We start from the raw sequence: 47,099 nt of genomic DNA, 5'->3' as shown, positions 1-47,099 counted from the left end.
GCCATCCGAGCGATATTCCCGGCCCCGCCGCCTGAACAGGCCGGGCGCCGAACGCTCCCCCTTGCCCGGAGACCTCCGATGACCACGACGCTGAAGGTCGCAACCGTCCAGTTCGAGCCGACCATGTTCGAGAAGGAGCGCAACCTTGCCCGCCTCGAAGCGCTGGTCATCGAGGCCGCGCAGGACGGCGCGAAACTGATCGTCACCCCGGAAATGGGCACGACAGGCTATTGCTGGTTCGACCGCGCCGAGGTGGCCCCCTTCGTCGAGCCGATCCCCGGTCCGACCACGGAGCGCTTCGCGGCGCTTGCCCGCGAGCAGGGCTGTCACATCGTCATCGGCATGCCGGAGGTCGATCCGGAAACGAACCTCTATTACAATTCCGCCGTGCTCATCGGCCCGGAGGGCGTGGTCGGCACCCACCGCAAGACCCACCCCTACATCGCCGAGCCGAAATGGTCCGCCCCGGGCGACCGCGGCCATGCCGTGTTCGACACGCCGGTGGGCCGCATCGCCCTGCTGGTGTGCATGGACATCCATTTCGTCGAGACCGCGCGCCTCGTCGGCCTCGCGGGGGCGGACATCATCTGCCACATCTCCAACTGGCTGGCCGAGCGCACCCCGGCGCCCTACTGGATCACCCGCGCGGTGGAGAATAGCTGCTACCTCATCGAATCCAACCGCTGGGGGCTGGAGCGCACCGTGCAGTTCTCCGGCGGCAGCTGCGTCATCGGCCCGGATGGGGCCATCGAGGCGGTGATCGACACCGGCGACGGCATCGCCTGCGTCGAGATCGACCTGGAGCGCGCCCGCGCCCGCCGCATGCTCGGCGAACCCGTGTTCGAGCAGCGCCGGCCCGAGCTCTACATGGAGCTGCCGACCACCACCTTCGCCTGGAACCCGCTGGACTTCTTCACCCTGTACGGCCACCGCCCGCTCCCCAAGGGAAGGCGCTCGCAGGTCGCGGTGGCGCAGTTCGCCCCCACCGGCGACATCGATGCCAATCTCGACCGCATCGAGGCGTTGGCGAAGGCCGCGCGCGCGGACGGGGCGGAACTCGTCGTCTTCCCCGAGCGCGCCGTCACCGGGCTCGACGCGCCGGCCGCCGTGCCGCTCGACGGCGAGGCGGTGGCCCGGCTCGTCGCCATCGCCACACGCCACGGCCTGCACCTCGCCGCCGGCCTCGCCGAGGAGGACGGCGGCACGCTCTACAACACCGCCGTTCTTGTGGGGCCGCAGGGCGTCGTCGGGCGCTACCGCAAGACCCATCTCGACGCCTCGGACCACAACTGGGCGAGCCCGGGCAACGAGTGGGGCGTGTTCGACACCAAATTCGGCCGCATCGGCCTGCTCATCGGCCATGACGCGGCCTTCCCGGAGGCCGGGCGGGTGCTGGCGCTGCGCGGCTGCGACCTCGTGCTGTGCCCGGCGGCGCTGCGCGGCGCGCTCACCTCGGCCCATGCCGGCACCGCCATCGCCCAGAACTACCCCATCCCAACAGGCGCCGACCCGCATCACTGGCATCTGATGCGGGCGCGCGCCGGCGAGAACAATGTCCACCTCGCCTTCGCCAATGTGCTGGACGAAGCCTCCGGCTATCGCGGCAAGAGCGGCGTGTTCGGGCCCGATACGTTCGAGTTTCCCCGCCGCGAGGCCATCATCGGTGCCGGCGAGGGCGTCGTCACGGCGGAGATCGACACCACCAATCTCGACACGCCCTACCCCACCAATGTGGTGCGGCGGAAGGATCTGGTGACGATGCGGCTGCCCCATCACTATGTGCCGCTGATCCGCTGACCGCGCCGGCCCCATCCACAAGCCACGCCGCGCGGATCGTGCGGCGTGGCCTTCGCCCGCGTGAGTGAATATGGTCTCGCCTTCCCCTCAAGCGATTCCGTGTTCCGCATGACCGATAAAAGCACCCTCGCCGCCGCCATCGCCCGCCAGATCGCGCAGACGATCGCGCAGGAGATCGGCGCGCGCCCGCAGCAGGCCGAGGCCGCCATCGCCCTGCTCGACGAGGGCGCGACCGTCCCCTTCATCGCCCGCTACCGCAAGGAAGCGACCGGCGGGCTGGACGACACGCAGCTGCGCCTGCTCGGCGAGCGGCTGATCTATCTGCGCGAGCTGGAATCGCGGCGCGCGGCCATTCTCGACTCGATCCGCCAGCAGGAAAAGCTGACCCCGGAGCTGGAAGCCTCGCTCGGTGCCGCCGTCACCAAGGCGGAGCTGGAAGACATCTACCTCCCCTTCAAGCCCAAGCGCCGCAACCGGGCGGAGATCGCCCGCGAGCGCGGCCTCGGCCCGCTCGCCGATTCCATCCTGGCCGACCGAGCCGCGGTGCCGGCCGAGCTGGCAGCCGCCTACATCACCGAGGAGGTGGCGGATGTGAAAGCGGCGCTGGAAGGCGCGCGCGACATTCTCGCCGAGCAGTTCGCGCAGAATGCCGAGTTGCTGGGCCGGCTGCGCGGCCATCTCCGGCAGAACGCCCAGCTGCGCTCGCGCGCGGTCGAGGGCAAGCAGGAGGCCGGCGCCAAGTTCTCCGACTATTTCGACCATGTGGAGCGCTGGGCCACCGTGCCGAGCCACCGCGCGCTCGCCATGCTGCGCGGGCGCAACGAGGATGTGCTGGCGCTGGAGATCGAGGTCGACGCCGACGATCCCCGCCCGCTCAAGCCGGTGGTGCGGATGATCAACGAGGCCTACGCCATCGGCGACAGGCTGCCCGGCGATGCGTGGCTGATGGAGGTCGCCGGCTGGACCTGGCGGGTCAAGCTGTCGCTGCACCTCTCGCTCGACCTGATGACCGAATTGCGGATGCGCGCGGAGAAGGAGGCGATCGACGTCTTCGCGCGTAATCTCAAGGATCTGCTGCTCGCCGCCCCGGCCGGCTCGCGCACCACGATGGGGCTCGATCCCGGCATCCGCACCGGCGTCAAGGTCGCGGTGGTGGACGGCACCGGCAAGGTGCTGGCGACCTCGACCGTCTACCCGTTCCAGCCGAAGAACGATGTGCGCGGCACGCAGGGCGAACTGGCCCGCCTCATCCGCCAACACGGTGTCGACCTCATCGCCATCGGCAACGGCACCGGCAGCCGCGAGACCGAGAAACTGGTGGCCGAGATGCTGGCCGCCCTGCCGGCCTCAGACGCAGGCACGAAGCCGCTCAAGGTGGTGGTGTCGGAAGCCGGCGCCTCGGTCTATTCCGCCTCGGAACTGGCGGCGGCGGAATTCCCCGGCCTCGACGTGTCGCTGCGCGGCGCGGTCTCCATCGCCCGCCGGCTGCAGGACCCGCTGGCCGAACTCGTCAAGATCGACCCGAAGTCGATCGGCGTCGGCCAGTACCAGCACGATGTCGACCAGTATCATCTCGCCCGCGCGCTCGACGCGGTGGTGGAGGACGCGGTGAACGCGGTCGGCGTCGATCTCAACACCGCCTCCGCCTCGCTGCTGGCGCGCGTGTCCGGGCTCGGCGCGTCGCTGGCCGAGGCCGTCGTCGCCCATCGCGACGCCAACGGCCCGTTCGCCAGCCGCAGGCAGCTCAAGGACGTGCCGCGCCTCGGGCCGCGCACCTTCGAGCAATGCGCGGGATTTTTGCGCATCCGCGACGGTGCCGAGCCGCTCGATGCTTCCGCCGTGCACCCGGAAGCCTATGGCGTGGCGCGCAGGATCGTCGCCGCCTGCGGGCGCGACCTGCGCACGCTGATGGGCGACAGCGCCGCGCTGTCCGGGGTGAACCCGGCCGCCTTCGTCGACGAGCGCTTCGGCCTGCCCACCGTGCGCGACATCATCGCCGAGCTCGACAAGCCCGGCCGCGACCCGCGCCCCGCCTTCAAGACCGCGACCTTCGCCGACGGCATCGACGACATGAAGGACCTCAAGCCCGGCATGGAGCTGGAAGGCACGGTGACCAATGTCGCCGCCTTCGGCGCTTTTGTGGATATCGGCGTGCATCAGGACGGGCTGGTGCATGTCTCCCAGCTCGCCGACCGCTTCGTCAAGGACGCCCATGAGGTGGTGAAGGTCGGCGACGTGGTGAAAGTGCGGGTGCTGGAGGTCGACCTCAAGCGCAAGCGCATCGCGCTCTCCATGCGCCGCGATGCCGGCGCCGGCACGGCAAGGCCGCAGGGGCAGCGCGACGCGCCGCAGGGCCCGCGCGGGCCCGCCCCCCGCCCGCCGGCCCGCGAGCCGCAAAAGGCGCCGCAGGGCGCGCTCGGCGCGGCGCTGATGGACGCACTCAAGCGACGGTAGGGCGATTTCGAGGGCAGCGGCCACCGGCGGGGCGCCGGCGGGCCGGCTGGCAGGCACGCCGCTTTCGCGTTAAGCCAGTGCGAAGACACCGCGCCTTCCCTTGCGCGATCCCGGAACCGCGTTCGCATGACCGCGCGCTATGAGCTGCACTCCAGCCCCCCGCCTGCCGTCCTGCTGACGGCGGTGGCGCAGCATATGGGGCTGATGGCGGTCACGCTGGTGTTTCCCCTGCTCGTCGCCCGGGCCGCCGGCGCCGGTCCCGACACGCAGGCGCACTACCTCCAATTGTCGATGCTCGCCATGGGCGCGGCGACGCTGCTCCAGGGCTGGGGCCGGCGCGTCTTCCGCCTGCCGCAGATCGGCAGCGGCTTCCTGCTGCCGGCGGTGTTCACCGCCGCCTATCTGCCCGCCGCGCTCGCCGTCGCGCGCCAGGGCGGGCTGGAGGCCGTCGCCGGCCTCACCATCGCCGCCGGGCTGACCGAGATCGTGCTCAGCCGGTTCATCGGCCGGCTGCGGCCCTATCTGCCGGTCGAGATCGTCGGGCTGAGCGTGCTGATGATCGGCATCATCCTCGGCATCGTCGCGCTGAAGCTGATCGTCGGCCATGACATGGAACTGCCGCTGGAGCCCTCCGAGACCGGCCCCGCGCTCGCCGCGCTCGCGGTCATGATCGCCCTCGCCGTCTGGGGCGGCACGCGCCTGCGCACCGTGGCGGTGCTGCTGGGGCTGGCGACCGGCATCGCCCTGCACATGGCGTATCAGCCCGCCGCCATCGGCATCAGCCTCGACCCCGCCGCCTTCATCCCGCGACCGATCGCCTGGCCGCTGGTCACGCCGAGCTTCGAGCTGGCGCTGCTGCCCGGCTTTCTGGTCGGGGCGCTGGCCTGCACGCTGCGTGCCTTCGGCGACATGGTCGCCAGCCAGAAGATCAACGATCCCGTCTGGAAGCGGCCCGACTATGCCAATATCGAGGCCGGTGTGCTCGCCGACGGGCTCGGCACGCTGGCGGCGGGGCTGATCGGCACGATGGGGCTCAACACCTATTCGGCGAGCGTCGGCCTCTCGCTGGCGACCGAGGTGCTGGCGCGCCGGGTCGCCCTCGGCGTCGGCCTCGGCTGGATCGCGCTCGCCTTCCTGCCGCAGGCGGCGGGCCTCCTGCTGCAGGTGCCGCAGGGTGTGCTGGGCGCCGCGCTGCTGTTCGCCGCGACCTTCGTGGTGATGTCCGGCATCGCCATTCTCGGCCAGCGCCTGCTCGATGCCCGGCGCACGCTGGCGATCGGCCTCGCCTTCTTCCTCGGCCTGTCCTTCGACGAGATGCCCGGCTTCTATGCCCATCACCTGCCGCCGGCGCTGCAGCCGCTCATCACCTCGTCGCTGGTCCTTGCCCTGCTGACGGCGCTGGCGCTGAACGCGCTGTTCCGCCTCGGCGCGCGGACGTCGCACCGGCTGGCCTGGCAGCCCGCGACCGGCGCCGCGCCGTTGCGGCGGTTCCTGAGCGAGGTCGGCGCGCGCGAGGGCGCGCGTGCGGAATCCGTGCTGCGGCTGTCGCAGATCGCCGAGGAATTCGCCGAGGCGGCGGCGAACCTCTCCCCTGCCGACCCGGTCGCGGTCGCCGCCCGGTTCGACGAATACGCGCTGGAACTGGCCTTCACCTGGAACGGCCGCCCGCTGAAGCCCGGCCCGGCGCCGACCCTCGACAGCGCCGCCGACGAGGACGCGATCATGAACGGCGTGGTGCTGTCGCTGATGACCCGTCTCGCCGACCGGCTGACGACACGCCAGCTTGCGGACGGGCGGCAGGAGCTGACCTGCCGCGTCGACCAATAGGCCTCAGGCGCCGATCAGCACGATCCAGCCGGCCGCCATTGCCATGCAGGCGAGCGTGACCGGGACGCCGGCACGGGCGAACTCGCCGAACGAGATCCGCACCCCGCAGGCCGCCGCCTGTTCCACCACGATGATGCCGGCGAGGCTGCCGAACACGATCAGATTGCTGGAGAAGCCGGTGCCCAGCGCCAGCGCGGCGCCGAGCGCCTCGGCATCGCCGCCGGGGGTGAGGAACGGGATGAGCAGCATCACCGCGGGGTTGTTGCCGACGATGTTGCTCAGCGTGCCGCCGACCAGATAGAGCGCCAGCGGGTCGTCGAGATTGAGCCCCATGGCGCGCAGCCCGTTCAGCAGGTCCTGCGGCAGGCCGGTGGCCGCCAGCGCCGCATTGACCACGAACAGGCCCATGATGAGCAGCAGGAGATCGCCGTCGATATGGGCGAGCAGGTCGCGCGAGGCGATCTGCCGGTTGATCAGCAGCACGCCGGCGGCGCCGAGCGCGATCAGTTCGCGCGGCCAGTCGCTGAGGATGAAGGCCAGCACCACGATGAGCGTCACCAGGCCAGCCTTCGCCGTCTCCACCCGGTCGAGCCGTGCCGGCCCGGGGGGCGGCACCGACATCGGCGCCGACATCGGCACTTGGCCCGGCGCGCGGGCGCTGTCCGGCAGCGTCCAGCGGCCGCGATAGATCAGCGCGACGATGGCCCACACCAGCGGCAGCGAGGCCAGCGCCGGCAGGCCGGCAATGGCGAGGAACCCGTTGAAGGACAGGCCGAGCTGCTGGGCCGCGATCATGTTCTGCGGACTGCCGATCAGCGTGCCGGCCGAGCCGGCATTGGCGGCGAAGCAGAACGCCAGCAGGAACGGCACCGGGTTGAGCCCGCGCGCCAGGGTGAGCGAGACCAGCAGCGGCGTCATCGCCACCACCACCACGTCGTTGGTGAGGAGAGCCGAGAGCCCGCCGCCGACGCCGACGAGGACGGCCAGCAGCACCGGGGCGCTCACCGGCAGCAGCGCCACGCGCTGGGCGGTCCAGTCATAGAAGCCCGAGACGACGAACGCCGCCGACACCACCATCAGCCCGAACAGCATGCCGACGCTGGCATAGTCGATCGAGTCCCAGGCGGCCTTGGAACTGATGCTGCCCGCCACCATCATCGCCAGCGCGCCGACGACGGCCGCGCCGGTGCGGTCCACCTTGAACCCCGGCAGCTTGCCGAAGCCCATGGCCACATAGACGAGAAGGAAGATGAGCAGTGTCAGCGCCACGTGGCCGCGGTCTCGGTGAAACAGGCGGCGAACGCCGCAGGGAGAGCGCCCGGAAGGCGCCGGCAACGAATCATATGCGGGGCGCGCAGGCCCGGTGCCTTCCGGCAGCGCGATATTCCCCGCGAAACCGCGCGAGGTCCAGCCCCGCCGGGCAATCGCGCCCGGCGGCCCGTCCCTGCCATGCCGGCGGGAGTGCCGAGGGGCGCGCGGCTATCGCCGCCACGCCATCGGGCGAAGGCTCACGGCGCCGGCAGGCGGCCGCCCAGCTCTTCCTCGATATAGGTGTCGAGAATCGCCGGGAAATCGGCATCGCCGGCAAAGCCGAGTTGGTGCGCCCGCGCGGCGGCGAAGCGCTGCGGCCAGCTCCCCACCACGCGCGCCACGGTCGGGTCGGGCGCCGGCCGGATCAGCCCGGCCACGCGCGCGCCGGCCCGCGCCCGCAGCGCCGCGATCTGCTCGCCCACCGTCACTGAGACGCCCGGCATGTTGAGGCTGCGGCGGGCACCGAGCGGGCCGGTGTCGAGGGTGGCGGCGTGCAGGAGATAGGAGACGGCGGCGCGCGGCGAGGCGATCCACACCCGCATCGCCTCCTCCACCGGCAGCACCGCCTCCTGCCCGTTCAGCGGCTCGCGCATGATCGAGGACAGGAATCCGGACAGTGCCGCATTGGGCCGGCCCGGGCGCACGCAGACGGTGGGCAGGCGCAGCGCCAGCCCGTCGATGAAGCCCCGCCGGCTGTAATCGGCCAGCAGCAGCTCCACCATCGCCTTCTGCACGCCATAGCTGGAAGACGGGGCGCAGAGATAATCGTCCTCGACCACATCCGGGCACGGCGCCCCGAACACGGCGAGCGAGGACGCGAACACCACCCGCGGCGCATAGCCCGGCAGGCGCCGGATCGCCTCGAACAGCGCCCGCGTGCCATCGAGATTGACCCGGTAGCCCTCCTCGAACCGCGCCTCCGCCTCGCCGGAGACGATGGAGGCGAGGTGGAAGATCACGTCGGGCCGCCCCGCGACCAGCGTCTCCGCCGCGCCCGGGGCGGCATAGTCGCCGGCGTGGCACGCGACCGCGAACGGCAGCGCCGCCGACGGCGCCGGATCGACCACGTCGTGCAGCACGGCGGTCGCGACCGCCGCCCCGCCGAGCCCCTCCGCCGCCAGCCGGGCGAGCAGCTTGCGGCCGAGCATGCCGGCGGCGCCGAGGATCAGGATCTTCATCGTGGGGTTTCCGGGATGCGGGCCACAGGGCGGAAGGCGTTCTATATCAAGCCGCGTGCGCGGCGTCCCGGCGGGCGCGCGCCATCCGGCAGACGACGTCGAACGCCGCCTGCATGGCGCCCCATCCGGCCTCGCCTTTGCCATGGAGGTCGAAGGCGGTGCCATGGGCCGGGGTGGCGATCGGGATCGGCATGCCGCCATGCACGGTGACGCCGCGCGAGAAGCCCATCAGCTTCATCGCGATCTGACCCTGGTCGTGATACATGGTCACGATCGCGTCCAGCTCGTCCTTCTTGAGGAACAGGGTGTCGGCCGGGAACAGGCCGACCACCGGCAGCCCCTGCGCCCGCGCCGCCTCGACGGCGGGGCCGATCACGTCAATCTCCTCGCGGCCGAAGCTGCCATTGTCACCGGCATGCGGGTTGAGCCCGCACAGGGCGATGCGCGGTTCCGCGACGCCGACCCGTACCAGCGTCGAATGGATGAGCCGGATCGCGCCGACGATCCGCTCCTCGGTGAGCAGGCCGGAGACGTCCTTCAGCGGCACATGGCTGGTGACGCGGCTGGTCCACAGGCCGTCCAGCGCGTTGAGTTCGCCATAGGGGCCGTTGGGCTGGAGAATCTCGGCGAACCAGTGGGTCTCGTCGGGGTGGCCGAGGCCGCCCAGATGCAGCGAATGCTTGTTCAGCGGCGCGAAGCACACCGCCTCGGTCACCCCGGACGTGGTGTAGTCGATGGCGCGGCGCAGCGTGTCCATGGCGTAGCGCCCGCCATTGGCGGTGGCGACGGCGCGCGCGAACGGCGCCTCGGCGCGGCCGCGATAATCCACCAGCACCGGCACGCCGGGGGTAAACTCGGGCCGCTCGGCGTCGGGCGCCAGCGCATAGTCGAAGCGCGCGTCGCAGATGCGCATGCCCTCTTCCAGTTCGTCGCGGTCGGCAATGATGAGGATGTCGGCGGCATGCCGGTTGGCCTCGCTGGCGAGCAGGCGGACCATCAGTTCCGAGCCGATGCCGGCGGGGTCGCCGGCGGCGATGGCGATGCGGGGGATCATGCGGTTCTCCTTGGCGGCACGCGGGGTGTCATGCATCTTGCGTCCTCCGGCTAGCGCCCGGTCCATTTCGGCACCGCCTTGGTCCTGGCCAGAAAGTCCGCGACGCCGCGGCGGAAATCCTCGCTGCCATAGACCTGCGCGACCATCGCCTCGATATCCGGCAGGCTGCCGAGGGCGAGCGCCCGCACCGTGGCCTTGGTGGCGCGCGTGGTCAGCGGCGCGTTCTCGGCCGCGCGCCGGCACAGCGCCTCGATCTCGGCGTCCATCGCCTCCGGCTCGGCGATCTTCAGCAGGAAGCCGTTGTCGAGCATTTCCTGCGCGGTGACGATCTCGCCGAGCAGCACCATCCGCTTGGCGATGCCGACGCCGACCGCGTCGCCGATGCGCGCCATGGAGAGCGCGGAGAGGCAATTGCCGAGCGTGCGGCCGATCGGCGAGCCGAAGCGCGCGCCGGGGGTGGCGAGGCGGAAATCGCAGGCCGAGGCGATGTTGAGCCCGCCGCCCACCGCCCAGCCGTCGACCACGGCGAGGGTGGTCACCGGGATCGCGTCGACCGCGCTCATGCAGTCGTCGATCCGGTGCTCATAGGCGACGCCGTCGGCGCCGCTGGCGAATGTGGTGAAGCCGGTGATGTCGGTACCGGAGACGAAGGCCTTGCCGCCGACGCCGCGGAACACCGCCACCCGGATCGACGGGTCGTCGGCGATCCGCAGCGCCGCGTCGCGCAGGTCCAGCCACATCTGGCCGGTCAGCGCGTTGTGCGCCTCCGGGTTGTTGAAGCGGACGAAGGCGACCTCGCCGGCCTTCTCGAAATCGATGCGCGGGCTGCTCATCACACGGTCTCCTTGATGGTCGACGGCTTGAGCAGCCCCTTTTCCACCAGCTCGCGGCGGAGTTCGGCACCATGCTCGTCCAGCAGCGGCGGCGGCAGGCGGATTTCCTGCGGCGTGGCGCTCATCTTCACCGGGAAGCCGAGCGCACGGAACTCGCCCTCCACCGGGTGCGGCACCATCTGCACCATCTCGCGGGCCACCGCCTGCTCGCTCGAAACCGCCTCGCCATAGTCGAGGATCGGCGCCGTGGGCACGCCGGCGGCCGTCAGCGCGTCGATCCACTCTTCGCGGGTGCGGGTGAGGAAGGTCGGCGCCAGCTCTTCCATCAGCGCGAGGCGGTTGGTCACCCGCGCCGCATTGGTGGCAAAGCGCGGGTCGTCCTGCAGCTCCTCGCGGCCGAGCACCTTCAGGAAGGTGATCCACAGGCCCTGATTGGCGGCGCCGATGACGAACCAGCCGTCCGACGCCTCCACCGCCTGATAGGGCGCCGACATGCGGTTGGCCGAGCCGATCGGGGTCGGCGAGGTGCCGGTGCCCCACAGTTCGGTCGTCTCCCAGATCGAGAGCGCCAGCGCCGCCTCAAACAGCGAGGCGTCGATATGCTGGCCCTCGCCGCTCGTCTGCCGCCCGATCACCGCGCTGAGAATGGCATAGGCGCTGAACAGGCCGGCGCCGAGATCGGCCACGGCGATGGAGTTCTTTGCCGGCTCCATATCCGGGAAGCCATTGGAGCTGAGAATGCCGGACACCGCCTGCGCGATCAGGTCGAAGCCCGGCCGCTGCGACCACGGCCCGGTCTGGCCGAAGCCGGAAATGCTGGCATAGACGAGGCGCGGGTTGATCGCCTTCAGCGTCGGGTAGTCCATGCCGAGGCGGCCGGCGACGCCGGGGCGGGCATTCTCCACCAGCACGTCGGCGGTCTTCACCAGCGCGTAGAGCACCTCGCGGTCCTGGGGCGACTTCAGGTCCAGCGTGATCGAGCGCTTGTTGCGGTTGAGCGCCAGAAAGCCCGGGCTGTCGCTGCCCTTGAGGCGGAAGCCCATGGAATGGCGGGTGGAATCGCCCGTCCCCGGCGGCTCGATCTTGATGACGTCGGCGCCCATATCCGCCAGCAGCATGCAGCAGAAGGGCCCCGCCATCACCTGCGAGATGTCGAGCACGCGTATGCCTTGCAGGGGCAATGCCATCAGAAAGTCCTCCCGTTTCGGTCGCCCTCGGGCCGCGCGCCGGGCGCGCCGGTCGGCGGACGACATGGCGTCTCCTGGCTCCCGCCCTCGGGGCGGCAGCGGTTGGCGACGACGCGGCGGATCGGCCGGCCGGCGCCATTCACTCGAAATATCCCATATGATCTGTCGGCCCCGCCTGAATCCGGGGCGCCTGTGGCTGCCGCGCGCATCGGACGGGCCGGTGCGCTGGCCCTCAGCGCCGCCGGGTGCGCCCCCGCCGGGTGCGCCCGCCGGCCTCCGGCGCGGGTCCCGTTTCCGTGGTCCGCTCCAGTTCCTCCAGCACCACGTTCATGCGCGCCCGCGAGGCCTTGAGATGCTCGCGCATGGCCCGCTCCGCCGCCGCCGGATCGCGGGCCAGCAGCGCCTTGATGATCGCCTCGTGCTCCTGCACCGCCTTGGTGGTGGCGTTGGTCCTGAACAGGAAGCGGAAGATGTGGAGATGGGCGTGCAGCCCTTCCACCGTCTCGGCGATGAAGCGGTTGCCGCTGGCCGCCGCCACCAGATGGTGCAGCCGGGCGTCGCCCTCCGCGAACTGGGCATAGGCGAGTTCGTTGCCGGTCTGCGCATCGGACATGTCGCCGGCAAGGCCGGCGAGCCGCTGCAGCGCGGCATCGTCCGCCTTCTGCGCCGCGAACGCCGCCGCCGCCGGCTCGATCAGCAGGCGCAGGTCGAACAGATCGTGCACTTCCTGCCGCGTCAGCAGTTCGGCGGCGCGGAAGCCGACATTGGGAATCTTGTAGGCGAGCTTCTGCGCCTCCAGCAGCGTCAGCGCCTCGCGGATCGGGGTCTGGGAAATATCGAGCTGGCGCGCCAGCGCCTCGATGCCGATATGCGCGCCGGGCGCGATCTTCATCGTCACCAGCATGGACAGAAGCTGCTCGTAGGCCAGTTCCACCAGCGATTGCGGATAGGTGGGGCGCCGCTCTTCGCGCGCGACCAGCCGCGCGAAGGACAGCGGCTCCTGATTGTTGGCGGCCATGTGAATCAAACCCAAACCCGGAATAATATAAGATATAGGTTTTCATCATTCCAACCAAGGGGACACGACATCGGGCGTCGGCGCGCGGCGAGGGCGCCCGCCGCGCGAGGGGTGGGCGGAAACCCTCCGGGCGGATGGCGGGCTCCGTGATGCCATCCGCCCGGCGAGCCATCACCAGTTGACCGCGATGTACTTGGCCTCGGTGAATTCGAGCAGCCCGTGATGGGCGCCCTCGCGTCCGAGCCCGCTCTGCTTGACCCCGCCGAACGGCGCGGCGGGATCGGAGACGAGGCCGCGATTGAGCGCCACCATGCCGTATTCCAGCCGCTCGGCCAGTTGCAGGCCCAGCTTCATGTTCTCGGTATAGACATAGGCGGCGAGGCCGAACTCGGTGTCGTTGGCCATGCGCACCGCGTCCTCGATGTCGGTGAACGCCATCACCGCCGCCACCGGGCCGAAAATCTCCTCGCGCAGCAGGTCGGCGTCCAACGGCACGTCGGCGAGCACCGAGGGGGGATAGAAGAACCCCTCGCCGTCCGGCGTCTTGCCGCCGAGGCGCACCCGGGCGCCCTTGGCCACCGCGTCGTTGACCAGCGTCTCGATCTTGTCGATGGCGGCGCGGTTGATCATCGCCCCGCACTGGGTGGCGGCGTCGGTGCCGGCGCCGAGCGCCAGCGCCCCCATCTTCTCCACCAGCTTCTCCACGAAGGCGGGATAGATGCCCTGCTGCACATAGAAGCGGTTGGCGGCGGTGCAGGCCTCGCCCGCATTGCGCATCTTGGCGATCATCGCCCCGTCGATGGCGGCGTCGAGATCGGCGTCGTCGAGCACCAGGAAGGGCGCGTTGCCGCCCAGTTCCATCGACGAGTTGATGACGTTGTGCGAGGCCTCGCGCAGCAGGATGCGGCCGACCTCGGTGGAGCCGGTGAAGGAGAGCTTGCGGGTGCGCCGGTCGCGCAGGATGGCGCTGCACAAGGCCGCCGGGTCGGAGGTGTTGACGATGTTGACCACGCCGGCCGGCACCCCCGCCTGGCGCAATATCTCACCGATGGCGAGCGCGGTCAGCGGGGTTTCCTCGGCCGGCTTGAGGATGCAGGTGCAGCCCGCCGCCAGCGCCGGGGCGATCTTGCGGGTGGCCATCGCCGCCGGGAAGTTCCACGGCGTGATCAGCAGCGAGATGCCGATCGGCTGGTACTGCACCATGATGCGGTTGCCGCCGGCCGGGGCGATGGCGATGTCGCCATTGATGCGCACCGCCTCCTCCGCGTACCAGCGGAAGAACTCGGCGGCGTAGAGCACCTCGCCGCGCGCGTCCGGCAGCGCCTTGCCGTTCTCCAGCGCGATGAGCTGGGCCAGCCAGTCGGCGTGCTCGACAATGGCGTGGAAGCAGCGCTGCAGGATCACCGCGCGGGCGCGCGGCGGCGTCGCCGCCCAGGCGGCGGCAGCGGCCTGCGCGGCATCGAGCGCCGCCATGCCGTCGGCGACGGTGGCGTCGGCGACCGAGGTCAGCACGCCGCCGGTCGCCGGGTTGAGAATGTCGATGCGCGCGCCCCCGGCGCCGGCGACCCATGCGTCGCCGATCAGCAGGTCGGTCGGGACGGGGAAGGCGCCCTCGGCGTCGATGCCGGGGACGAGATAGGTGGCGGCGCCGTGCGCGGTCATGGGTGCGGTGTTGATCGACATGGGTTCCCCTCGGGTGTCACAGGTCGCGCAAGGCGGCGCGTTCGCCGGCGAAGGCGGCCTGGGTGATGTTCAGCATGGCGGCGAGGTCGAGCGGGCGCGGGTTGTTCTTCACCAGCCGCTCGGCCTTCAGCGCGCCGGCGGCGACATCCTGCTCATGGCCGGCACCGAGGCCCAGCGCCGCCAGCGAGCGCGGAATGCCGATGCCGGCGAACAGCGCCGCCACCTCGTCGATGAAGAGCTGGGAGCGCTGATCGACGCTCATGCCGGCATCGCCGAGGTCGACCACCTCCGCCAGTTCGGCGAAGGCCTGCGGGTTGGCGGAACGGTTGAACTGCATCACGTAGGGCAGCAGCGCCCCCACCCCGTCGCCGTGCGAGGTGTGGGTGAGGTTGCCGACCGGGTATTGCAGGGCATGGGCGGCCGCCGTGCCCGACGTGCCGAAGGCGCAGCCGGCCGCCAGCGAGGCCAGCATAAGGCCTTCGCGGGCCTCGACGTCGCCGCCGTCGGCGCAGGCACGGGCGAGGTAGCGGAACACATTCGCCACGGCGAGCCTGGCGAAATGGTCGGACAGCAGGTTCTTGCCGATGAACACGTGCTGCTCGGTCAGCATCGCCTCGGCCGGGCGGGCCTTGCTGGTATAGGCCTCGACCGCATGAGCGAGCGCGTCGGCGCCCGAGCAGGCGGTGAGGCCCTTCGGGCAGGTCATGGTCAGCTCGGGGTCGCACACCGCCATGTGCGGAATGATGTAGGGGCTGGCGATGCCGATCTTGGTGCCGCGCCCGCTGTCGAGGATGACGGCGACCGGCGTCACTTCCGAGCCGGTGCCGGAGGTGGTCGGCACCGCGATCAGCGGCAGCACCGGCCCGGGCACGGCGAATTCGCCGTAATAGGTGCTGACCTCGCCGCCATGGGTCAGCAGCACCGACACCACCTTGGCCAGGTCGATGCAGCTGCCGCCGCCGATGCCGATCACGCTGTCGGGCCTGAAATCGCCGATGCCGGCCACGCAGTCCTTGATCGACTCGATGGGCAGGTCGGGAATCGTGCCGTCATAGACCTTGGCCTCGACGCCCTGCGCGGCGAGGTCCGCCAGCAGCTCGGCGAAGACGGGAAGCTGCGCCAGGCGGCCATCGGTGCACACCAGCGTGCGGCGGCCAAGCCGGGCGGCCGCCGCGCCGATGACATGGCGTTGGCCGCCGCCGAACAGGATGGTGTGGGGCAGGCGCAGGGCTCCGAACATGGGGGTCTCACTCGCTAGTAGTTTTCAGATACCGTCTGGAGCCGGCGCCATCGACGCGCCGCAGGCCGGCGAAGGTCAGCTTGAGGACGTCTGGCCGGCGCCGGCGCCGCGCCGGAACAGCCCGTTGAACAGCGCCGACAGCAGCGGCAGCGACAGCAGCAGGATGCCGATGCCCATCATCGAGGCGACGAGCGGGTTCTCGAAGAACACGGCGAGCGAGCCGCCCGAGGACAGCATGGACTGGCGGAACGCATCCTCCGCCTTGTCGCCCAGCACCACCGCCAGCACGAAGGGGGCCAGCGGGTAGTCGAGCTTCTTGAACACATAGCCGGCGACGCCGAAGGCCAGCGCCACCCACACGTCGAACATGTGGTTGGACACCGTGTAGGCGCCGATCAGGCAGACAATGGCGATGAGCGGCCCGACCACGGTGAAGGGCGCACGCAGTATCCAGGCGAAGATCGGCACGGTGGCGAGCACCAGCACCACGGCGATGACGTTGCCCATATACATCGAGGCGATCAGGCCCCAGACGAAGTCCGGCCGCGAGGTGAACAGCATCGGCCCGGGGGAAAGACCCCAGATCATCAGCCCGCCCATCATCACCGCCGCCGTCGCCGAGCCCGGCACGCCGAGCGCCAGCATCGGCAGCAGGGCGCAGGAGCCGGCGGAATGGTCGGCGGTCTCCGGGGCGACGATGCCCTCCGGCTCGCCCTTGCCGAAATACTTGCCGCGCTTGGAGAAGCGGCGACCCAGCGCATAGCTCATGAAGGAGGCGGCGGTCGGCCCGCCGGGCGTGATGCCCATCCAGCAGCCGACCAGCGCGCTGCGCAGCAGCGTCACCCAGTAGCGCGGCAGCTCGGCGAGGGTGCGCAGGATCACCGGCAGGCTGAGCTTGGCCTTCACCCCGTCGAATTTGTAGCCCTCGTCGATGGTGAGCAGCAATTCGCCGATGCCGAACAGGCCGATCACCACGATGAGGAAGGAGATGCCGTTGGTGAGCTGGGTGATGCCGAAGGTGAGGCGCCCCTCGCCCGAGATCGTGTCCATGCCCACCGTGCCGACCGCGAGGCCGAGCATGATGCACACCAGCGTCTTGAACGGCGAGCCTCCGGCCATGCCGATGAAGCTGGCGAAGGCCATGAAATAGACGGCGAAGTATTCCGGCGAGCCGAAGCGCAGGGCGAAATTGGCGACCCAGGACGAGAGCAAGGTGATGACGATGACGCCCACCATGGCGCCGAAGCCGGCCGAGCCGAAGGCGAGCGTCAGCGCCCGCACCGCCTCGCCCTGTTTGGCCATCGGGTGGCCGTCGAAGGTGGTGGCGACGGAAGAGGGCTCGCCGGGAATGTTGAACAGGATCGAGGTGGTCGAGCCGCCGAACAGCGCGCCCCAATACATCGAGGTCAGAAGGATGATCGCCGAGATCGGGTCCATGGTGAAGGTCAGCGGCAGCAGCAGCGACACGCCGTTCGGCGCCCCCAGCCCCGGCAGCACGCCGACGATCAGGCCGAGCAGCACGCCGATCACCATGATCATCACGTGATGCAGGGTGAGGGCGACGGCGAAGCCATCCATCAATTGCCCGAAATTGCCCATGGCGCTTCCCCCGTTGTGTTCTTGTTGTTCAGTAGATGCCGAAATATTCGAGGATCGGGCCCTTGAGCAGCGGGACCATGAACAGCTTCTCGAACACGACGAAATTGATGGCGATCACCAGCAGCGCCGTCGCCAGGCTGGACAGGGTGCGGAAGCCGGCGGAAACGCGCATCGTGTAGAAGATGTACAGGCCCATGCCGATATAGAGGCCGAGCCAGACCGAGATCGCCGTCATCGCCATAATCGGCAGGGCGAAGGCCACCAGCAGGCGCAGCCGCGTCCCGTCGATGAACGGCTCCTCGGCCACGGCGCCGGGGCCCGGGTGCCGCGCGCCGGCATATTTCCAGAAGGTCTGCACCAGCGTGGCCAGGCTGCCGAGAAGGATCAGGCAGCCGATGCCGAAGGGGAAATAGCCCGGCTCGGGACCGCCCGCCCCCCAGCCGATGCCGTTCTCGGTCGAGCCGTAGCAGATCAGCGCGCCGACGCCGCCGGTCACCACCGCCGTTGCCGCTTCCATGGTCTTGCGGGAAATTTCCATCGCCTTCACTCCGCGGGAGCCCGGGGCGCCGGCCCGTGCCGGCACCCCGTCTCGCACCATCCCGGCGCCGGCCGAAGCCGGCGCCCCGCCTCGTCGTCACCCGCGCGCCGGGGATAAGCCGGCGCGGCGCGTCACTGGCTGGCCGGCAGCAGCCAGTTGTTGTCGGCGTAGATCTTCTCGTAGTTCTTGGTCTGCTCGGCGAGGAAGGTCTTCAGCTCGTCGCCGGTCATGAACTTGGTGATCTGGACGTTGCGCGCCGTGTAGTCCTTGAATTCGGGCGTCTGCATCGCCTTCTGCATCAGCTCGGTGTAGTAGGCGACCGCCTCGGCCGGCACGTCGGCCGCCATCCACACGGTGCGCGGCTGCACGAAGTCCTTCACGTCGATGCCCGCCTCGACGCAGGTGGGAATGTCGGCCCAGCTCATGTTCTCGGTCACCACCGTCTTGTCGGCGAGGCGCTCGGCGGTGAACACGCAGAGCGGCTTCTGGTTGCCCGCCTTCCACTGTTCGAGGCTCTCGCTCGGGTTGTTGGTGTTGGCCTCGATATGGCCGCCGGCGACCTGGATCGCGGCCTCGCTGCCCGACTTGTAGGGGATGTAGGCGAGGTCGGTGCCGGTGGCGCGCTCGACCAGCGTCACCACGGTCTCGTCGGCGTCCTTGGCCTTGGCGCCGGCGACGCGGACCTTGCCCGGGTTCTCCTTGGCCTTGGCGATGAATTCCTGCGCGGTGTTGATGCCCGAGGCCTTGGGGTTCGACCACAGGATGAACACGTCGAACACCATGGACGCCACCGGCGTCAGGTCCTTCATCGCGTAGTTGACCTTGGTGCCGAGCGGCAGGACATAGGCGTCCTGGGTGCCGAAATACACCTTGTAGGGGCTGCCGGCATTGTCCTTGGCGTAGTTGAACGCCTCCGAGCCCGATCCGCCCGGCTTGTTGACGACGATGAGCGGGGTGTCGACCAGCTTGTTCTTGGTCAGCGCGGCCTGCACCACGCGGGTGAAGATGTCCGAGCCGCCGCCCGGACCGGCCGATACCACGAGTTCGACCGGGCGGTCAGGCTTCCACTCGGCCAGCGCGGCCCCTGAGACCGCCAGCCCGGCGGTGAGCGCGGCGGCGGCGATCACGCCCTTGCGGAGCGAGGTGATGTGCATGTCGTTTCCTCCCTGTTGCCCTCGGCGCCGCGGCTTCTCGCCGTTTGCACCCGGGCAATCCTTGCGATGTGACGGGACCCGCCTTTGCGGCGGCCTCTTGTTGTTGCCCCCCGGCCGTGCCGCGCACGCAGGCGCGGTGCCGGGAAGAGTGAAACGTGCGGCGGCGTGAGAGCGTCACGCCGGTGGGCCATCGGGTGGGCGGCTGTCGGCAGCCTCCAGGCACGGCACGTGCCGCCGCCGAACAAATCCTATATCATCTATGATATTGTCCGAACCAAAGATCAAGCGGCTTTTGTCGGCGGCGACAGCAAAATGTTCACCCTCCCGGCCCGCTCGCCGGCGTGAATTCGCCGGCTCAGGTTCTGGCGAAGGCGCGCCCGGCCGACGCGCATCACCACAGAGGGGGTGAGCGCGGCGCGCGAGCGGGCCCCCGCCTCCGCCGCCGGGACCGGGCGGCTCTTCAGCGCGATCACGCCGGCCTCGACGCCCTTGGCCAGCGTGTTGGCGATGTCGCTCGCCCCGGTGAAGTCATCGGCGATGATGCCCAGAAACATGCCTGCACTCCGGTTCGGCGATCACGGGATCGGCGGGATCGGCAGCGGTGCCGCGACGGGTTCGCCGCGTGCCGGGGAGCCGTTGGGGCGGTCGCCGCGCCGCAGGGCGCACGCGCGCCCGCCGGCTCTCGCGATCGGCAGGAATGCTAGTCTCATGTGGTATGATAGGTCAATAGGTCCTGTCGCGGACGGGCCCGGCTTCAGGCCGGCGCCCGGTCCCAGTACAGCGCGGCGACCGACTCCAGATGCTCCCGCATCGCCGTCTCCGCCGCGTCGGGGTCGTGCGCGGCGATGGCGTCATGGATGCGCTCGTGGAAGGCCAGCGCCATCTCCTTCGCCTGCGCGATCTTCAGCGTCACGTTGCGCTGCTCCGAGAGCCACTGCACCACCGCCTGGTGCACGCCGTTGAACAGCGGGTTCTGGGCGACCAGCACGATCTCGTAGTGAAAGGAGATGTCGGATTTCTCGAACGCCGCCATGTCGCCGAGATCGCGCCGGTTGCGGGCCAGCGCGTCGCCGATGCGGGCGATGTCGGCGGGCGTCGCCTCGCGCGCGGCGTGGCGCGCCAGCGCCATCTCCAGGTGCAGTCGCGCCTTCTGGAAGTGCTTCACGCCCTCGGGATGGGCGAGGTAGGAGCGCGCCGAGATCGAGAGTTCCTGAATGAAATGCGTCGGGTCGGGCCGCACCACCCGCGCCCGCTCGCCATTGGCGATCGCCACCAGCCCGGCCTTCTGCAGCGACATCAGCGCCTCGCGGATCGCCGGCCGCCCGACCTTGAACTGTTCCATCAGCTCGCGTTCGGAGGGCAGCACGTCGCCCTCGCCCAGCGTGCCGTCGAGCATCAATTGCTGCAGGCGTTCGGCCACATCCTCATAGATGCGGCGGCGGCGGATCGGTTCGATGTCGAGCACGGTGTCTCCCCTGGCTGGTATGAAAGGATCACCGGCCCGGCCGAACTGTCAACCGCGAGGTGCCTCCGCGAGATGCCCCGCTACGGTTTTACCGTATCTTCGGCTGCACCACGACCGTGGCGGAAAGGCCCGACACCAGCCGCACCCCGGGCGGCAGCGGGCCGAGCTTGATCCGTACCGGAATGCGCTGGGCGAGGCGGATCCAGTCGAAATTGGGATCGACCTTCGCCAGCAGCCCGGCGCCCGGAATGGCGACGGCACGGCTCAGCCCCTCCACCACGCCGTCGATCACCGCCCCGCCCGCCATCAGCTCCACCCGGGCCGGGTCGCCGTCGCGGATCGCGGGCAGCTTGGTCTCCATGAAATAGGCGTAGACATAGAAGGAATGGCTGTCGACCAGTGCCAGCATGCCCTCGCCGACCCGCGCATAATCGCCGACATCGACATTGAAATTGGTGATGTAGCCATCCGCCGGCGCCCGCACGTTGGAGCGTTCGAGATTGATCCGGGCGGTGGTCAGCGCCGCCTGCGCGGCGCCGAGTTCGGCCTGCGCCTCGGCGGCGGTGGAGGAGGTGAGCTCGACCGTCTGGGCGGAAATCGCCGCCGCGTCGGCGCGCTCCAGATTGGCGTCGCGGGCGGCGGTGTCGCGGGCGTAGTCCAGCGCCCGCTGCTTCAGCGCCACATCCGCCTGCGCCTGTTGCAAGGCGGCGGTGAAGCGCTGCTGGTCGATGACGAACAGCACGTCGCCCTTATGGACGAACTGGTTGTCGCGGACATTGACCGCGTCGACCAGGCCCGACACGTCGGGGGCGATCTCCACCACCTGCGCCAGCACCCGCGCGTCGCGGGTCCAGGGCGACACCGTGTAGTAGAGCCACAGCCGCCAGCCGACGAACACCGCCGCCGCGGTCGCCAGCAGCGTGACGCCCACCCGCAGCACCGAGCCGATAGTCATCCCAGTCCCTCCCTCAGCGCCGGCAGCAGGAAGATGACCGCGCCGAACAGGACGATGTAGAGCGCCGCATCGAACAGCGGCCGGTGCCAGACGACACGGTAGAACCCGATGTAGCCGAGCGCCCGCCGCAGCAGCAGGAACGGCACCAGCGTCAGCCCCGCCCAGACCAGCGCCGGCGGCAGATACAGGCCGAACGCCTCCGGCGTGTAGAACGGCAGCCCGGCGCCGAAACCCATCTCACGCCTCCCCGAAGGCGCGCAGCAGAAACGCCCGGTCGATGTCGAAACGGTCGACGATGAAGCGCAGCGACGCCCCGGCGCGCAGGTTCAGCGCCGCTTCCGGCGAAGCCGGCGGCAAGGCGAGCGGGAGACCGAGCGCCGCCAGCGCCGCATCCGCCTCCCGTGCCGCCGCCTCGGCCTCGGCGACGCATGCCGGCAGCCCGCGGCCCGCCTGCGGAAAACGCTCCAGCGTGTCGGCGAAGCGCCCGAGAAAGCCGGCGACGATGGCGCGCGTGCCCTCCGCCAGCCCCGGCGCGGCGAGAAGCCGGCGCAGCCGGCCGAGTTCCAGCGCGGTGGAGGCCGCGCCCAGCGTGCCGCGCAGGAAATCCTCCTCGCCCGGCCGGTCCAGCGCCAGGCGCGGCAGCAGTTCGGCCAGCCGGGAGACGACCTCGCCCAGGATCACCCGCTCGTGCCGCGCGCCCCGCGCCGCCTGCGGCAGCCCCAAGCCGAGCGTGTCCGCCCAGATGCGCCCGCGCGAGGCCAGCGAGTTCACCGGCATCAGGTTCAGCCACACGAGGCACAGCCCCATGCCGAACAGCATGGACAGCGCCGCGTTGAAGAACGCCGTCTCGTCCGGCTGGAACACGTTGCCGGTGCCGATCTCGGCGGCGAAGAAGCCGCCGAAGGCGATGCCCGGCCAGGCCAGTTGCGGCGTGCCCGCCATCAGTCCGGCCGGTATCAGCGCGAGGATGAGGAACAGCGCCAGCGCCCCGAACCCCTCGATCCGCGGCAGCACGAACACCATGGCGAGATAGGCCGCGCCGATGCCGATCGCCGTCCACAGCAGGAACGTGAAGCCGAGCGGCCCCGGACGGTCCTGGTTCATCGCGAAGAACAGGATGACGGCGAGGCCGGACGCGGCGTTGAAGCCGTCGGTCCACTCCGTCGCCGCCCAGAAACCGCACATCAGGATGAGCGCCATTCCGGCGCGCAGCCCCGCCAGCAGCCCCTCCCTCCCCACCACCGGCGAAGGCGGCGGACTTTTGCGCGCACCGATCTTGCGGACAGGCCCGCCCGTGCGCACGCTCGCCGCCTCGCTCACCATCACCATGGACAGCCCGTGCAGCAGATCCCCCGCCCGGCGCAGGATGAGCACCCCGTCGGCCAGCGGCACGAACGGAACCCGCCCGACCATCGCTTCGAGGTCGGCGCTGGCGGCGTTGAGGTCGACGCGGGCGGCCAGCAGTTGCGAGCGCACGCGGCGCGTGTCGCGGAAGACGGACGGGTCGGCGGCGAGCCGCTCCAGCAGCGCCGCGACGGCGGCCATGGTCGGGCGCAGCCGGTCGGCCACCGGGCCGGCGCCTTCGACCTCGAAATCGCCGAGCCGCACATGAAGCCCGCGCGCCACCGCCAGCACGCGCAGGAATTCGCGGGTCATGCGGCGCAGCCCGGCATCGCTGGCGCGCATCTCCGGCGCCTCGAACACGGTGTAGGAGCGCAGCGCGTCGAACTTCACCACCGCTTCCACCATCGCCCGGCGCAGCCCGACGAAGGTGGCGAAGGGCGTGCGCGGCTGCAGCGCCATCGCGCCGTAATGCGCCAGTTCGCCGAACAGCCGCGCGAGCTGGCCGCGCAGCACGTCGCCGGCGTAGACCGGAAACACCAGCACGCTCACCGCGGTGATCGAGACAATGCCGATGACGATCTCGGACGTGCGGTCGACCGCGATGTGCCAGGCCTCGGTCGGCGCGAACGCCCCCTCCAGCCCGACCAGCAGCGCGGTATAGCCCGCCAGCAGGAAGCCGTAGGCGGCGTAGTTGCGCCGCTGCGCGCCCAGCGCGAAGCACAGCGCCAGCCACAGCGCGATCGAGCCGACCAGCGGGACCGGCGCCTGCGACCACAGGCCGAGGATGACAAGCCCGGCCAGCGCGCCCGACACCGTGCCGAGGATGCGGAAGGCGCCCTTCGCCACCGCCGCGCCCGCCGTCGGCTGCGCCAGCAGGTAGACGGTGAGCACCGCCCATTGCGGGTCCTGCAGTTCCAGCCCGTAGGCGGCGGCCAGCGCGGCGACGGCGGCGACGGCGGTGCGCAGCGCGAACACCGCGTTGCGCCAGCCGAGATCGACGGGAGCCGCCTGTCGAACCCTCTTCCACAGGCCCGGTGGGGAGATTGCGGCCGTGCGCATGAGGCTCCCATGGCGTCAGGAAGAAACCGGAAGCACCGCCGGCGGGGGAGCGTCCATTATCAGCAGCCCGCCGCCGCGCGCAATGGCGCGCGCGACACGCACGGGAGGCGCCCGCCGGGTCACCAGGCCAGCGTCGGCGTCGTCACCGGGGCGCACCAGAGGGCGAACTCCTCCGGCGTCAGCAGGGCCAGCGTCACCGACAGCCCGGCCATGTCCAGCGAGGTGACGAAGGTGCCCACCAGCGCCCGCGCCGGCACGATGCCGTTCTCCCGCAGGAAGGCGCGGGCGAGGCCGTGGGCGAGGTGCAGCTCGATCGGCGGCGTGCCGCCGAAGCCGTTGACGAGCAGCAGCGGGCGGGCCTCGGCCATGGGGGGAAGCTGGGCCAGCACCGGCGCGCACAGCAGGCGCACGATCTCGTCGGCGCCGGCGAGCCCCGTGCGGTAGAGCCCCGGCTCGCCATGGATGCCGACGCCGATCTCCATCTCGTCCGGGCCGAGGGCAAAGGTCTCGCGCCGATTGTCCGGCACGGTGACGCCGCGCAGCGCCACCCCCATGCTGCGCAGCCGCCCCGACAGCCCCTCGCCGAGCGCCTTCAGGCCGGCGAGGCCCTCGCCGCGCTCGGCCGCCGCGCCGAGAAGCTTCTCCACCACCACCGTGCCGGCGACCCCGCGCCGCCCCCGGCTGCGCACCGAAGGGCCATAGGCCGCGTCGTCCTCGACGATCACCGTCTCGATGCGGTGGCGCCCGGCGGCCATCTCCGCCGCCATCTCGAAGTTCATCACGTCGCCGTCATAGTTCTTCACCACCAGCAGGCAGCCGGCGCCGGTGTCGGTCTCGTCCATCGCCGCGACGATCTGGTCGGGCGTCGGCGAGGTGAAGACGTGGCCGGTGCAGGCGGCGTCCAGCATGCCGGCGCCGATGAAGCCGCAATGCAGCGGCTCGTGCCCCGCGCCGCCGCCGGAGATCAACGCCACCTTGCCCGGCACCAGCGCGCGCCGGCGCACGAACTTGGCCCCGTGGCCGAAGACGACGAGATCCTCATGGGCGGCGACGAAACCGGCGAGGCTTTCCGCCACCAGCGTCTCGGCCGCGTTGATGATCCGCGTCATCCGGCCATCACCCCGCTGCGCGCCGGCCGAGGAGAGAGGAGCGCCCCTGCGTCGCCTGCATCATTCGCCTCCATTCACCAGCGCCGCCATCCTGGCCACGAAATCCGAGACGGCGTCGTCGAATCCCCGGTTCTTCTTCTCGTCGCCGAAATCCGGCACCATCAGCGCCAGCGTGCGCACCGTCGAAGCCCCGCCCACCTCGCTCAGCCGGCCCGGATGCGCGGCCTGATAGGCGGCCAGGAAGCGCTCCTGCTCGGCCGGGCTGAAATGGCAGACCCGCAGGATGGTGGGCAGGTGGCGCGCCGGCAATGGGGTATCGTAACCCGGACTGGTGACCTGGGTCACGAAGCTGCGGTGCTTGCCCAGCGCCGCGGCGAGGCGCTGGCGCGTGCCCGAGGGCCGGTTGTCGAGAATGCCGGCGAGGATCGTCTTGTAGGCGATCACCGCCTCGTCGCTGGTCTCGCGCGCCATGCCTAGCCTTCCGTCCGCGCGCCGGCCGGGCCCGCGCCGGTCGGCAACGGGCCGGCGGCCATCGCCGCCCGCACTGCGGCGAGGCGGCCGGGCGCCACCGACAGCCCCGCCACGCCGAGGGCGAGGAGACGGCCCACCGCGCGCGGCTCGGCGGCGAGATCGCCGCACACCGACACCGGCCGGTCCAGCCGGCGGGCCGTCGCGCAGATGTGGTCCAGCAGCCGGAACATCGCCGTCTCCGCCTCCGCGTGCAGGTGCGCCACCGACGGATTGTCGCGCGCCGCCGCCGCGAGATACTGCATCAGATCGTTAGTGCCCACGGAAAAGAAGCGGGCCTCGGTGAACAGGTCGAGCGTCAGCGCCGCCGCCGGCACCTCCACCATGATGCCGAGCGGCGGGCGCACCCCGGGCACGCCCTGCCGCGCCAGCCGCGCCGCCTCCTCGTCGAACAGCCGCGCCATCGCCGCCAGCTCCGAGGGCAGCGTCACCATCGGCAGCAGCACGCTGACCGGGCCGAGCGCCGCCGCGCGGATGAGCGCCCGGGCCTGGATGCGGGCGAGGTCGGGATGGGCGAGCAGAATGCGCACCCCGCGCTCGCCGAGCACCGAGGCCGCATCGCTCTCGACCAGGCCGGGCAGCGCCTTGTCGCCGCCGAGATCGAGCATGCGCAGCGTCACCGGCTTGCCGGCGAGATGCGCGAGAATGCGGCGGTAGCAGGCGAGGTGGCGCTCCTCGTTCAGCGCCTCGGCCGCGGTGGCCAGCAGGAATTCCGTGCGCACCAGCCCGACGCCGTCGACCCGCGCCGGATCGAGCGCGTCGAGATCGGCCAGCGTGTCGATATTGGCGAACAGGCCCACGGCGGTGGCCGCACCGGAGACGGCGGTGGCCGCACCGGAGACGGCGATGGCCACACCGGAGAATACCAGCTCCGGGGCACCCATTTCGAGCGGCATGGCGGGCGAGGGCGCGGCCAGGCGCTGGTCGGGGTGGAGATGGACGGTTCCTGCCGTGCCGTCCACCAGCAGCGGCTCGCCCGGCTCGCCCGGCAGCGCCCCGAGGCCGACCACCATCGGCACGCCGCGCGCCCGCGCCAGCATGGCGACATGGCTCGCCATGCTGCCGGCTCCCAGCGCGATGGCCCCGCCGCCCGACCAGTCATGGGCGAGGAAGACGCTGGGCGGCATGTCGCGCCCGACATAGACCGATCCCTCCGGAAAATCGGCGCGGGTGCGCCCCGCCATCGCGTCGAGCACGCGGTGCTGCAGGTCGGCGACATCGACCGCCCGCAGCGCGAAGGCATCGCCGGGGCCGCCATGCTCCCCATCGGCCTCACCGGTCTCACTGGTCTCACCGGCCATCTTGTCGATCTGATCGGTCATCGCCGCCGCGAAGGCCAGCGCCGCACCCTCGCCACGGGAAATCCGCTCCAGAGCCGGGGCGAGCAGTTCGTCATCGAGCAGCAGCTCGATCTGGAAATCCAGTATGCCTGCGCTTTCCGGCGCGGAACGGCGGGAAAGAGCGCGCAATTCCGCGATCGCCCGCTGCACCGCCGCCGCCAGCGCGGCGCGGGCGTCACCCCCGGTGGGGTCGCCAGCGGCGGGCGCCGGCCGTTCCTCGGCCCGATGGACGGGACCCATGGCCCGCCCGGGCGAGGCGGGGCGGCCGCGAAAATCACGCGGGGCGGCCATCGACCCGCCCGTCCGCCCGGCCCGCCTTGCGGTCCTCGTCGAAATCGCGCCTCACCAGTTCGCTCAGCGCCGCGATCGCCTCTTCCGCCCGCGCGCCTTCCGCGCGAATTCTCATTCTGGTTCCACGCCTTATGCGGGCGCCGATGATCTTGACGATGCTTTTTCCGTTGAGCCAGTCGGCCGATCCGTCGACCGCCACCTCGATGGTGCAGGGGAAGGTTTTCGCCAGCCGGGTGAAGGCGACCGAGGGGCGGGCGTGCAGCCCGACGCCGTGGGTGACCTCGACCTCGGTCTGGCAGCGATGGGCGGAAGGCCGCCCGATGACGGGAAGGAACTCGGCCATCACGCGGACAACTCTTCCGCCGTCGCCACCACGCGGGCCAGCGGCGAGCCGCCCGAGGCCTCGGCCGCCGCCACCACCGCGCCTTCCACCAGCGGCGCGTTGCAGATCGCGGCCTTCGCCGCGCGGGCCGGGCCGAGCATCTCCACCGCCGCCTCGCTATTGGTCTCGGCGCCGCCGAGATCGACGAAGATGGCGACGCCGGCCTCCGACCACGCCGCCTCGATCGCCGCCAGAATGCCGGCGACATGGGTGCCCAGCCCGCCTTCGACATTGCCGCCGGTCCAGGCGAGCGGCACGCAATCGCCGACCATCTGGCGCACCATGTCGGCGGCGCCCTGCGCCACCAGCGGCGAGTGCGACACGATCACGATCCCCACATTGGCGCTGCGCGCGGGCGTCATGACGGGGCGTGCTCCTTCAGGTAGTGACAGATGGTCATGGTGAGCAGGGCGCAGCTCGACGCGCCGGGGTCCTCGTGACCGACCGAGCGCGCGCCGAGATAGGACGCCCGGCCGCGGCGCGCCAGCATCATTTCCGTGGCCTGCGCCGCGGCGCGGGCGCATTCGGCGATACGGGCGGGGGCCGCGTGGCCGGCGACCTCCGCCTGCACCGGGTAGAGCACGTCCAGCAGCGTCTTGTCGCCCGGCCCGGAACGCCCGCGCCGCGCCACCGCCGCGATCGCCCGGGCGAGAATGGCGGCGAAATCGGCCTCATCGTCCTCACCCGCCGACATCCCCCGCCCAAGCTCCATCAGCAGCGTGCCATAGAGCGGCCCGGCGGCACCGCCGATGCTCATCACCAATACCAGCCCGATGCGCTCCAGCGCCGCCGGCAGCGGCAGGGCGGAAATGGCGTCACGCTCGCGATACACCGCCTCCAGCCCGCGCCGCATGTTGGCACCGTGGTCGCCGTCGCCGATGGCGCTGTCGAGCCGGCCGAGATGCTCGCAATGCCGCTCGATCTCCACGCGGCAGAGCACGATGAGTTCGGAGAGATCGGCGGCGTCGAACTGCATCGGCGTCCTCCCCATCAGCCGCCGGCGGCCAACGCCTCGAACACGCGCGCCACCGCCACCGCGCCGGGATCGGGCGAGCCCTCCAGGTCGCGCGCGGCGACATAGGCGGCACGACCGGCCCGCGCCCGCGCCATCGCCCTGGTCGCTTCCGCCCCTGCCGACGCGGCCTCCGCAGCCGCTTTGAGCCCGCCGGACGCGAGCGCCTTCAGGGCGGGATCGAGTGCGTCAATCATCGTGCGGTCGCCGGGTGCCGCGCCGCCATAGAACACCACGCGCTCCAGCCCGGCGAGAAGGGCGGCCGGCATCGTCGCACCCTCCGCCCGCGACTGCGCAGCGGCGGTTAAGAAGATGGAGAGCAGCACGCCGCTCGACCCGCCCATGGCGGTGCCGAGTTCGCCGCCGATCGCCCTGAGCGTCGCGGCGGAATCCGCAAGCGGCAATGTCGGCAGCCGAGCCTCGACGGCGCGGGCGCCGGTGGCAACGGTGGAGCCGGTGTCGCCGTCGCCGGCGCGAGCGTCGAGCCGGTTGAGTTCCTCCTCCAGCCCAATGAGCGTGGCGCAGACGTTGCGGATCAACGCCTCGGCCGCCGCGTCGGTGCTGGCCAGGGAGGTTTCCTCGCGTGGCGCAGCGGGAGCGGCCAGGACGGTGACGGCACCGGTCTTCACCGCCGGACGCCAGGCCAGCGGCTCGGCCGGGGCGGCGAGTGCCGCGGCGCGGGCGGCGTCGAGGCGCAGATAGGACAGCGAGAAGCCGTTCATGTTCAGCGCCGTCATCAGCGCCGCCGGGCCGATGACCAGCTTCACCCCGCGCCCGAGCGGCGAGGCCAGCAGCGCCTCGGCGATCAGGCTCATCTCCAGCGGCGGCACGGCGCCGAGATTGTTGATCAGCAGCGCGTAGTCGGCGGCCGTATCCAGGCGCGCGGCGAGGCGTTCGCTCATCAGCGCGACGATGTCGCCGGCCGGCAGCAGCGGGATGCGTTCCACCCCCGGCTCGCCATGGATGCCCAGACCCAATTCGCCCTCCTCGGCGCCGAGCCGTGCCTCGAAGGGCTGGCCGGGAATGGAGCAGGAGGACAGCGACACGCCGAGCGAGGCGATGTCCGCCGCTGCTGCCCGCGCGGCCTCGGCGACGGTCGCGAGATCGGCACCCGCCTCGGCGAGGTGGCCGGCGATCTTGTGCACGAACAGCGTGCCGGCGACGCCGCGCGGCTGGGGAATGTCGGGCAACGCGATGTCGTCGGCGACGATCGCCATCTCGACCCTGAAGCCCTCGGCGCGGGCGCGCTCGGCGGCGAGGCCGAAATTCAGCCGGTCGCCGGTGTAATTCTTCACGATCAGCAGGCAGCCGCATTCGCCGGTCACCGCGCGGATGGCGGTGAGCACCGCCTCGACGCTGGGCGAGGCGAAGATCTCGCCGGAGACGGCGGCGGTGAGCAGGCCGCGGCCGACAAAGCCGGCATGGGAAGGCTCGTGCCCGGCGCCGCCGCCGGAGACCACGGCGACCTTCGATTTGTCCCAGTCGGCCCGCAGCACGACCTTGATGTCGGGATAGGTGTCGAGCCGGGCCAACCGGCCGGGAGGCGTCGTGCGCAGGAGCCCGTCCAGCGCTTCGGTGACGATGCTGTCCCGCCGGTTGAAGAAATGTTTCATGGCAGCCTTCCCATCCATTCGACGCGACATCCGACGCGGGCGCCGTCCGCCCTAACGCACATCACCTGCTATACAAGCCGCTGGCCGTCCTGGCCGAAATAGAGCGGGCTCTTCAAGGACAGGCTGATCCGGTCGCCGGGCGACACCGCCATGTCGGGGTCGGCGAGCGTCACCAGCTTCTGCTCGCCGAGCCTGATGTGCAGGTGATTCTGGTCGCCCAGATGCTCGATCCAGTCGACCCGCGCATTGCCCGCCGCCTCCCGCGCAAGGGCGATGTGCTCGGTGCGCGCGCCGATCGTCTTCGTTCCCGGCGGCGTGGGTACATCCGGCAGGAGGCCGACCGGCAGCAGATTGATATGCGGCTGGCCGAGCCGGGCGGCGACGTGGAGATTGGCCGGATCGGCGTATATCTCCCGCGGCGTGCCGATCTGCACCAGCCGCCCCTCGGCGAGGATGCCGATGCGGTCCGCCATGGTCATGGCCTCGATCTGGTCGTGGGTGACATAGAGCAGCGTCGCGCCGAGGTCCTTCTGGATGCGCTTCAGCTCGAGGCGCAGTTCGCCGCGCAGCTTGGCGTCGAGCGAGGAGAGCGGCTCGTCCATCAGGTAGATCGACGGCCGGCGCACCAGCGCGCGGCCGATGGCGACGCGCTGCATCTCGCCGCCGGAGAGACGGGTGGAGCGGTTCTCCAGCTTGTGGTCGATGCGCACCATCCTCGCCACCTCGCGCACCCGCGCATCGATGGTCGCGCCATTCATCCGCCGCGCCGGGGAGCGCAGCGGAAAGGCGAGGTTCTCGTAGACGGTGAGATGCGGGTAGAGTGAATATTGCTGGAAAACGAAGGCGATATCGCGGCTCGCCGGGGCAAGGCCCGCCATCGGCCGCCCGCCAATGCTGATCGTGCCGGCATCCGGTGTCTCGATGCCGGCGATGAGGCGGAGCGTGGTGGTCTTTCCCGCGCCGGTGGGACCGAGGAGAACCACGAACTCGCCATCGGCGATGGTGAGGTCGATGCCGTCCACGGCGCGCTTGCTCCCGCCCTTGCCGAAGCTCTTGCTCACGCCCTTGAGCACCACATCAGCCATGACGGACCTCCCGATCAAGCGCACCCTCATGCAGTGCGGAGGGAATGGCGCGGCCGGAACGGGCCTCGAACAACGACAGCCGCTCGCTCTTGAAGGTGAGACCGACCGGCTCACCGATGGCGTAGCTGTGGTCGGCCGGCAGGCGCGCGCGCACCAGCCCGCCCTCCGTCTCCACCGTGACGATCTGATTGGTGCCGAGATATTCGCTGCCATAGATCGCCCCGCGCAGCGGCGAAGCCTCGGCGAAGCGGACATGCTCGGGCCGCACTCCCAGCGCCAGTTCGCCGGGCGCGACATCGGCGCGGATCTCCGGCATCTCGACCTCCGCCGCGCCGATGCGGGCCGCGCGGGCACCCTTGGGCAGGCCGGCGGTGAAGCGGATGAAATTCATTGGCGGCGAGCCGATGAAGTCGGCGACATACATGGAGGCCGGGCGGTCGTAGATTTCCTGCGGGGTGCCGAACTGCTCGATGATGCCGTGGTTCATCACCGCGATCTTGTCGGCCATCGCCATGGCCTCGATCTGGTCATGGGTGACATAAACCGTGGTGGCGCGGATGCGGTTGTGCAGTTCGCGCAGCTCGCGCACCATCACCTCGCGGAACTCGGCGTCGAGCGTGCCGAGCGGTTCGTCCATCAGGAAGCACATCGGCCGGCGCACGATGGCCCGGCCCAGCGCCACGCGCTGGCGATCGCCGCCGGCCAGGCCGGAGACCGGCCGGTCGAGAATGTGGTCGATCTGGAGAAGGCGCGCCGTCTCCTCCACGCGCTTGCGGATCTCCGCCCTCGGCACGCCCTGAGCCAGCAGCGGGAAGCCGATGTTCCGGCGCACGTTCATGTGCGGGTAGAGCGCGAAGAGCTGGAACACGAAGGCGATGTCGCGCTCGCTGGCTCGCTTGTACGTCACGTCCTCGCCGCCGAGCCGGATGGTGCCGCCGGTCGGCAGTTCCAGCCCGGCGATCATGCGCAGCGTCGTGGTCTTGCCGCAGCCCGACGGCCCCAGCAAAGCAAGAAACTCACCGTCCGCGACGGTGAAGCTGGAATCCTGCACGGCCACGAACGCGCCGAACGCCTTGCGCAGATGCGCGACCCTGATCTCGGCCATGCGCCTACTCCGGGAATTTCGACACGATCATGAACATGAACGTGCCGACCAGAAGGGTGACGAGGGAATAGGTGTAGAGCACCAGCGCGAAGGGCTGGAACAGCATGAGGAAGCCGAGCGCGATCACCGTGACGGCGATCGCCTCCATCGGCGCGCGGCGCAGGAGCAACGGGCGCCTGCGCGATGGCGCGAGGTCCTGAGCGGCGTTGCCCTGCGGGGTGAGCGTAGGATCGGTCATTTGCGCACCGCCCCGAAAGTGATGCCACGCAACAGCTGCTTGCGCAGCAGGATGGTGAAGACGAGGATCGGCACCAGGAAGATGGTGGTGCCCGCCGCTACCGCCGGCCAGTCCTGCCCGCCCTCGCCGATGATGGTGGGAATGAAGGGCGGCGCGGTCTGGGCACTGCCGGAGGTGAGCAGCGAGGCGAAGGCATATTCGTTCCAGGCGAAGATCAGGCAGAAGATCGCGGTGGCCGCGATGCCGGTGGTCGCCTGCGGCAGCACCACCTTGCGGAACGCCTGCAGCCGCGAATAACCGTCGATCATCGCCGCCTCCTCGTATTCGCGCGGGATCTCGTCGATGAAGCCCTTGAGCAGCCACACCGCCAGCGAGACGTTTACCGCGGTGTAGAGCAGCATCATGCCGAGCGCGGTGTCGGACAGGCCGAGCTGCCGGTACATAAGGTAGATCGGGATGGCGACGGCGATCGGTGGCATCATCCGCGTGGACAGGATGAAGAACAGCAGGTCGTCCGCCAGCGGCACCTTGAAGCGCGAGAAGCCATAGGCCGCCAGCGTGCCGAGCCCGACCGCGAGGAAAGTCGAGCCGAAGGCGATGATCAGCGAATTGGCGAAGCGCGGCAGGAAGTTGGACGGCCCGGCGATCACCATGTTGCGCTCACGCGTGACGGCGTCGCACACCCCTTCCGGCTCCGGCAGCGAGGCGATGTATTCCGGCGTCTGCCGGGTGCGGGTGGTGAACAGGTTGCAGTAGCCCTCGATCGAGGGGGTGAAGAGAATCTTCGGCGGGTAGGAGATCGAATCCGGCGGCGATTTGATCGAGGTGAGGAATATCCACACCAGCGGGATCATGGTCACCACCGCGTAGACGATCACCAGCGTCGCGGCGATGCGCTTGGAGCGGCTGCTGGGCTCGACCACCGAATGGGCGGTGGTGACGGACCGAGCGGTCGCTGACGTGCTCTTGGCGGGGCTCATCGCTGCTTCACCCTGTTGAGCGCCTTGACATAGATGTTGGCGAGGCCGAATACCGCGACGAACAGCACGATGGCGAAGGCTGAAGAACGCCCGGTCGCCCACGCCTCGAAGGCGTCGCGCTTGAGCGTGATCGAGGCGACCTCGGTGGTCGAGCCGGGCCCGCCGCCGGTGAGCAGGTTCACCATGTCGAACATCTTGAAGTTCTCGATGCCGCGGAACAGCACCGCCAGCATGATGAAGGGCAGCGCCATCGGCACGGTGATCGACCAGAACTGCCGCCAGTTCGAGGCGCGGTCGACTTCGGCGGCCTCGTAGATGTAATCGGGGATCGAGCGCAGGCCGGCGAGGCAGATCAGCATCACATAGGGTGTCCACATCCAGGTATCGACGATGATGATGGCCCATGGCGCGAGATTCACGCTGCCGAGCATCTGGATCTCGGAGGTCGGGATGCCGGTGAGGAACGAGATCGCGTAGGCGAACAGACCGATCTGCGGCTCGTAGAGGAAGCGCCAGAAATTGCCGACCACGGCCGGGGACAACATCATCGGGATGAGGATGAGCGTGGTCCAGAAGGCATGGCCGCGGAACTTGCGGTCGATCAGATAGGCCAGCGTGAAGCCGATCACCGTCTGCAGGACGATGGTCCAAAACACGAAATGCGCCGTGGTCTGCATCGACGCCCAGATGTCGGGGTCGTTCAGCACGCGCGAATAATTGCCGAGCCCGACATGCTTGACCTCGGCATTGGGCCGGTTGGCGCGGTAATTGGTGAAGGACAGGTAGATCGCCCAGAACAGCGGAAAGATATTGATCGCCAGCAGCAGGACGATGGTGGGGGCGATGAACAGCCAGGCGATCGCCCGGTCCGACAGCGCCCGCACCCTCCCCACAAGGCGCTCCGGCGTCGCTCGCGCGGCCGCCTCGGCGGCCTTGTCGGCAAGGGAGTGGTTGGAAATGGTCACGGTCGCATCCGATGTGGTCAGCGAGAGGGGCGACCCGATCCGACAGCTCGGCCGGGTCGCTATCTGGCGGCGAGGCGCGTGGGGAACTCCTGCGTCCTTCGAGGTTCGCTTCGCTCTCACCTCAGGTTGACGACGGCGTCATAGGCTCGCTCGTCATGCTGAGGAGCGGGGCGGTAGCACCCCGCGTCTCGAAGCACGCAGGCCTTCGCCCGCTTCCCCTTCGGGGCGTCAGATCTTGCCGTCTTCCTCGAAGATCTCGGTCCAGTCCTTCTCAAGGCCGTCGAGCGCTTCCTTCGCCGTGCCCTTGCCGGCGATGACATAGTCATGCACCCGCTTCTGCATCGCCTGCAGCAGCTCGGCATAGGAGGGCTCGGCCCAGAAATCCTTCACGATAGCCATCGATTCGAGGAAGGCCGGCGCATAGGGCTGGCTGGTCTTGAAGTCGGGGGCGTCGACCACCGCCTTCAGGCAGGAATAGCCGCCGAGCTGCCACCATTTGGCCTGCACGTCCGGCTGGGCGAACCACTTGATGTATTGCAGCGCCGCGTCGCGCTTGTCGGAATAGGACACGACCGAGATGCCCTGCCCGCCGAGCTGGGCGAAGTGGTACTTCTCCGCCGGGTTGGGGAAGAAGCCGATGCGATCGCCGCCGACCTTCTCGTCCTTGTAGAGACCGGGCCAGGTGAAGGCGAAGTTCATCTGCATCGCCACCTGGCCGGATTTGAAGGCGTCGGCCGATTCCACCATGTAGACGTTGGAGGCGCCCGGCGGGGTGCAGCAATCATAAAGGGCCTTGTAGAATTCGAGGCCCTTCACCGCGTCCGGCGAGTTCACATAGCCCTGCATGTCGTAGGGCTTCTTGGGGTTCTCATACATGAAGCCCCAATCGTACAGGACGTTGGTCACGCCCATGGTGATGCCTTCCGAGCCGCGCTCGGTGTAGATCGAGGCGCCATAGACGGTCTTGCCGTCGATCTCGCGCTTCTGGAAGAACTCGGCGATCTGCTTGAGCTGGTCGTAGGTCTTGGGCGCGGCGAGGTCCCAGCCATACTTGGCCTTGAATTCCTTCTGGATTTCCGGGCGCTCGAACCAGTCCTTGCGGTAGGTCCAGCCCACCACGTCGCCCATGGCCGGCAGCGCCCAGTAGTTCGGCGTGTTCTTCGGCCATTCAGAATAGCCGACGACCGTCGCGGGAACGAAGTCATCCATCGAGATGCCTTCCTTGGCGAAAAAGTCGTTCAGCTTCACGTAGTGGCCGTTCTCGGCGGCACCGCCAACCCACTGGCTGTCGCCGATGATGAGGTCGCACAGCTTGCCGCGCGAGTTGAGTTCGTTGAGGAAGCGGTCGGCATAGCTCGTCCACGGGACGAACTCGAACTTCATGTCGATGCCGGTCTTGGTGGTGAAGTCCTTGGACAGTTCGACCAGCGCATTGGCCGGGTCCCAGGCCGCCCAGCACAGCGTGAGCTGTTCGGCCTTCGCCGCCTGCGGCGCGGACATGAACGCACAGACGGCCGTCGCCCCGAGAAGGGGTATCCACTGCTTCAGCATGCTCTCCTCCCAGAGAACGAGGGGCTTTGTGCCCCCTCCATTTGGCTTAAGCCGACACGATCAGCGTCGGATCAATTTAGCTTTATGTTTAGTTATGTCTCATTTGCTCAACATGACAAGAGCAATTCGTTGCTGCAGCGCAGCGGTGCGGGGGAACCGTCCGCGCGACGCCGGCGAACCGCCCGGCCGGCGCGGCAGGGCGCCGGCCGGAAGCCGCAACCGCGCGACCTAGGCGCGGACGGCACGGTATTCGGGCTGGCGGGCCGTTCGGGAAGAGGCGGACATGGGCATGATTGGCATGCCAGGGAAAAGCCACAATTGCTGCATTGCACCTAAATGAAGGTTCGATTCTTTCGCTTTTATGGCTATTGCGGGCCAAAATGGTTTCGTATAGCGTCCATGTGAAGATAAAAACGAAAGCGCTGCTGACATAAAGCAGCGCGCCGGGAGACACGCCTTGAACGCTCGCGCGCTGGACGAGATTTACGACCTTGCGATCATCGGCGGGGGCGTGAATGGCTGTGGCATCGCCCGCGACGCGGCCGGCAGGGGCGTGTCGGTCGTTCTGCTCGAACAGGGCGACTTCGCCGGCGCCACCTCCTCCGCCTCGACCAAGCTGATCCATGGCGGCCTGCGCTATCTCGAACAGTATGAGTTCCGCCTCGTGCGTGAGGCGCTGGCCGAGCGCGAGGTGCTGTGGGCCATCGCCCCGCACATCATCCGCCCGCTGCGCTTCGTGCTGCCGCACCATGCCGGGCTGCGCCCCGCCTGGCTGCTGCGCCTCGGCCTGTTCCTCTATGATCACCTTGGCGGGCGCAAGCGTCTGCCGGCGACCCGCACGCTGGATCTTGCCCGCGACCCCGCCGGGCGGCCGCTGCGTGAGGGCTACCGCCGTGCCTTCGAATATTCCGACTGCTGGGTCGAGGACAGCCGCCTCGTGGTGCTGAACGCGCTCGACGCCGCCGAGCGGGGCGCCGACATCCGACGCGGCACGCGCGTCGTCTCGGCAAGCCGCGAGAACGGGGCCTGGCGTGTCGAATTCGAGCAGGATGGCGCCCGCCGCGTCGTCAATGCCCGCGTGCTGGTCAACGCCGCCGGCCCCTGGGTGCATGAGGTGCTCGCGCATGTGCTGCGGGCCAATTCGCCGGCCAATGTCCGCCTTGTGCAAGGCAGCCACATCGTCGTGCCCCGGCTCTATGAGCACGACCGCGCCTACATCTTCCAGAACGCGGACGGACGCATCATCTTCGCCATCCCCTATGAGCACGACTTCACCCTGATCGGCACCACCGACCGCGATTTCGGCCGCACCCCCACCCGGCCGGTCGCGAGCGAGGAGGAGATCGCCTATCTCTGCGCCGCCGCCAGCGAGTATTTCCGCCAGCCGGTGACGCCTGGCGACGTGGTGTGGACCTATTCCGGCGTGCGCCCGCTCTATGATGACGGCGCCTCCAAGGCGCAGGAAGCCACCCGCGACTACGTGCTCGAACTCGACGATCAGGATGGGCGCGTGCCGGTGCTCTCCGTGTTCGGCGGCAAGATCACCACCTATCGCCGCCTCGCCGAGCACGCGATGCAGAAACTCGCCCCTTATCTGCCCGCCGCCTCCAAGGCCTCGTGGACCGGCACCGCGCCGCTGCCGGGCGGTGACTTCGCCGTCACCGACCAGCCACGCGTGGTCGCCCAGTTGCTGCGCGCCCATCCCTGGCTCGACGAGCATCTCGCCCGCCGCCTTGTCGTCGCCTATGGTACGCGCGCCATGCGCATTCTCGACGGCGCCCGCTCCACGCATGATCTCGGCCGTGTCTTCGGCGCCGACCTGACCGAGGCGGAAGTGCGCTACCTGATGCGCGAGGAATGGGCCCGCACCGCCGAGGACGTGCTGTGGCGGCGCTCCAAGCTCGGCCTGCGCTTCTCGTCCGACGAGACCGCCGCGCTCGACGCCTTCATGGCCGAAAGCGTGTCGCAGCGCGCGGCGCCGGCCTCGCTGCGGGGGATTGCGCAATGACACTGGAACTCGACCACGTCTCGCGCAGCGTGCGCGGCGTCCCCCACATCCGCGATGTCTCGCTTCGTCTTGAGCGTGGGAGTCTGAACGTTCTTCTGGGGGCGACGCTTGCGGGGAAGACGTCTCTGATGCGTCTGATGGCGGGGCTGGACGTGCCGAGCTCCGGCCGGGTGCGGGTGGAGGGGCGGGACGTCACCGGGCTGCCGGTGAAGAAGCGCTCGGTGGCGATGGTGTACCAGCAGTTCATCAACTACCCCTCGCTGACCGTGTATGAGAACATCGCCTCGCCCTTGCGCGTGGCCGGGCTTTCCCGGGCCGAGATCGAGGAGCGGGTGGCCGCGGCGGCGGGGCTACTGAAGCTGGAGCCCTATCTCGGGCGTACCCCGCTGGCGCTGTCGGGCGGCCAGCAGCAGCGCACCGCCATCGCCCGGGCGCTGGTGAAGCGGGCCGATCTGGTGCTGCTCGACGAGCCCCTCGCCAATCTCGACTACAAGCTGCGCGAGGAACTGCGCGAGGAACTGCCGCGCATCTTCGCCTCCACCGGCGCGGTGTTCGTCTACGCCACCACCGAGCCGACCGAGGCGCTGCTGCTGGGCGGGCAGACCGCCGCGCTGCTGGAGGGCGGCGTGACCCAGTTCGGCCCGACCGCCGACATCTATCGCCGGCCGGCCAATCTCGCCACCGCGCGGGTGTTCTCCGATCCGCCGCTCAACACGCTGCGGGTCACCCGGCAGGCCCATACGGTGCTGCTGGAGAACGGCACCGTGCTGCCCGCCCGTGGCGCGCTGGCGCGGGTGCCGGACGGCGCCTGCACGATCGGCGTGCGCGCCCATCATCTGGAGGTGGAGGACATCGCCGCCGCCGAGCGCGCCCCCGGGGGTGACGGTCTCATCCGCCTCGGCGCCACCATCGCCGTGACCGAGGTCACCGGCTCGGAGAGCTTCCTGCACATGGACATGGGCGAGACGCGCCTCACCGCGCTGGTCGGCGGCGTGCGCCGGCTGGAGCCGGGCGCGCCGGTGGAAGTGCTGATCGACCCCCGCCACATCCTGCTGTTCGACGCTGACGGACGCGCCATCGCCCCCGCCCGCGACGCCGCGGCGGCCTGAGGGAGAGCACCATGGCCAGCATCACCCTCGACGGTCTCGCCCATACCTACCGGCCCGACCCGCGCGGCCCGCAGGACTATGCGCTGAAGGAGATCGACCACGTCTGGCGGCAGGGCGGTGCCTATGCGCTGCTCGGCCCTTCCGGCTGCGGCAAGACCACGCTGCTCAACATCATCTCCGGCCTGGTGGTGCCGACGCGCGGGAGAATCCTGTTCGACGGCCGTGACGTGACAAGGCTGCCGACCGAGGCGCGCAACATCGCCCAGGTGTTCCAGTTCCCGGTGGTCTACGACACGATGAGCGTGCGCGAGAACCTCGCCTTCCCGCTGAAGAACCGCCGGATGCCGCGCGAGGCCATCGCCCGCCGCGTCGAGGAGATCGCCAGCCGGCTTGACCTGACGCCGGTACTGGACCGCAAGGCCTCCAACCTCACCGCCGACGCCAAGCAGAAGATCTCGCTCGGGCGCGGGCTGGTGCGCGAGGACGTCGCCGCCATCCTGTTCGACGAGCCGCTCACCGTCATCGACCCGCATCTCAAATGGCAGCTACGCTCCTCGCTGAAGGAACTGCACCGCGCGCTCGACCTCACCATGATCTATGTGACGCATGACCAGACCGAGGCGCTGACTTTCGCCGACACGGTGGTGGTGATGCATGACGGCGCAGTGGTGCAGACCGGCACGCCGGAGGAACTGTTCGAGCGCCCCGCCCATACCTTCGTCGGCCATTTCATCGGCTCGCCCGGCATGAACGTTCTGCCGGCACAGGTCGAGGGCCGCACCGCCCATGTCGGCGATGTCGCCATCGCCCTCGACCGAGCCTACCCCGCCTTGCCGAAGGGCGAGCGGATAGAGCTCGGCGTGCGCCCGGAATTCGCCACCCTGGCCGCGCCCGGCACCGGGCTGCCGGTGACGGTGACGCGGATCGAGGATATCGGGCGCGCCCGCATCGCCCGCATCGAGATAGCTGGCAACCCCGCCGCCGCCATGGTGCCGGAGGAACTGTCGCTCGACGGCGACCGGGCCGGGCTCACCCTCGATCCCCGCCAGGTCCATATCTATGCCGACGGCGTGCTTGTGCCGGGCGTGCCGGCGCCGGGCGAGGCCGCCGGCCGCGAGGGAGCCGCGTGATGGACAAGCCCGTCAACAACCGCGCCTGGCTGCTGGTCGCCCCGGTGTTCCTCATCGTCGCCTTCTCGGCCATCGTGCCGATCATGACGGTGGTGAACTATTCGGTGCAGGACACCTTCGGCAACAACCAATTCTTCTGGAACGGCCTCGGCTGGTTCCAGGAGCTGCTCGATCCCTCCACCGAGCTGGGCGGGCGCTTCCTCGACGCGCTGTGGCGCAATCTGCTGTTCTCGGCCATCATCCTCGCCATCGAGGTGCCGCTCGGCATCCTGGTCGCGCTGTCCATGCCGCGCGAGGGCTGGAAGGTCGCCGCCACGCTGGTGGTGATGGCGCTGCCGCTGCTGATCCCGTGGAACGTGGTGGGCACCATCTGGCAGGTCTTTGCCCGCGCCGATATCGGCCTCGCCGGCTGGGCGATCAACGCGCTCGGCATCGACTACAATTACACGGGCGACCCGCTGGCGGCGTGGATCACCATCGTGGTGATGGATGTCTGGCACTGGACCAGCCTCGTCGCGCTGCTGTGCTATGCCGGGCTGAAGTCGATCCCTGACGCCTATTACCAGGCGGCGCGCATCGACGGCGCCTCGCGCTGGGCGGTCTTCACCACCATCCAGCTGCCGAAGATGAAGCGGGTATTGCTGATCGCCGTGCTGCTGCGCTTCATGGACAGCTTCATGATCTACACCGAGCCCTTCGTGCTCACCGGCGGCGGCCCCGGCAATGCCACCACCTTCCTGTCCATCGACCTGGTGAAGATCGCGCTGGGCCAGTTCGATCTCGGCAAGGCGGCGGCGATGAGCCTGGTCTACAACCTCATCGTGCTCGCCCTGTGCTGGGTGTTCTACACCGTGATGACCAATACCGGCACCGAGCGCCGGCAGGAGGAGAACCCGGCATGAGTGCGCACATGCAACCCTCCTCGCGCGGCGGCACCCTGGTCATGGTGCTGTACCTCGCCTTCCTGATCCTGCCGATCTACTGGCTCGTCAATATGAGCCTGAAGACCAATTTCGAGATCAACACCACGGTTACGCTGTGGCCCAACGACATCACCTTCGAGCACTACATCAAGATATTCACCGATGCGAGCTGGTACTCGGGCTACATCAACTCGCTCACCTATGTGGCGCTGAACACCGTCATCTCGATCACGCTGGCGCTGCCGGCGGCCTACGCCTTCTCGCGCTACAGTTTCGTCGGCGAGAAGCACCTGTTCTTCTGGCTGCTGTCCAACCGCATGGCGCCCCCCGCCGTGTTCGCCCTGCCCTTCTTCAACCTCTATTCCGCGATCGGCCTGTTCGACACCCCCTGGGCGGTGGCGCTGGCGCACTGCCTGTTCAACGTCCCGCTCGCCGTGTGGATTCTCGAAGGCTTCATGTCCGGCGTGCCGCGCGAGATCGACGAGACGGCGGCGATCGACGGCTATTCCTTCCCGCGCTTCTTCATCAAGATCTTCATGCCGCTGATCGCCTCCGGCATCGGCGTCGCCGCCTTCTTCTGCTTCATGTTCTCCTGGGTGGAGCTGCTGCTGGCGCGCACGCTGACCGCCTCCAACGCCAAGCCGATCGCGGTGACGATGACCCGCACCGTCTCCGCCGCCGGCATGGACTGGGGCCTGCTCGCCGCCGCCGGCGTGCTCACCATCATCCCCGGCGCGCTGGTCATCTGGTTCGTGCGCAACTACATCGCCAAGGGCTTCGCCCTCGGGCGGGTGTGAGCGAGGACGCCATGGAAAACGCTCCCTCGCCTTTCTTCGAAAGGCTCGCCGAGAACACCGCCTGGATGGCCTGGACCTGGCCGACCGCGGCGTTCTTCGCCGTCATCGCCAGCCTGCTCGCCACCTTCACCGTGCTCGCCCTGTGGAAGCCCGAGCGCGCCCGCGTCGGCGTGCTGCGCATCCCCACCACGCGCGGGGACCGGCTGTTCATCACCCTGCTGGGCAGCGCCTTCATCAATCTCGCCTGGCTCGCTTTGGTGGGACCCAATCTGGGCTGGGCGCTCGCGCTCTGCCTTGTCTACGCGCTGGCGGTGTTCCGCCTCGTGTGAATTCGCCTAAACGGCACCAAGCCGTGGAATTCTGGGAAGAAACGGGAGGAAAGACCCATGTTGCCGTCAAAGAGCCGAGGCCGGCTTCTGCTGGCCGCCAGCGCCATGGCGCTGATCGCCTTCGCCGCCCCGGGACGGGCCGACGAGGCCGCCGCCAAGAAGTGGATCGACAGTGAATTCCAGCCCTCCACGCTCTCCAAGGAAGAGCAGATGAAGGAGATGGAATGGTTCATCAAGGCCGCCGAACCGTTCAAGGGCATGGAGATCAACGTCGTCTCCGAGACCATCACCACCCATGAATACGAGGCCAAGGTCCTCGCCAAGGCCTTCTCCGAGATCACCGGGATCAAGCTCACCCACGACCTCATCCAGGAAGGCGACGTGGTCGAGAAGATCCAGACCCAGATGCAGTCGGGCAAGAACATCTACGATGCCTGGGTGAACGATTCCGACCTCATCGGCACCCATTTCCGCTACAAGCAGGCGGTGCCGCTGACCGACTGGATGGCCGGCGAGGGCAAGGACGTCACCTCTCCCACCCTCGACCTGCCGGACTTCATCGGCATCTCCTTCACCACCGCCCCGGACGGCAAGGTCTATCAGCTGCCCGACCAGCAGTTCGCCAACCTCTACTGGTTCCGCTACGACTGGTTCACCAATCCGGACATCAAGGCTAAGTTCAAGGCCAAGTACGGCTACGAGCTCGGCGTGCCGCTCAACTGGTCCGCTTATGAGGACATCGCCGACTTCTTCACCAATGACGTGAAGGAGATCGACGGCGTCAAGGTCTATGGCAACATGGACTACGGCAAGAAGGACCCCTCGCTCGGCTGGCGCTTCACCGATGCCTGGCTCTCCATGGCCGGCAATGGCGACCGCGGCCTGCCCAACGGCAAGCCGGTCGACGAATGGGGCATCCGCATGGAAGGCTGCCGCCCCACCGGCTCCACCGTCGAGCGCGGCGGCGACACCAACGGCCCCGCCGCCGTCTACTCCATCGTCAAGTATATCGAGTGGCTGAAGAAGTACACGCCGCCCCAGGCCGCCGGCATGACCTTCTCCGAGGCCGGCCCGGTGCCCGCCCAGGGCAATATCGCCCAGCAGATGTTCTGGTACACCGCCTTCACCGCCGACATGGTGAAGCCCGGCCTGCCGGTGATGAACGCCGACGGCACCCCGAAATGGCGCATGGCCCCGAGCCCCAAGGGCGCCTACTGGAAGGACGGCATGAAGCTCGGCTACCAGGATGTCGGCTCCTGGACTCTGCTCAAATCCACCCCGGTTGAGCGTCGCAAGGCCGCCTGGCTCTACGCCCAGTTCGTCACCTCCAAGACCGTCTCGCTGAAGAAGAGCCATGTCGGCCTCACCTTCATCCGCGAGAGCGACATCTGGGACAAGAGCTTCACCGAGCGCGCGCCCCAGCTCGGCGGCCTGATCGAGTTCTACCGCTCGCCTGCCCGCGTGCAGTGGTCGCCCACCGGCGCCAACGTGCCCGACTACCCCAAGCTGGCCCAGCTCTGGTGGCAGGCCATCGGCGACGCCTCGTCCGGCGCCAAGAGCCCGCAGGACGCGATGACCGCCCTCGCCGAAGCCCAGGAATCGGTCATGGCCCGGCTCGAAAAGGCCGGCGTCCAGGGCGAATGCGGCCCCAAGCTCAACGAGAAGCACCCGATGGAATACTGGGTCAACCTCGCCAAGGAGTCCGGCAACCTGGCGCCGCAGCCCAAGCTCGCCAACGAAAAGCCCCAGGGCGAGACGATCGATTACGACACCCTCATCAACTCCTGGCCCGCTACTCCGCCAAACCAAAACTGAAAACGATGAGATGATCGCCACGCCGGGGCCGCCTCGCGGTCCCGGCACCTCGTCCCGGGCGCCCGCCGTCCGGGACGATCCTTTTCCCGTCATGCCGCCGCCCGGCGGCATCCCCGCCCGACATGGACATCCATCCCGGACAGGCACAAATCCTCGCGGGATGAGGCCTTTCCGCGGAGCGCAACGTGGCCACGCATCTTCTCGCCATCGACCAGGGCACCACTTCCTCGCGCGCCATCCTGTTCCGGCCCGATACCTCGATCGCGGCACAGGCGCAGCAGGAGTTCCCGCAGCACTTTCCCGCCTCCGGCTGGGTCGAGCACGAGGCCGAGGACCTCTGGCAGTCGACGCTCGCCACCTGCCGCACGGTGATGGCGCAGGCCGGGCTCAAGAGCGCCGACATCGCCGCCATCGGCATCACCAACCAGCGCGAGACCACCGTGGTGTGGGACCGCAAGAGCGGTGCCGCCATTCACCGCGCCATCGTCTGGCAGGACCGGCGCACCGCCGACCTGTGCGCGAGGCTGAAGGCGGAAGGCCATGAGCCGCTGGTGAGCGAGCGCACCGGGCTGATCCTCGACCCCTATTTCTCCGGCACCAAGATCGGCTGGATTCTCGACCATGTGCCGGGTGCCCGTGCCCGCGCCGAGCGCGGCGAGCTCGCCTTCGGCACGGTGGATAGCTGGCTGCTGTGGAAGCTGACCGACGGCGCGGTGCACGCCACCGATGCCACCAATGCCGCCCGCACCCTGCTGTTCAACATCCACACCGGCGCCTGGGACGAGGACCTGCTCGCCCTGCTGCGGGTGCCGCGCTCCATGCTGCCGGAGGTGAAGGACTGCGCGGCGGCGTTCGGCACCACGCAGCCGGAACTGTTCGGTGGCGCCATCGCCATTGGCGGCATCGCCGGCGACCAGCAGGCCGCCACCGTCGGCCAGGCCTGCTTCCAGCCCGGCATGATCAAGTCGACCTATGGCACCGGCTGCTTCGCCCTGCTCAATACCGGGCCGACCGCCGTGGTGTCGCAGAACCGGCTTCTCACCACCATCGCCTACCAGTTCGGCGGCAAGAGGACTTACGCGCTGGAAGGCTCGATCTTCGTCGCCGGCGCGGCGGTGCAGTGGCTGCGCGACGGGCTCGGCATCATCAACAACTCGGCCGAGAGCGAGGCGCTGGCGGAAGCTGCCGATCCGGCCCAGCAGGTCTATCTGGTGCCCGCCTTCGTCGGCCTCGGCGCGCCGCACTGGAACCCCGATGTGCGCGGGGCGATGTTCGGCCTCACCCGCAATTCCGGCCCGGCGGAGTTCGCCCTCGCGGCGCTGGAGAGCGTCTGCTACCAGACCGCCGACCTGATCGCGGCGATGAATGCCGACTGGGCGCGCTCGGGCGCCGCCCGCCACGGCACGCCGGTGCTCCGCGTCGATGGCGGCATGGCGGCGTCGAACTTCGCCATGCAGCGGCTCGCCGACCTCATCGCCGCCCCGGTCGACCGCCCGGTGATCCGCGAGACCACGGCGCTGGGCGCCGCCTATCTCGCCGGTCACCAGGCCGGCATCATGCCGGCGCCGGGCCGCTTCGCCGATTCCTGGCGGCTCGACCACCGCTTCGACCCGGTGATGCCGGGAGAGACGCGCGCGACCAAGCTCGCCGGCTGGCGCGACGCGGTGCGCCGCCTCACCCTGCCCTGAGCCCGCCCGGCGCCGTCAGCGCCGGCGCTCCAGCGTGGCGAAGAACAGCACGGTGAGGCCGAGCACGATCAGCAGCAGCACGAAGGCAGCGGCGGCGCCTTCATTGAGGTGCAGGCCGAGAAAGGCCCGGCGATAGGCGAAGAAGCTGAGCACCTCGGTGGAATTGCCCGGCCCGCCCTTGGTGAGGATGTAGGGCAGGTCGTAGGTGCGGAACTCGTTGATGAGCTGGATGATCACCGCGATCGCCGCCACCGGCCTCAGCATCGGCAGGGTGATGTACCAAAACTGCTGCAGCGGCGAGGCGCCATCCACCTCGGCCGCCTCATAGGGGTCGCGCGGCAGCGAGGCGAGGCCGGCGGCGAGGATCAGGATGACGAAGGAGGTCTGCTGCCAGATGTCGATCGCCGCCATGGTCCACAAAGCGATATCGGCATTGCCGAGCCAGTCGACCCGCGGCAGGCCGAGGCTCTCCAGCAACTGGTTGGCGATGCCGAGATTGGGCTGCAGCAGCATGCGCCAGATCAGCGCCACGCTCACCGGCGACATCGCCATGGGAATGGTGAGGATGGCGAAATAGACCGGCTTCAGTGTCACCGCGCGGTTGAGCATCAGCGCGACGCCGAGGCCGAGCACGAATTCACCGGTCACCGTGACGACGGAATATTTGATGGTCAGCCACAGCGCGTCCCAGAACAGCGGGTCGCCCATCACGACGACGAAGTTCTTCGCCCCGGTGAAGGGCTGCAGCATCGGCTTCAAGAGGGTGAGCGACGAGACCGAGATCAGCGCCGCATAGACCAGCGGCAGGCCCATCACGATGGCGAGGGTGACGAGGCCGGGGGCGGCGAAGGCCCAGCCGGTGCGCCAGTCCCGATCCGCCAGTGCCGCAAAGCGCATGCGCGTCGTCCGTTCCGTCCAGAGCAGTGGAGATAAGAGGCCGGCGCGCCAGCCGACGAGGGGGAAGGCTGGCGCGCCGTATGGCCGGAACCTTGCGGGGCTCACGCAGAGTCCCGGCCGATGGGGTTATTTGTTGAGCAGCTGGGTCAGGCCGTCGGCGGCGGACTTCAGCGCTTCCTCGGGCTTGGCCTGCCCGCCGGCGGCGAGCGAGAGCTGGGCGCCCAGCACGTCCTCATACTGCGCGGAATAGGCGAAGATCGGGAACGACTTGCCGGAGGCGACCACATCGAGACCGGTCTTGTAGAAGGGGTACTTCTTCAGCACCGCCGCGTCCTCGAACACGTCCGAGCGCACCGGGGCGTGGCCTTCCATGGCGCGGGCGATGGAGGTCTTCTTGCCCTGCACCCATTCGATGAACTTCCAGGCTGCGGCCTTCGATTCATCCGAGGTGTTCTTCGGGATGCCCCAGCCCCAGCCGCCGCTTTCGCCATGGCCACCGGGCATGACG

Annotated in this window: 41 protein-coding genes and 1 pseudogene (1 of these 42 only partly in view); 11 read left to right on the top strand and 31 right to left on the bottom strand. The window is 69.4% G+C overall.

Features of this window, described 5'->3' with window-relative positions:
* The first annotated feature begins 78 nt into the window (after positions 1-78).
* The 3 genes from KHC23_RS03465 (at position 79) to KHC23_RS03455 (ending at position 6,078) form a co-directional block, all read left to right on the top strand.
* Positions 79-1,797 carry a nitrilase-related carbon-nitrogen hydrolase gene (locus tag KHC23_RS03465; protein ID WP_213369561.1) on the top strand — a complete coding sequence of 573 codons (1,719 nt, stop codon included), beginning with the start codon at positions 79-81 and terminating at the stop codon, positions 1,795-1,797.
* Positions 1,798-1,905: 108 nt separating this feature from the next.
* Positions 1,906-4,251 carry a Tex family protein gene (locus KHC23_RS03460; RefSeq protein ID WP_213369559.1) on the top strand — a complete coding sequence of 782 codons (2,346 nt, stop codon included), beginning with the start codon at positions 1,906-1,908 and terminating at the stop codon, positions 4,249-4,251.
* A gap of 126 nt (positions 4,252-4,377) precedes the next feature.
* Positions 4,378-6,078 (top strand): uracil-xanthine permease family protein, encoded by a 1,701-nt coding sequence (locus KHC23_RS03455; RefSeq protein WP_213369557.1) that lies wholly within the window; start codon positions 4,378-4,380, stop codon positions 6,076-6,078.
* Positions 6,079-6,081: 3 nt separating this feature from the next.
* Here KHC23_RS03455 and KHC23_RS03450 read toward each other — a convergent pair whose 3' ends face one another.
* The 29 genes and pseudogenes from KHC23_RS03450 to KHC23_RS03310 all read right to left on the bottom strand — a co-directional run bounded on the left by KHC23_RS03450 (position 6,082) and on the right by KHC23_RS03310 (position 35,895).
* Positions 6,082-7,347, bottom strand: coding sequence for an ArsB/NhaD family transporter (locus tag KHC23_RS03450; protein ID WP_213369555.1), 1,266 nt, complete (start codon positions 7,345-7,347; stop codon positions 6,082-6,084).
* A 239-nt stretch (positions 7,348-7,586) separates the two neighbouring features.
* Complete coding sequence (gene denD, locus KHC23_RS03445; protein ID WP_213369553.1) at positions 7,587-8,567, bottom strand: D-erythronate dehydrogenase; 981 nt, start codon at positions 8,565-8,567, stop codon at positions 7,587-7,589.
* A 46-nt stretch (positions 8,568-8,613) separates the two neighbouring features.
* Positions 8,614-9,657: a 4-hydroxythreonine-4-phosphate dehydrogenase PdxA gene (locus tag KHC23_RS03440; RefSeq protein WP_246544114.1), complete on the bottom strand. Its 1,044-nt coding sequence runs from the start codon at positions 9,655-9,657 to the stop codon at positions 8,614-8,616.
* 14 nt (positions 9,658-9,671) lie between these two features.
* Positions 9,672-10,454 carry an enoyl-CoA hydratase gene (locus KHC23_RS03435; RefSeq protein ID WP_213369551.1) on the bottom strand — a complete coding sequence of 261 codons (783 nt, stop codon included), beginning with the start codon at positions 10,452-10,454 and terminating at the stop codon, positions 9,672-9,674.
* A complete protein-coding gene (locus tag KHC23_RS03430; RefSeq protein ID WP_213369549.1) occupies positions 10,454-11,641 on the bottom strand; it encodes a CaiB/BaiF CoA transferase family protein in 1,188 nt (395 codons plus the stop codon). Before KHC23_RS03430 ends, KHC23_RS03435 begins: the two co-directional genes overlap by 1 nt.
* Positions 11,642-11,873: 232 nt before the next feature.
* Positions 11,874-12,659: a GntR family transcriptional regulator gene (locus KHC23_RS03425; protein WP_246544112.1), complete on the bottom strand. Its 786-nt coding sequence runs from the start codon at positions 12,657-12,659 to the stop codon at positions 11,874-11,876.
* Between the two features lie 171 nt (positions 12,660-12,830).
* Positions 12,831-14,321 carry an NAD-dependent succinate-semialdehyde dehydrogenase gene (locus tag KHC23_RS03420; protein WP_373878512.1) on the bottom strand — a complete coding sequence of 497 codons (1,491 nt, stop codon included), beginning with the start codon at positions 14,319-14,321 and terminating at the stop codon, positions 12,831-12,833.
* A 37-nt stretch (positions 14,322-14,358) separates the two neighbouring features.
* Positions 14,359-15,582, bottom strand: coding sequence for an iron-containing alcohol dehydrogenase (locus tag KHC23_RS03415; RefSeq protein WP_213369543.1), 1,224 nt, complete (start codon positions 15,580-15,582; stop codon positions 14,359-14,361).
* A gap of 75 nt (positions 15,583-15,657) precedes the next feature.
* Positions 15,658-17,181 (bottom strand): tripartite tricarboxylate transporter permease, encoded by a 1,524-nt coding sequence (locus tag KHC23_RS03410; RefSeq protein ID WP_213369541.1) that lies wholly within the window; start codon positions 17,179-17,181, stop codon positions 15,658-15,660.
* A 28-nt stretch (positions 17,182-17,209) separates the two neighbouring features.
* Positions 17,210-17,719 (bottom strand): tripartite tricarboxylate transporter TctB family protein, encoded by a 510-nt coding sequence (locus KHC23_RS03405; RefSeq protein ID WP_213369539.1) that lies wholly within the window; start codon positions 17,717-17,719, stop codon positions 17,210-17,212.
* Positions 17,720-17,850: 131 nt separating this feature from the next.
* A complete protein-coding gene (locus KHC23_RS03400) occupies positions 17,851-18,873 on the bottom strand; it encodes a tripartite tricarboxylate transporter substrate binding protein (protein WP_213369537.1) in 1,023 nt (340 codons plus the stop codon).
* A gap of 407 nt (positions 18,874-19,280) precedes the next feature.
* Positions 19,281-19,427: pseudogene (locus KHC23_RS24835) on the bottom strand (four-carbon acid sugar kinase family protein); the annotation flags it as partial.
* A gap of 200 nt (positions 19,428-19,627) precedes the next feature.
* Positions 19,628-20,338, bottom strand: coding sequence for a transcriptional regulator NanR (gene nanR / locus KHC23_RS03390; RefSeq protein WP_213369534.1), 711 nt, complete (start codon positions 20,336-20,338; stop codon positions 19,628-19,630).
* An 88-nt stretch (positions 20,339-20,426) separates the two neighbouring features.
* Positions 20,427-21,293: an efflux RND transporter periplasmic adaptor subunit gene (locus KHC23_RS03385; protein WP_213369533.1), complete on the bottom strand. Its 867-nt coding sequence runs from the start codon at positions 21,291-21,293 to the stop codon at positions 20,427-20,429.
* On the bottom strand, positions 21,290-21,529 hold the full coding sequence (locus KHC23_RS03380) for a DUF1656 domain-containing protein (RefSeq protein ID WP_213369531.1): 240 nt from the start codon (positions 21,527-21,529) through the stop codon (positions 21,290-21,292). Before KHC23_RS03380 ends, KHC23_RS03385 begins: the two co-directional genes overlap by 4 nt.
* Before the next feature lies 1 nt (position 21,530).
* Complete coding sequence (locus tag KHC23_RS03375) at positions 21,531-23,696, bottom strand: FUSC family protein (protein ID WP_213369529.1); 2,166 nt, start codon at positions 23,694-23,696, stop codon at positions 21,531-21,533.
* 119 nt (positions 23,697-23,815) lie between these two features.
* Entirely contained in the window at positions 23,816-24,805 is a 990-nt protein-coding gene (locus KHC23_RS03370) for a dihydroxyacetone kinase subunit DhaK (RefSeq protein WP_213369527.1), read from the bottom strand.
* Between the two features lie 60 nt (positions 24,806-24,865).
* A complete protein-coding gene (locus KHC23_RS03365) occupies positions 24,866-25,276 on the bottom strand; it encodes a hypothetical protein (protein ID WP_213369525.1) in 411 nt (136 codons plus the stop codon).
* A gap of 2 nt (positions 25,277-25,278) precedes the next feature.
* Positions 25,279-26,964 (bottom strand): putative PEP-binding protein, encoded by a 1,686-nt coding sequence (locus tag KHC23_RS03360; RefSeq protein WP_213369523.1) that lies wholly within the window; start codon positions 26,962-26,964, stop codon positions 25,279-25,281.
* Positions 26,948-27,307, bottom strand: coding sequence for an HPr family phosphocarrier protein (locus tag KHC23_RS03355; protein WP_213369521.1), 360 nt, complete (start codon positions 27,305-27,307; stop codon positions 26,948-26,950). Before KHC23_RS03355 ends, KHC23_RS03360 begins: the two co-directional genes overlap by 17 nt.
* A complete protein-coding gene (gene dhaM, locus KHC23_RS03350) occupies positions 27,307-27,708 on the bottom strand; it encodes a dihydroxyacetone kinase phosphoryl donor subunit DhaM (RefSeq protein WP_213369519.1) in 402 nt (133 codons plus the stop codon). Before dhaM ends, KHC23_RS03355 begins: the two co-directional genes overlap by 1 nt.
* Complete coding sequence (dhaL, locus tag KHC23_RS03345) at positions 27,705-28,322, bottom strand: dihydroxyacetone kinase subunit DhaL (RefSeq protein ID WP_213369517.1); 618 nt, start codon at positions 28,320-28,322, stop codon at positions 27,705-27,707. Before dhaL ends, dhaM begins: the two co-directional genes overlap by 4 nt.
* Positions 28,323-28,336: 14 nt before the next feature.
* Complete coding sequence (locus tag KHC23_RS03340; RefSeq protein WP_213369515.1) at positions 28,337-29,971, bottom strand: dihydroxyacetone kinase subunit DhaK; 1,635 nt, start codon at positions 29,969-29,971, stop codon at positions 28,337-28,339.
* A gap of 68 nt (positions 29,972-30,039) precedes the next feature.
* Entirely contained in the window at positions 30,040-31,056 is a 1,017-nt protein-coding gene (locus tag KHC23_RS03335) for an ABC transporter ATP-binding protein (RefSeq protein ID WP_213369513.1), read from the bottom strand.
* The gene (locus tag KHC23_RS03330; protein ID WP_213369511.1) at positions 31,049-32,161 is read right to left on the bottom strand and encodes an ABC transporter ATP-binding protein; all 1,113 of its coding nucleotides are present in this window, start codon (positions 32,159-32,161) and stop codon (positions 31,049-31,051) included. Before KHC23_RS03330 ends, KHC23_RS03335 begins: the two co-directional genes overlap by 8 nt.
* Positions 32,162-32,165: 4 nt before the next feature.
* Positions 32,166-32,399 carry a hypothetical protein gene (locus KHC23_RS03325; RefSeq protein WP_213369509.1) on the bottom strand — a complete coding sequence of 78 codons (234 nt, stop codon included), beginning with the start codon at positions 32,397-32,399 and terminating at the stop codon, positions 32,166-32,168.
* Positions 32,396-33,379, bottom strand: coding sequence for a carbohydrate ABC transporter permease (locus tag KHC23_RS03320; RefSeq protein WP_213369507.1), 984 nt, complete (start codon positions 33,377-33,379; stop codon positions 32,396-32,398). Before KHC23_RS03320 ends, KHC23_RS03325 begins: the two co-directional genes overlap by 4 nt.
* Positions 33,376-34,344 (bottom strand): carbohydrate ABC transporter permease, encoded by a 969-nt coding sequence (locus KHC23_RS03315; RefSeq protein WP_213369505.1) that lies wholly within the window; start codon positions 34,342-34,344, stop codon positions 33,376-33,378. Before KHC23_RS03315 ends, KHC23_RS03320 begins: the two co-directional genes overlap by 4 nt.
* A gap of 228 nt (positions 34,345-34,572) precedes the next feature.
* The gene (locus tag KHC23_RS03310; protein WP_213369504.1) at positions 34,573-35,895 is read right to left on the bottom strand and encodes an ABC transporter substrate-binding protein; all 1,323 of its coding nucleotides are present in this window, start codon (positions 35,893-35,895) and stop codon (positions 34,573-34,575) included.
* 457 nt (positions 35,896-36,352) lie between these two features.
* Between KHC23_RS03310 and glpD the strand changes: the two genes are divergently transcribed.
* From glpD to glpK, 8 genes are all read left to right on the top strand, one after another.
* Entirely contained in the window at positions 36,353-37,903 is a 1,551-nt protein-coding gene (glpD, locus tag KHC23_RS03305) for a glycerol-3-phosphate dehydrogenase (RefSeq protein WP_246544109.1), read from the top strand.
* A complete protein-coding gene (locus tag KHC23_RS03300; RefSeq protein ID WP_213369502.1) occupies positions 37,900-39,012 on the top strand; it encodes an ABC transporter ATP-binding protein in 1,113 nt (370 codons plus the stop codon). The genes glpD and KHC23_RS03300 overlap by 4 nt, the downstream gene beginning before the upstream one ends.
* 11 nt (positions 39,013-39,023) lie before the next feature.
* Entirely contained in the window at positions 39,024-40,142 is a 1,119-nt protein-coding gene (locus tag KHC23_RS03295) for an ABC transporter ATP-binding protein (RefSeq protein WP_213369500.1), read from the top strand.
* Positions 40,142-41,044, top strand: coding sequence for a carbohydrate ABC transporter permease (locus tag KHC23_RS03290; RefSeq protein ID WP_213369498.1), 903 nt, complete (start codon positions 40,142-40,144; stop codon positions 41,042-41,044). Before KHC23_RS03295 ends, KHC23_RS03290 begins: the two co-directional genes overlap by 1 nt.
* Entirely contained in the window at positions 41,041-41,862 is an 822-nt protein-coding gene (locus tag KHC23_RS03285; RefSeq protein WP_213369496.1) for a carbohydrate ABC transporter permease, read from the top strand. Before KHC23_RS03290 ends, KHC23_RS03285 begins: the two co-directional genes overlap by 4 nt.
* 11 nt (positions 41,863-41,873) lie before the next feature.
* Entirely contained in the window at positions 41,874-42,191 is a 318-nt protein-coding gene (locus KHC23_RS03280; protein ID WP_213369494.1) for a DUF2160 domain-containing protein, read from the top strand.
* 57 nt (positions 42,192-42,248) lie between these two features.
* The gene (locus KHC23_RS03275; RefSeq protein ID WP_213369492.1) at positions 42,249-44,006 is read left to right on the top strand and encodes an ABC transporter substrate-binding protein; all 1,758 of its coding nucleotides are present in this window, start codon (positions 42,249-42,251) and stop codon (positions 44,004-44,006) included.
* A gap of 185 nt (positions 44,007-44,191) precedes the next feature.
* The gene (gene glpK, locus KHC23_RS03270) at positions 44,192-45,694 is read left to right on the top strand and encodes a glycerol kinase GlpK (protein ID WP_213369490.1); all 1,503 of its coding nucleotides are present in this window, start codon (positions 44,192-44,194) and stop codon (positions 45,692-45,694) included.
* Between the two features lie 15 nt (positions 45,695-45,709).
* Here glpK and KHC23_RS03265 read toward each other — a convergent pair whose 3' ends face one another.
* Positions 45,710-46,591, bottom strand: coding sequence for a carbohydrate ABC transporter permease (locus KHC23_RS03265; protein ID WP_213369484.1), 882 nt, complete (start codon positions 46,589-46,591; stop codon positions 45,710-45,712).
* 126 nt (positions 46,592-46,717) lie between these two features.
* Positions 46,718-47,099, bottom strand: partial view of an extracellular solute-binding protein gene (locus tag KHC23_RS03260; RefSeq protein ID WP_213369482.1) — the 3' end only. Its footprint extends 896 nt past the window's final position; the window shows 382 of its 1,278 coding nt (coding positions 897-1,278); its start codon lies beyond the right edge, outside the window; its stop codon occupies positions 46,718-46,720.

It is taken from the genome of Ancylobacter dichloromethanicus, from assembly GCF_018390645.1.
In the GTDB taxonomy this organism is placed as follows: Bacteria; Pseudomonadota; Alphaproteobacteria; order Rhizobiales; family Xanthobacteraceae; genus Ancylobacter; species Ancylobacter dichloromethanicus.
This window is presented reverse-complemented; position numbering and strand designations above follow the sequence as displayed.

Excerpts from the sequence above, each read along its gene's own strand:
- KHC23_RS03415 (WP_213369543.1), bottom strand. The coding sequence starts at position 15,582 with ATGTTCGGAGCCCTGCGCCTGCCCCACACCATCCTGTTCGGCGGCGGC.
- KHC23_RS03360 (WP_213369523.1), bottom strand. The coding sequence starts at position 26,964 with ATGGCCGCCCCGCGTGATTTTCGCGGCCGCCCCGCCTCGCCCGGGCGG.
- KHC23_RS03380 (WP_213369531.1), bottom strand. The coding sequence starts at position 21,529 with ATGGGTTTCGGCGCCGGGCTGCCGTTCTACACGCCGGAGGCGTTCGGC.
- KHC23_RS03325 (WP_213369509.1), bottom strand. The coding sequence starts at position 32,399 with ATGACCGATCCTACGCTCACCCCGCAGGGCAACGCCGCTCAGGACCTC.
- KHC23_RS03310 (WP_213369504.1), bottom strand. The coding sequence starts at position 35,895 with ATGCTGAAGCAGTGGATACCCCTTCTCGGGGCGACGGCCGTCTGTGCG.
- denD (WP_213369553.1), bottom strand. The coding sequence starts at position 8,567 with ATGAAGATCCTGATCCTCGGCGCCGCCGGCATGCTCGGCCGCAAGCTG.
- KHC23_RS03335 (WP_213369513.1), bottom strand. The coding sequence starts at position 31,056 with ATGGCTGATGTGGTGCTCAAGGGCGTGAGCAAGAGCTTCGGCAAGGGC.
- KHC23_RS03290 (WP_213369498.1), top strand. The coding sequence starts at position 40,142 with ATGGACAAGCCCGTCAACAACCGCGCCTGGCTGCTGGTCGCCCCGGTG.
- KHC23_RS03330 (WP_213369511.1), bottom strand. The coding sequence starts at position 32,161 with ATGGCCGAGATCAGGGTCGCGCATCTGCGCAAGGCGTTCGGCGCGTTC.
- KHC23_RS03430 (WP_213369549.1), bottom strand. The coding sequence starts at position 11,641 with ATGGCATTGCCCCTGCAAGGCATACGCGTGCTCGACATCTCGCAGGTG.
- KHC23_RS03405 (WP_213369539.1), bottom strand. The coding sequence starts at position 17,719 with ATGGAAATTTCCCGCAAGACCATGGAAGCGGCAACGGCGGTGGTGACC.
- KHC23_RS03370 (WP_213369527.1), bottom strand. The coding sequence starts at position 24,805 with ATGACGCGGATCATCAACGCGGCCGAGACGCTGGTGGCGGAAAGCCTC.
- KHC23_RS03460 (WP_213369559.1), top strand. The coding sequence starts at position 1,906 with ATGACCGATAAAAGCACCCTCGCCGCCGCCATCGCCCGCCAGATCGCG.
- KHC23_RS03410 (WP_213369541.1), bottom strand. The coding sequence starts at position 17,181 with ATGGGCAATTTCGGGCAATTGATGGATGGCTTCGCCGTCGCCCTCACC.
- KHC23_RS03420 (WP_373878512.1), bottom strand. The coding sequence starts at position 14,321 with ATGACCGCGCACGGCGCCGCCACCTATCTCGTCCCCGGCATCGACGCC.
- dhaM (WP_213369519.1), bottom strand. The coding sequence starts at position 27,708 with ATGACGCCCGCGCGCAGCGCCAATGTGGGGATCGTGATCGTGTCGCAC.
- KHC23_RS03385 (WP_213369533.1), bottom strand. The coding sequence starts at position 21,293 with ATGACTATCGGCTCGGTGCTGCGGGTGGGCGTCACGCTGCTGGCGACC.
- KHC23_RS03320 (WP_213369507.1), bottom strand. The coding sequence starts at position 33,379 with ATGAGCCCCGCCAAGAGCACGTCAGCGACCGCTCGGTCCGTCACCACC.
- KHC23_RS03440 (WP_246544114.1), bottom strand. The coding sequence starts at position 9,657 with ATGCATGACACCCCGCGTGCCGCCAAGGAGAACCGCATGATCCCCCGC.
- KHC23_RS03365 (WP_213369525.1), bottom strand. The coding sequence starts at position 25,276 with ATGGCGCGCGAGACCAGCGACGAGGCGGTGATCGCCTACAAGACGATC.
- dhaL (WP_213369517.1), bottom strand. The coding sequence starts at position 28,322 with ATGCAGTTCGACGCCGCCGATCTCTCCGAACTCATCGTGCTCTGCCGC.
- KHC23_RS03285 (WP_213369496.1), top strand. The coding sequence starts at position 41,041 with ATGAGTGCGCACATGCAACCCTCCTCGCGCGGCGGCACCCTGGTCATG.
- KHC23_RS03400 (WP_213369537.1), bottom strand. The coding sequence starts at position 18,873 with ATGCACATCACCTCGCTCCGCAAGGGCGTGATCGCCGCCGCCGCGCTC.
- KHC23_RS03265 (WP_213369484.1), bottom strand. The coding sequence starts at position 46,591 with ATGCGCTTTGCGGCACTGGCGGATCGGGACTGGCGCACCGGCTGGGCC.
- KHC23_RS03295 (WP_213369500.1), top strand. The coding sequence starts at position 39,024 with ATGGCCAGCATCACCCTCGACGGTCTCGCCCATACCTACCGGCCCGAC.
- KHC23_RS03355 (WP_213369521.1), bottom strand. The coding sequence starts at position 27,307 with ATGGCCGAGTTCCTTCCCGTCATCGGGCGGCCTTCCGCCCATCGCTGC.
- KHC23_RS03455 (WP_213369557.1), top strand. The coding sequence starts at position 4,378 with ATGACCGCGCGCTATGAGCTGCACTCCAGCCCCCCGCCTGCCGTCCTG.
- KHC23_RS03300 (WP_213369502.1), top strand. The coding sequence starts at position 37,900 with ATGACACTGGAACTCGACCACGTCTCGCGCAGCGTGCGCGGCGTCCCC.
- KHC23_RS03425 (WP_246544112.1), bottom strand. The coding sequence starts at position 12,659 with ATGGCCGCCAACAATCAGGAGCCGCTGTCCTTCGCGCGGCTGGTCGCG.
- KHC23_RS03375 (WP_213369529.1), bottom strand. The coding sequence starts at position 23,696 with ATGCGCACGGCCGCAATCTCCCCACCGGGCCTGTGGAAGAGGGTTCGA.
- KHC23_RS03275 (WP_213369492.1), top strand. The coding sequence starts at position 42,249 with ATGTTGCCGTCAAAGAGCCGAGGCCGGCTTCTGCTGGCCGCCAGCGCC.
- KHC23_RS03340 (WP_213369515.1), bottom strand. The coding sequence starts at position 29,971 with ATGAAACATTTCTTCAACCGGCGGGACAGCATCGTCACCGAAGCGCTG.
- KHC23_RS03465 (WP_213369561.1), top strand. The coding sequence starts at position 79 with ATGACCACGACGCTGAAGGTCGCAACCGTCCAGTTCGAGCCGACCATG.
- KHC23_RS03435 (WP_213369551.1), bottom strand. The coding sequence starts at position 10,454 with ATGAGCAGCCCGCGCATCGATTTCGAGAAGGCCGGCGAGGTCGCCTTC.
- KHC23_RS03280 (WP_213369494.1), top strand. The coding sequence starts at position 41,874 with ATGGAAAACGCTCCCTCGCCTTTCTTCGAAAGGCTCGCCGAGAACACC.